At 71.1% G+C, this 57,150-nt stretch carries 52 protein-coding genes (1 of these 52 only partly in view); 34 read left to right on the plus strand and 18 right to left on the minus strand.

The window, feature by feature from the left end; translation table 11 throughout:
* Positions 1–86 precede the first annotated feature (86 nt).
* Positions 87–1,079, minus strand: coding sequence for an aldo/keto reductase (locus ADK52_RS05945; protein ID WP_053688724.1), 993 nt, complete (start codon positions 1,077–1,079; stop codon positions 87–89).
* A gap of 109 nt (positions 1,080–1,188) precedes the next feature.
* Between ADK52_RS05945 and ADK52_RS05950 the strand changes: the two genes are divergently transcribed.
* Together ADK52_RS05950 and ADK52_RS05955 are read left to right on the plus strand one after the other, a co-directional pair.
* Positions 1,189–2,238, plus strand: coding sequence for an LLM class F420-dependent oxidoreductase (locus tag ADK52_RS05950; RefSeq protein ID WP_030860312.1), 1,050 nt, complete (start codon positions 1,189–1,191; stop codon positions 2,236–2,238).
* 187 nt (positions 2,239–2,425) lie between these two features.
* Positions 2,426–3,214 carry a ferritin-like domain-containing protein gene (locus ADK52_RS05955; protein ID WP_053688725.1) on the plus strand — a complete coding sequence of 263 codons (789 nt, stop codon included), beginning with the start codon at positions 2,426–2,428 and terminating at the stop codon, positions 3,212–3,214.
* Positions 3,215–3,220: 6 nt separating this feature from the next.
* Here ADK52_RS05955 and ADK52_RS05960 read toward each other — a convergent pair whose 3' ends face one another.
* Entirely contained in the window at positions 3,221–4,213 is a 993-nt protein-coding gene (locus ADK52_RS05960) for a magnesium and cobalt transport protein CorA (RefSeq protein ID WP_053688726.1), read from the minus strand.
* A gap of 54 nt (positions 4,214–4,267) precedes the next feature.
* On the opposite strand from ADK52_RS05960, the gene ADK52_RS05965 reads away from it, so the two are divergent.
* From ADK52_RS05965 to mshC, 4 genes are all read left to right on the plus strand, one after another.
* Entirely contained in the window at positions 4,268–5,005 is a 738-nt protein-coding gene (locus ADK52_RS05965) for a histidine phosphatase family protein (protein ID WP_053688727.1), read from the plus strand.
* Between the two features lie 62 nt (positions 5,006–5,067).
* A complete protein-coding gene (locus tag ADK52_RS05970) occupies positions 5,068–5,658 on the plus strand; it encodes a DUF3090 domain-containing protein (protein ID WP_053688728.1) in 591 nt (196 codons plus the stop codon).
* Positions 5,622–6,557, plus strand: coding sequence for an SCO1664 family protein (locus ADK52_RS05975; RefSeq protein ID WP_053688808.1), 936 nt, complete (start codon positions 5,622–5,624; stop codon positions 6,555–6,557). The genes ADK52_RS05970 and ADK52_RS05975 overlap by 37 nt, the downstream gene beginning before the upstream one ends.
* Positions 6,558–6,678: 121 nt before the next feature.
* Positions 6,679–7,908 carry a cysteine--1-D-myo-inosityl 2-amino-2-deoxy-alpha-D-glucopyranoside ligase gene (gene mshC, locus ADK52_RS05980; protein ID WP_053688729.1) on the plus strand — a complete coding sequence of 410 codons (1,230 nt, stop codon included), beginning with the start codon at positions 6,679–6,681 and terminating at the stop codon, positions 7,906–7,908.
* 73 nt (positions 7,909–7,981) lie between these two features.
* Here the strand turns inward: mshC and ADK52_RS05985 are convergent, their stop codons facing one another.
* The 5 genes from ADK52_RS05985 to ADK52_RS06005 all read right to left on the minus strand — a co-directional run bounded on the left by ADK52_RS05985 (position 7,982) and on the right by ADK52_RS06005 (position 14,212).
* Entirely contained in the window at positions 7,982–8,971 is a 990-nt protein-coding gene (locus ADK52_RS05985) for a PAC2 family protein (RefSeq protein ID WP_053688730.1), read from the minus strand.
* Between the two features lie 127 nt (positions 8,972–9,098).
* Positions 9,099–10,706: a glycerol-3-phosphate dehydrogenase/oxidase gene (locus ADK52_RS05990; RefSeq protein ID WP_053688731.1), complete on the minus strand. Its 1,608-nt coding sequence runs from the start codon at positions 10,704–10,706 to the stop codon at positions 9,099–9,101.
* Between the two features lie 37 nt (positions 10,707–10,743).
* Positions 10,744–12,270 carry a glycerol kinase GlpK gene (gene glpK / locus ADK52_RS05995; RefSeq protein ID WP_053688732.1) on the minus strand — a complete coding sequence of 509 codons (1,527 nt, stop codon included), beginning with the start codon at positions 12,268–12,270 and terminating at the stop codon, positions 10,744–10,746.
* A gap of 74 nt (positions 12,271–12,344) precedes the next feature.
* Positions 12,345–13,127 (minus strand): MIP/aquaporin family protein, encoded by a 783-nt coding sequence (locus ADK52_RS06000; protein WP_053688733.1) that lies wholly within the window; start codon positions 13,125–13,127, stop codon positions 12,345–12,347.
* Positions 13,128–13,444: 317 nt separating this feature from the next.
* Entirely contained in the window at positions 13,445–14,212 is a 768-nt protein-coding gene (locus ADK52_RS06005; protein WP_053688734.1) for an IclR family transcriptional regulator, read from the minus strand.
* Between the two features lie 249 nt (positions 14,213–14,461).
* Between ADK52_RS06005 and metH the strand changes: the two genes are divergently transcribed.
* The 4 genes from metH (at position 14,462) to ADK52_RS06025 (ending at position 22,549) form a co-directional block, all read left to right on the plus strand.
* Positions 14,462–17,974: a methionine synthase gene (gene metH / locus ADK52_RS06010; RefSeq protein WP_053688735.1), complete on the plus strand. Its 3,513-nt coding sequence runs from the start codon at positions 14,462–14,464 to the stop codon at positions 17,972–17,974.
* A gap of 115 nt (positions 17,975–18,089) precedes the next feature.
* Positions 18,090–18,791, plus strand: coding sequence for an HAD family hydrolase (locus ADK52_RS06015; RefSeq protein WP_053688736.1), 702 nt, complete (start codon positions 18,090–18,092; stop codon positions 18,789–18,791).
* A gap of 480 nt (positions 18,792–19,271) precedes the next feature.
* On the plus strand, positions 19,272–20,876 hold the full coding sequence (locus ADK52_RS06020; protein WP_053688737.1) for an ABC transporter substrate-binding protein: 1,605 nt from the start codon (positions 19,272–19,274) through the stop codon (positions 20,874–20,876).
* Positions 20,877–20,959: 83 nt separating this feature from the next.
* Complete coding sequence (locus tag ADK52_RS06025) at positions 20,960–22,549, plus strand: ABC transporter substrate-binding protein (protein ID WP_420714806.1); 1,590 nt, start codon at positions 20,960–20,962, stop codon at positions 22,547–22,549.
* Between the two features lie 105 nt (positions 22,550–22,654).
* Here the strand turns inward: ADK52_RS06025 and ADK52_RS06030 are convergent, their stop codons facing one another.
* Both ADK52_RS06030 and ADK52_RS06035 read right to left on the minus strand, forming a co-directional pair.
* Positions 22,655–23,329: a response regulator gene (locus tag ADK52_RS06030; RefSeq protein ID WP_053688739.1), complete on the minus strand. Its 675-nt coding sequence runs from the start codon at positions 23,327–23,329 to the stop codon at positions 22,655–22,657.
* Between the two features lie 66 nt (positions 23,330–23,395).
* Positions 23,396–24,319, minus strand: coding sequence for a RecB family exonuclease (locus ADK52_RS06035; RefSeq protein ID WP_199828455.1), 924 nt, complete (start codon positions 24,317–24,319; stop codon positions 23,396–23,398).
* A gap of 187 nt (positions 24,320–24,506) precedes the next feature.
* Here ADK52_RS06035 and ADK52_RS06040 point away from each other — a divergent pair, with 187 nt between their 5' ends.
* The 3 genes from ADK52_RS06040 to ADK52_RS06050 all read left to right on the plus strand — a co-directional run bounded on the left by ADK52_RS06040 (position 24,507) and on the right by ADK52_RS06050 (position 27,444).
* Positions 24,507–25,706, plus strand: a complete 1,200-nt coding sequence (locus ADK52_RS06040; RefSeq protein WP_053688741.1) for a site-2 protease family protein — start codon at positions 24,507–24,509, stop codon at positions 25,704–25,706.
* 18 nt (positions 25,707–25,724) lie between these two features.
* Positions 25,725–26,621, plus strand: coding sequence for a tRNA (adenine-N1)-methyltransferase (locus ADK52_RS06045; protein WP_030157179.1), 897 nt, complete (start codon positions 25,725–25,727; stop codon positions 26,619–26,621).
* Between the two features lie 211 nt (positions 26,622–26,832).
* Positions 26,833–27,444, plus strand: coding sequence for a hypothetical protein (locus tag ADK52_RS06050; protein WP_053688742.1), 612 nt, complete (start codon positions 26,833–26,835; stop codon positions 27,442–27,444).
* Between the two features lie 4 nt (positions 27,445–27,448).
* Here ADK52_RS06050 and ADK52_RS06055 read toward each other — a convergent pair whose 3' ends face one another.
* Positions 27,449–27,769 carry a ferredoxin gene (locus ADK52_RS06055; RefSeq protein WP_030157182.1) on the minus strand — a complete coding sequence of 107 codons (321 nt, stop codon included), beginning with the start codon at positions 27,767–27,769 and terminating at the stop codon, positions 27,449–27,451.
* Positions 27,770–28,033: 264 nt separating this feature from the next.
* On the opposite strand from ADK52_RS06055, the gene arc reads away from it, so the two are divergent.
* The 6 genes from arc (at position 28,034) to prcA (ending at position 33,832) form a co-directional block, all read left to right on the plus strand.
* On the plus strand, positions 28,034–29,800 hold the full coding sequence (arc, locus tag ADK52_RS06060) for a proteasome ATPase (protein ID WP_030157184.1): 1,767 nt from the start codon (positions 28,034–28,036) through the stop codon (positions 29,798–29,800).
* A 248-nt stretch (positions 29,801–30,048) separates the two neighbouring features.
* Positions 30,049–31,560 (plus strand): depupylase/deamidase Dop, encoded by a 1,512-nt coding sequence (gene dop / locus ADK52_RS06065; RefSeq protein WP_053688743.1) that lies wholly within the window; start codon positions 30,049–30,051, stop codon positions 31,558–31,560.
* A 170-nt stretch (positions 31,561–31,730) separates the two neighbouring features.
* Positions 31,731–31,943, plus strand: a complete 213-nt coding sequence (locus ADK52_RS06070) for a ubiquitin-like protein Pup (RefSeq protein ID WP_030016348.1) — start codon at positions 31,731–31,733, stop codon at positions 31,941–31,943.
* A gap of 80 nt (positions 31,944–32,023) precedes the next feature.
* The gene (locus tag ADK52_RS39625) at positions 32,024–32,206 is read left to right on the plus strand and encodes an endonuclease domain-containing protein (RefSeq protein WP_420714808.1); all 183 of its coding nucleotides are present in this window, start codon (positions 32,024–32,026) and stop codon (positions 32,204–32,206) included.
* A complete protein-coding gene (gene prcB, locus ADK52_RS06075) occupies positions 32,187–33,026 on the plus strand; it encodes a proteasome subunit beta (protein WP_030157189.1) in 840 nt (279 codons plus the stop codon). Before ADK52_RS39625 ends, prcB begins: the two co-directional genes overlap by 20 nt.
* A 41-nt stretch (positions 33,027–33,067) precedes the next feature.
* Positions 33,068–33,832: a proteasome subunit alpha gene (gene prcA / locus ADK52_RS06080; protein WP_053688744.1), complete on the plus strand. Its 765-nt coding sequence runs from the start codon at positions 33,068–33,070 to the stop codon at positions 33,830–33,832.
* 55 nt (positions 33,833–33,887) lie between these two features.
* On the opposite strand, the gene ADK52_RS06085 is transcribed toward prcA, so the two are convergent.
* The gene (locus ADK52_RS06085; RefSeq protein ID WP_053688745.1) at positions 33,888–34,883 is read right to left on the minus strand and encodes a LacI family DNA-binding transcriptional regulator; all 996 of its coding nucleotides are present in this window, start codon (positions 34,881–34,883) and stop codon (positions 33,888–33,890) included.
* A 156-nt stretch (positions 34,884–35,039) separates the two neighbouring features.
* Here ADK52_RS06085 and ADK52_RS06090 point away from each other — a divergent pair, with 156 nt between their 5' ends.
* From ADK52_RS06090 to ADK52_RS06145, 12 genes are all read left to right on the plus strand, one after another.
* Positions 35,040–36,386: an MFS transporter gene (locus ADK52_RS06090; RefSeq protein WP_078988012.1), complete on the plus strand. Its 1,347-nt coding sequence runs from the start codon at positions 35,040–35,042 to the stop codon at positions 36,384–36,386.
* A gap of 58 nt (positions 36,387–36,444) precedes the next feature.
* Positions 36,445–37,806 carry a Pup--protein ligase gene (gene pafA / locus ADK52_RS06095; RefSeq protein WP_030157196.1) on the plus strand — a complete coding sequence of 454 codons (1,362 nt, stop codon included), beginning with the start codon at positions 36,445–36,447 and terminating at the stop codon, positions 37,804–37,806.
* 104 nt (positions 37,807–37,910) lie between these two features.
* Positions 37,911–38,849 (plus strand): FKBP-type peptidyl-prolyl cis-trans isomerase, encoded by a 939-nt coding sequence (locus tag ADK52_RS06100; protein WP_053688746.1) that lies wholly within the window; start codon positions 37,911–37,913, stop codon positions 38,847–38,849.
* 42 nt (positions 38,850–38,891) lie between these two features.
* Positions 38,892–39,269 (plus strand): FKBP-type peptidyl-prolyl cis-trans isomerase, encoded by a 378-nt coding sequence (locus ADK52_RS06105; RefSeq protein ID WP_053688747.1) that lies wholly within the window; start codon positions 38,892–38,894, stop codon positions 39,267–39,269.
* A gap of 154 nt (positions 39,270–39,423) precedes the next feature.
* Entirely contained in the window at positions 39,424–40,380 is a 957-nt protein-coding gene (locus tag ADK52_RS06110) for a helix-turn-helix transcriptional regulator (RefSeq protein WP_053688748.1), read from the plus strand.
* 115 nt (positions 40,381–40,495) lie between these two features.
* A complete protein-coding gene (locus ADK52_RS06115; RefSeq protein ID WP_053688749.1) occupies positions 40,496–41,464 on the plus strand; it encodes a helix-turn-helix transcriptional regulator in 969 nt (322 codons plus the stop codon).
* A gap of 127 nt (positions 41,465–41,591) precedes the next feature.
* Positions 41,592–41,849 carry a hypothetical protein gene (locus ADK52_RS06120; RefSeq protein ID WP_053688750.1) on the plus strand — a complete coding sequence of 86 codons (258 nt, stop codon included), beginning with the start codon at positions 41,592–41,594 and terminating at the stop codon, positions 41,847–41,849.
* Between the two features lie 26 nt (positions 41,850–41,875).
* Positions 41,876–42,076 carry a hypothetical protein gene (locus ADK52_RS06125; protein ID WP_053688751.1) on the plus strand — a complete coding sequence of 67 codons (201 nt, stop codon included), beginning with the start codon at positions 41,876–41,878 and terminating at the stop codon, positions 42,074–42,076.
* 214 nt (positions 42,077–42,290) lie between these two features.
* Positions 42,291–42,587, plus strand: a complete 297-nt coding sequence (gene tatA / locus ADK52_RS06130; protein WP_030860241.1) for a Sec-independent protein translocase subunit TatA — start codon at positions 42,291–42,293, stop codon at positions 42,585–42,587.
* Positions 42,588–42,660: 73 nt separating this feature from the next.
* Positions 42,661–43,626 (plus strand): twin-arginine translocase subunit TatC, encoded by a 966-nt coding sequence (gene tatC / locus ADK52_RS06135; RefSeq protein WP_053688752.1) that lies wholly within the window; start codon positions 42,661–42,663, stop codon positions 43,624–43,626.
* 17 nt (positions 43,627–43,643) lie between these two features.
* The gene (locus ADK52_RS06140) at positions 43,644–44,549 is read left to right on the plus strand and encodes a diacylglycerol kinase (RefSeq protein WP_053688753.1); all 906 of its coding nucleotides are present in this window, start codon (positions 43,644–43,646) and stop codon (positions 44,547–44,549) included.
* Between the two features lie 80 nt (positions 44,550–44,629).
* Complete coding sequence (locus ADK52_RS06145; RefSeq protein ID WP_053688754.1) at positions 44,630–47,470, plus strand: DEAD/DEAH box helicase; 2,841 nt, start codon at positions 44,630–44,632, stop codon at positions 47,468–47,470.
* An 18-nt stretch (positions 47,471–47,488) separates the two neighbouring features.
* Here ADK52_RS06145 and ADK52_RS06150 read toward each other — a convergent pair whose 3' ends face one another.
* The 4 genes from ADK52_RS06150 to ADK52_RS06165 all read right to left on the minus strand — a co-directional run bounded on the left by ADK52_RS06150 (position 47,489) and on the right by ADK52_RS06165 (position 51,900).
* Entirely contained in the window at positions 47,489–48,463 is a 975-nt protein-coding gene (locus ADK52_RS06150; protein WP_053688755.1) for an RluA family pseudouridine synthase, read from the minus strand.
* Between the two features lie 18 nt (positions 48,464–48,481).
* A complete protein-coding gene (locus ADK52_RS06155; protein WP_053688756.1) occupies positions 48,482–50,032 on the minus strand; it encodes a serine hydrolase in 1,551 nt (516 codons plus the stop codon).
* A gap of 79 nt (positions 50,033–50,111) precedes the next feature.
* Positions 50,112–50,945: a siderophore-interacting protein gene (locus ADK52_RS06160; protein WP_053688757.1), complete on the minus strand. Its 834-nt coding sequence runs from the start codon at positions 50,943–50,945 to the stop codon at positions 50,112–50,114.
* A gap of 49 nt (positions 50,946–50,994) precedes the next feature.
* Positions 50,995–51,900 carry a 5'-3' exonuclease gene (locus ADK52_RS06165; RefSeq protein WP_053688758.1) on the minus strand — a complete coding sequence of 302 codons (906 nt, stop codon included), beginning with the start codon at positions 51,898–51,900 and terminating at the stop codon, positions 50,995–50,997.
* A 251-nt stretch (positions 51,901–52,151) separates the two neighbouring features.
* Between ADK52_RS06165 and ADK52_RS06170 the strand changes: the two genes are divergently transcribed.
* Both ADK52_RS06170 and ADK52_RS06175 read left to right on the plus strand, forming a co-directional pair.
* A complete protein-coding gene (locus ADK52_RS06170) occupies positions 52,152–52,763 on the plus strand; it encodes a helix-turn-helix domain-containing protein (RefSeq protein WP_048476971.1) in 612 nt (203 codons plus the stop codon).
* Complete coding sequence (locus ADK52_RS06175) at positions 52,760–53,497, plus strand: helical backbone metal receptor (RefSeq protein ID WP_053688759.1); 738 nt, start codon at positions 52,760–52,762, stop codon at positions 53,495–53,497. The genes ADK52_RS06170 and ADK52_RS06175 overlap by 4 nt, the downstream gene beginning before the upstream one ends.
* Here ADK52_RS06175 and ADK52_RS06180 read toward each other — a convergent pair.
* Entirely contained in the window at positions 53,494–54,615 is a 1,122-nt protein-coding gene (locus tag ADK52_RS06180) for a TDT family transporter (protein WP_053688760.1), read from the minus strand. The two genes, ADK52_RS06175 and ADK52_RS06180, sit on opposite strands and share 4 nt — an antisense overlap.
* 70 nt (positions 54,616–54,685) lie before the next feature.
* On the opposite strand from ADK52_RS06180, the gene ADK52_RS06185 reads away from it, so the two are divergent.
* Positions 54,686–55,609 carry a LysR family transcriptional regulator gene (locus ADK52_RS06185; RefSeq protein WP_053688761.1) on the plus strand — a complete coding sequence of 308 codons (924 nt, stop codon included), beginning with the start codon at positions 54,686–54,688 and terminating at the stop codon, positions 55,607–55,609.
* A 246-nt stretch (positions 55,610–55,855) separates the two neighbouring features.
* On the opposite strand, the gene ADK52_RS06190 is transcribed toward ADK52_RS06185, so the two are convergent.
* The gene (locus tag ADK52_RS06190) at positions 55,856–56,560 is read right to left on the minus strand and encodes a gamma-glutamyl-gamma-aminobutyrate hydrolase family protein (protein WP_053688762.1); all 705 of its coding nucleotides are present in this window, start codon (positions 56,558–56,560) and stop codon (positions 55,856–55,858) included.
* 32 nt (positions 56,561–56,592) lie between these two features.
* On the minus strand, positions 56,593–57,150 hold the final stretch of the coding sequence (gene eat / locus ADK52_RS06195; protein ID WP_199828457.1) for an ethanolamine permease. 921 nt of this gene lie beyond the right edge of the window; the window shows 558 of its 1,479 coding nt (coding positions 922–1,479); its start codon lies off the right edge, out of view — the gene reads right to left on this strand; its stop codon occupies positions 56,593–56,595.

Below are 57,150 nucleotides of genomic sequence, written 5' to 3' on the forward strand. Positions count from 1 at the left end.
GGGGGGGGGCTGGGGGTCCGCCGGGGGGGTGTGGGGGGTGGGGGGGGGGGCCGCGGAAGCGGCTTGCGCGGCTTGGCGGTCCGTGCTCACAGCGTGCTCCAGTCGTGGTCGGGGTAGCGGTGCACGGGCGCCGACACATCGTCCAGCGCCCGGCAGATCTCCTCGGGAAGACTAAGGGGCTCCACCGACAACGCCTCGCTGAGCTGCGCGGACGTCCGCGCGCCCACGATCGGCGCGACCACCCCCGGCCGGTCCCTGATCCAGGCCAGGGCCACCTGGAGCGGGGTCACCGCCAGCCCCTGGGCCGCCGTCGCCACCGCGTCCACGATGCCGCCCGCCGTCTCGTCCAGGTACGGCTCCACGAAGCCCGCCATCGTCGGCGACGCACCCCGCGAGTCCGCCGGGATGCCGTCCCGGTACTTCCCCGTCAGCACTCCCCGCCCCAGGGGAGAGGAGGGGAGCAGCCCGATGCCCAGGTCCAGCGCCGCCGGCAGGACCTCGCGTTCCACGCCCCGCTGGAGCAGCGAGTACTCCAGCTGCGCCGACGCCAGCCGCGTCCGCACCCCCGGCGCGGCCAGCTGCCACGTCGCCGCCTTGGCCAGCTGCCAGCCGGAGAAGCCCACCACCCCCGCGTACCGGGCCCGGCCGCTGCTCACTGCCAGGTCCAGCGCCTGGAGGGTCTCCTCCAGCGGGGTCGCCGGGTCGAACGCGTGGACCTGCCACAGGTCGACGTGGTCCGTTCCGAGGCGGGCCAGCGAATCGTCCAGCGCGGCGAGGAGGTGGCCGCGCGAGCCGTCGACCCGGCGGTCGGCGGCCCGGACCGAGCCCGACTTCGTCGCGATCACCAGGTCCCGGCGCGGGACCAGCCCGTCGATCAACTGCCCCAGCAGGTACTCCGCCTCACCGCCCCCGTACACGTCGGCGGTGTCGACGAGCGTCCCGCCCGCCTCCCAGAACGTCTTCAACTGCTCGGCAGCGCCCGACTCGTCCGGGCCCTCCGCGGAACGGCCCCAGGTCAGGGTGCCGAGGCCGATGCGGGACACGCGCAGTCCGGTGCGGCCGAGATGCCTCTGCTCCATGACCGCTGAGACTACTGGGGCACTGCCGCAGGGAGCCCTGGCGCGCTACAGTCCCCCGCAGACGTACGTTACTGATCGGTAAACCGGCAAGACCGTAAGGGGACGACACATGCGGCTCGGCATCAATCTCGGCTACTGGGGCGCTGGCATGGACGCCGACAACCTCGCCGTGGCCCAGGAGGCGGACCGCCTCGGCTACGACGTCTGCTGGGCGGCGGAGGCCTACGGCTCCGACGCCCCGACCGTGCTCGCCTGGGTCGCCGCCCAGACCGAGCGCATCGACGTCGGCTCCGCGATCCTCCAGATCCCGGCCCGCCAGCCCGCGATGACCGCCATGACGGCCGCCACCCTCGACTCCCTCACCAAGGGCCGCTTCCGGCTCGGCCTCGGCGTCTCCGGGCCCCAGGTCTCCGAGGGCTGGTACGGCGTCAAGTTCGACAAGCCGCTCGCCCGCACCCGCGAGTACGTGGAGATCGTCCGCAAGGCGATGACCCGCGAGCGCCTCAGCTACGAGGGCGAGCACTGGACCCTCCCCCTGCCCGGCGGCCCCGGCAAGCCGATCAAGCTCACCGTGCATCCGGAGCGCGAGCACATCCCGCTCTACATCGCCGCCATCGGGCCCAAGAACCTGGAGCAGACCGGCGAGATCGCCGACGGCGCCCTGCTCATCTTCCCGGCCGCCGAGCACCTGGAGGCCACCGCGCTCACCCACATCCGGGCGGGCCGGGAGAAGGCCGGACTGACCATGGAGGGCTTCGACGTCTGCCCGACGGTCCCGCTGGCCGTCGGCGAGGACGTGACCGCGCTCGCCGACATGTTCCGTCCGTACACCGCCCTGTACGTCGGCGGCATGGGCAGCCGGAAGCAGAACTTCTACAACCAGCTCGCCCAGCGGATGGGCTACGAGAAGGAAGCCGCCGAGATCCAGGACAAGTACCTGGCGGGCGACAAGACGGGGGCGGCCGCGGCCGTCCCGCACTCGCTGATCGACTCGACCACCCTGCTCGGCTCCGTCGAGCGGATCGCGGACGGGATGCGGGCCTACGCCGAGGCCGGGGTCACCACCCTCACGCTCGCCCCGGCCGGTTTCACCCTGGACGAGCGGATCACCGCCCTGCGGGCCGGCACGGAAGCCATGGAGCGCGCCGGCCTGGCGTGACCGTTCCACACCTGCTCTGCGGCCGTGGTGGGGGCTCGGGGGTCTTCCCCGCCACGGCCGACACAGGCACAACGCGGGCGGCACCCTCCGGGTTACGCCCGCACCCCCACCCCGGCACGTCGTTCATTCGGGCGAGCGGCGCCACCCCTCGGTTGCCGGGCCCCCGGATCGGCCGTTGACTCGATGCATGCTCTCTGCCCGCAGCCTGTTCCAGGAGATCGTCGACAACGACGACTCGTTCCAGCTGTTCTGCTCCATCGCCGCCAGCGGGGAGTCCCAGGGCGGCTGGGAGAACGCCCGGATCGCGGCCCTGGTACCCGACGGCATGCGCGAGCTCGCACCGAAGATCACCCGGCACGGCGCCGACGAGGACAAGCACGGCCGGATCTTCAACGCCCTGCTCCGCAAGCGCGGCCTGCCGCCCGTCCCGGTGCCGCCCGAGACCGACTACACCATGCTGCTGGAGCGGCGCGGCATCGGCCTCGCGCACGAGAAGCTGCGCCGCGAGGAGCCGCTGACCGAGGAGGACATCGTCGTCTACCTCGGCCACAGCCGGGTCACCGAGCAGCGCGCCGCGGACCAGATGGTCATGCTCGTCCGGCAGTTCGGGGACCACCCCGAGGTCGGCAGGGCCGTCCGCATGATCAGCCATGACGAGGACAACCACCTCGCCTACTGCCACGAGGAGCTGCTCCGCCTCGTCCGCGAGGGACACGGCCGGACCATCCAGCGGGTGCTGCGCGACAGCGCCCTCGTCGAGATCTCCGTCTACCGGGACGTGAGCCTCGCCGTCATGGACCACATGGGCCGGCTGCTGCGCTGGCCCGCGCCGAAGGCGGCCGCGCTGGCCGCCGGGATCCGCGCGTTGTACGCGTACGAGCGGTTCGCCGGCTGGCACCGGATGATCAGCCTGTGCCCGCCGGAGCGGCGCGACGCGCTGGGCGGCGTACCGGTGACCGCGCCCGAGTACGCGTAGAGGCGGCTACAGCCAGCCGCGGGTCTTGAACAGGCGGTGCAGGCCAAGGCAGGCGCCCACCATCACCAGGAGCACCACCGGATAGCCCCAGGGCTGCCGCAGCTCCCACATGTGGTCGAAGTTCATGCCGTAGATCCCCGCCACCATCGTCGGGACGGCCGCCATCGCCGCCCAGGCCGAGATCTTGCGCATGTCGTCGTTCTGCCGGACGCCCATCTGCGCCAGGTGCGCGGCCAGCGCGTCCGACAGCAGCCGGTCCAGGCCCTCGATGTACTCGCTCGCCTTGGTCAGGTGGTCGGCGACGTCGCGGAAGAACGGCTGCGCGTGCTCGTGCACGAACGGCACGTTCCCGAAGGCCAGCCGGTCCATCGGCTGGAGCAGCGGGCTCGTCGCCCGGCGGAACTCCAGTACCTGCCGCTTGAAGCCGTAGATCCGGGCGGCGGTGTTCTTGGTGTCCGTGGCCTGCGGCGCGAAGACGTCGGCCTCCACCTCCTCCAGGTCGGCCTGGAGCTCGGCCGCGACCTCGATGTAGTGGTCGACCACCGCGTCGGAGACCGCGTACAGCACGGCGGTCGGACCGTGCCGCAGGACCTCCGGCTCGTGCTCCAGCCGGCTGCGCACGGCGCTCAGCGCGGCCCCCTCGCCGTGCCGGACCGTGACCACGAAGGAGTCGCCGATGAAGAGCATCAGCTCGCCCGTGGTCACCGTGTCCGTGTCGTCGTCGTACATGACCGGCTTGAGGACGACGAACAGCGAGTCGTCGTACACCTCCAGCTTGGGGCGCTGGTGCGCGGTCAGCGCGTCCTCCACCGCCAGCTTGTGCAGCCGGAACTCCCGGCTGACGTGCTCGAACTCCTCCTCCGTCGGCTCGTACATCCCGACCCAGAGGAAGGCGTCACCACTGGCCCGCGCCTCGTCGAGGGCGTCCGAGAGGTCCTCGGGCGCAGGAGAGCGGCGGCCGTCCCGGTACATGGCGCAGTCGACTATCACGGACGGCATTCTCCCCTGCCCGCACCCGGCCCGCACGCAACCACCACCGCTTAGGCTTGCGCCATGGCCACGCTGATCCTCGTACGACACGGGCGGTCCACCGCCAACACCGCAGGGCTGCTCGCCGGATGGACGCCGGGAGTGGCCCTTGACGAGCGGGGCGCCGAGCAGGCGGCGGCGCTGCCCGAGCGGCTCGCCGCGGTGCCGCTCGACGCCGCCGTGAGCAGCCCGCTCCAGCGCTGCCGGGAGACCCTCGCGCCGCTGCTCGCCGCGCGCCCGGAACTGGAGCTGCACACCGACGACCGGATCGGCGAATGCCACTACGGGGACTGGTCGAACCGCAAACTCTCGGAGCTCTCCGACGAACCCCTGATGAAGATCGTCCAGCAGCACCCCTCGGCCGCCGCCTTCCCCGGCGGGGAGTCGATGCGCGCCATGCAGGCGCGCGCCGTGGACGCCGTACGGGAGTGGAACGCGCGGATCGAGGAGGAGCACGGGAGCGACGCCGTCTTCCTGATGTGCTCGCACGGGGACATCATCAAGTCCCTTGTCGCGGACGCCCTGGGCATGCACCTGGACCTCTTCCAGCGCATCCACGTGGACCCCTGCTCGGTCACGGCCGTCCGCTACACGCCGACGCGCCCGTTCCTGCTCCGGCTCGGCGACACCGGGGACTTCGGCTCGCTCGCCCCGCGCCCGGCCCGCGCACCGGACTCCGCGGCCGCCGACACCGCCACGTTCGAGAGCGCGGCGGAGACCGGAGGGAACGCGGTCGTCGGAGGCGGCGCGGGCGCGGCCTGATCGAACGGCGCAGTAGGGTGGACGGGCCGAAACAACCCGCCACCGAGACTTGGAGACTGGACGTGCCCCGTCAGGTGTTCCTCTTCGACCCGCCGGACCGCTTCGTGGCGGGCACGGTCGGCCTCCCGGGACGCCGTACGTTCTTCCTGCAGGCCTCATCCGGCCCCCGCGTCACCAGTGTCTCCCTGGAGAAGACCCAGGTCGCGGCGCTGGCCGAGCGGATGGACGAGCTGCTGGACGAGGTCGTACGGCGCACCGGGGGCAATGCCCCGGTCCCGGCCGTGGCCCCCGCCGAGGCCGCGGACACCGCGCCGCTGGACGTCCCGGTCGACGAGGAGTTCCGCGTCGGCACCATGGCCCTGGCCTGGGACGGCGAGGAACAGCGGATGATCGTCGAGGCGCAGGCTCTGGTGGAGCTCGACGCCGACTCGGAGGAGGACCTCGCCGAGGCGGAGGAGCGGCTGCTCCAGGACGAGGAGAACGGCCCGCCGATGCTGCGGGTCCGCCTCACCGGCGCCCAGGCCCGGGCCTTCGCCAAGCGGGCCTTGGACGTCGTCAACGCGGGCCGGCCGCCGTGCCCGCTGTGCAGCCTGCCGCTGGACCCGGAGGGGCACGTCTGCCCGCGCCAGAACGGCTACCGGCGCCAGGCGTGAGCGCCACGGGGGAACTTGAGGAGCTGCTCGCCCGGGGCGAGCTCACGGTCGTCGGCCGGATCCGCGAGGCGTCCAACGCCGTACTGCTGTGCACGGTGGCGTACGGGGGCCTGAGCGCCGACTGCGTGTACAAGCCGGTCAAGGGCGAGCGCCCGCTGTGGGACTTCCCCGACGGGAACCTGGCGCAGCGCGAGGTCGCCGCCTACCTGGTCTCCGAGGCCACGGGATGGGGCCTGGTGCCGCCGACCGTGCTGCGCGACGGGCCGTACGGCGAGGGCATGGTCCAGCTGTGGATCGCGTCCGGGGACGACGGTTCCGCGGACGACGCGCCCGGCGGTGCCGAGTCCGCAGATGCCGAGTCCGCAGACGCCGAGCCGGCAGACGCCGGGTCCGCAGACGCCGGGTCCGGCGACGGCAGCGGCCTGCTGGCCCTCGTCGAGGGCGAGGAGGCGGGGGAGGGCTGGAAGCCGGTCGCCCTCGCCGACGTCGGGGAGGGCCGCACCGCGCTGCTCGTGCACGCCGACGACCCGCGGCTGCGCCGGCTCGCCGTCCTCGACGCCGTCATCAACAACGGCGACCGCAAGGGCGGCCACCTGCTGCCCGCGGCCGACGGGCGGCTCTACGGCATCGACCACGGGGTGAGCTTCCACCGCGAGGACAAGCTGCGGACCCTGCTGTGGGGCTGGGCCGGCGAACCGCTGACCGACGAGGCGCGCGAGGTGCTCACTTCCCTGGCCGCCCGGCTGGCCGACGGGGAGCCGCTCGCCACCCGGCTGGCCGAACTGATCACCCCGGTCGAGCTGGCCGCCGTACGGGCCCGCGTGGCCGGTCTGCTGCGCACCGGAGTGCACCCGCAGCCGTCCGGGCAGTGGCCGGCCATCCCCTGGCCGCCGGTCTGAACAGGCCTGCCCGGGCGGAGCCCGGGTAGGCACAGAACCAGCCAGACCGCAAGAGCGCCGATCAAGCCAACAGTGCAGGTCCGGTTCGTTTTCGGAACACGCGTCCGGTTAGGCTCGACACATGCATGCCTGGCCCGCTTCTGAGGTCCCCGCCCTTCCTGGCAAGGGCCGCGACCTCCAGATCCACGACACCGCGACCCAGGGGACGATCACCCTCGCCCCCGGTCCCGTCGCCCGTATCTACGTCTGCGGCATCACTCCGTACGACGCGACCCACATCGGTCACGCGGCGACCTACAACGCGTTCGACCTCGTACAGCGCGTGTGGCTCGACACCAAGCGGCAGGTCCACTACGTCCAGAACGTGACGGACGTCGACGATCCGCTCCTCGAGCGGGCGCTGCGCGACGGCCAGGACTGGACCGAGCTCGCGGAGCGCGAGACGGCCCTCTTCCGCGAGGACATGACCGCCCTGCGGATGCTGCCGCCGCAGCACTACATCGGCGCCGTCGAGGCCATACCGGGCATCGTGCCGCTGGTGGAGCGGCTGCGCGACGCCGGCGCGGCGTACGAGCTGGACGGCGACATCTACTTCTCGGTGGAGTCCGACGCGAACTTCGGCACGGTCTCCCACCTCGACGCCGAGGCGATGCGGCTGCTGTCCGCGGAGCGCGGCGGCGACCCGGAGCGCCCGGGGAAGAAGAACCCGCTGGACCCGATGCTGTGGATGGCGGCCCGCCCGGGCGAGCCGAGCTGGGACGGCGGCTCGCTGGGCCGCGGCCGGCCCGGCTGGCACATCGAGTGCGTCGCCATCGCCCTGGACCACCTGGGCATGGGATTCGACATCCAGGGCGGCGGATCCGACCTGGTGTTCCCGCACCACGAGATGGGCGCCTCGCACGCGCAGGTGCTGACGGGCGAGTTCCCGATGGCCAAGGCGTACGTGCACGCGGGCATGGTCGCGCTGCACGGCGAGAAGATGTCGAAGTCGAAGGGCAACCTGGTCTTCGTCTCCGCGCTGCGGCGCGCCGGGGTGGACCCGGCGGCGATCCGCCTCGCGCTGCTCTCTCACCACTACCGGGCCGACTGGGAGTGGACGGACGAGGTCCTGGAGCAGGCGGTGGCCCGCCTGGAGCGCTGGCGCGCGGCCGTCTCGCGCCCGGACGGCCTGCCGGCGGACGCCCTCGTCGAGGAGGTCCGCGAGGCCCTGGCGAACGACCTGGACGCCCCTGCCGCGCTGGCGGCGGTGGACCGCTGGGTGGACGCCCAGAACGCCTCCGACGGGGACGACGAGTCCGCGCCGGGCCTGGTCTCGCGCACGGTCGACGCCCTCCTGGGCGTGGCCCTGTAACCCGCCGCGGCCATGGCCGACGATGCCCCCTGTCCTTCGGGCAGGGGGCATCGTCGCGTTCCGGGCCGGCCGGCTACGCCTCGGGAGGCGTGTCGTCCTCGTCCGGGGCCGGCGGCTCCTCGCCCGGGCCCGACGGGTCCGGCTTGCGCTTCGGCGGGCGGGTCAGGCCGCTCGACGTGTCCCGCAGGTACGAGCCGTCGCCCGGCTCGGCCGAGGGGGCCGCGGGGTCCCGGCGGCGCAGGTACCGCTCGAACTCCCGGGCGATGGCGTCGCCCGAGGCCTCCGGCAGGTCCGCCGTGTCCCGCGCCTCCTCCAGCGTCTGGACGTACTCCGCCACCTCGCTGTCCTCGGCGGCCAGTTGGTCCACGCCGAGCTGCCACGCCCGCGCGTCCTCCGGGAGTTCACCCAGCGGGATCCGGATGTCGATCAGATCCTCCAGCCGGTTCAGCAGGGCCAGCGTCGCCTTGGGGTTCGGCGGCTGGGATACGTAGTGCGGGACCGCCGCCCACAGCGAGACCGCCGGGACGCCCGCGTGGGTGCAGGCCTCCTGGAGGATGCCCACGATCCCCGTCGGGCCCTCGTACTTGGTCTCCTCCAGGTCCATCGTCCGTGCCAGGTCCGCGTCCGAGGTGACCCCGCTGACCGGCACCGGCCGGGTGTGCGGGGTGTCCCCGAGCAGCGCGCCCAGGATCACGACCATCTCCACGCCCAGTTCGTGCGCGAAGCCCAGGATCTCGTTGCAGAACGACCGCCACCGCATGGACGGTTCGATGCCCCGCACGAGCACGAGGTCGCGCGGCTTCGCGCCGCCGATCCGCACCACCGACAGCCTCGTCGTCGGCCACGTGATCTTCCGTACCCCGTTGTCCAGCCACACCGTCGGCCGGTTGACCTGGAAGTCGTAGTAGTCCTCGGCGTCCAGCGCCGCGAAGACCTCGCCCTTCCACTCCCGGTCCAGGTGCGCGACCGCACCGGAGGCCGCGTCACCCGCGTCGTTCCAGCCCTCGAACGCGGCCACCATGACCGGGTCGATCAGCTCGGGCACGCCCTCAAGCTCGATCACCCAGGTCTCCTTCCGAAGTTCCCTTGTGTACGTGGGCCAGCCTAAGCCTTGAGGGGACACCGGCCACAGCCCACGACAGAGGGGCGGTTCCCCTCGGAACCGCCCCTCTTCCCCACCTGCGTACGAGCTATGCCTTGCGGCTCAGCATCTCCTCGACCCGCGTGCGCACGGAGTCGTCGTCCAGGCCGCGGACCGTCACCGTGGTGCGGCGGCGCAGCACGTCGTCGACCGTCTCGGCCCACTCGTTGTCACGGGCGTAGGCGACCTGCGCCCAGATCTCCGGGCCGTCCGGGTGGATCCGCTCGGCCAGCGCCGGGTCCTCGTTCGCGAGGCGCGCGATGTCGAAGGCCAGCGAGCCGTAGTGCGAGGCCAGGTGGCGGGCGGTGAGCGGGTCCATCCGCGTGCCGGGCTCGCGGTCCACGAGCAGGCGGTGCGCGACGGCGTTCGGGTTGGCGACGCCGGGCAGCGGCACCCGGCGCACCAGCGACTTCACCGGCTCCATGTCGTCGGTGAGCGGGCTGCCGGGCAGCTTGGCCAGCTTGTCCATGACCACGCGGCCGATGTGGCGGTACGTGGTCCACTTGCCACCGGCCACCGACAGCATGCCGCCGGCGCCCTCGGAGACGACCGTCTCGCGCTTGGCCTTCTCGACGCCGCCGGGGCCGCCGGGCAGCACCCGCAGGCCGGCGAAGGCGTACGTCATCAGCGAGCGGTCCAGGTCGGCGTCCTTCACCGAGAAGGCCGCCTCGTCCAGGATCTGCTGGATGTCGGCCTCGGTGGCGCGTACGTCCGCCGGGTCGCCCTCGTACACCTCGTCGGTGGTGCCGAGCAGCAGCTGGTCCTCCCACGGGAGGGCGAAGGTGATGCGGTACTTGTCGATCGGGGTGGCCATGGCGGCCTTCCACGGCGACTTGCGCTTCATGACGATGTGCGCGCCCTTGGAGAGGCGGATCGACGGCATCGAGTGCTTGTCTTCCATGCGCCGCAGGTGGTCCACCCACGGGCCGGTGGCGTTGAGCACGACGCGCGCGTCGACGCCGAACTCGGTGCCGTCGAGGCGGTCCTTGAGCTCGGCACCGGTGACCCGGCCGCGCGTCGTGCGCAGGCCGGTGACCTCGGCGTGGTTGAGGACGACGGCGCCCGACTCGACGGCCGCGCGGACCGTCATGACGGCGACGCGGGAGTCGTTCATCTGGTGGTCGTAGTAGACCGCGACGGCCTTGAGGTTGTCCGTCTTCAGACCCGGGTTGTCGGCGGCGGCACGGGCCGGGGATATGACCTTGCCCATGCCGTCGCCGAAGGCCGAGAGGGCGGAGTAGGCGAAGACGCCCGCGCCCAGCTTGGCCGCACCGACCGGTCCGCCCTTGTAGACCGGCAGGTAGAAGGTGAGCGGGTTGACCAGGTGCGGGGCCACGTCCTTGGCCAGCACCCGGCGCTCGTGGTGGTTCTCGGCGACCAGCTTGACCGCGCCGGTCTGCAGGTAGCGCAGACCGCCGTGGACGAGCTTGGAGGAGGCGGAGGAGGTGGCGCCGGCGAAGTCGCCGGCGTCCACCATGGCGACCCGCAGACCCGACTGCGCGGCGTGCCAGGCCACCGAGGTGCCCAGGATTCCACCGCCGATGACCAGCAGGTCGTACGTGGCCTTGGCCAGCTGCTCACGGGTCTCGGCGCGGCTCGCGTTCGAGCCGGCGGTCGGGTGCGTACCCAGGGTGGGGACGCTCTGCAGGGTGCTCATATCTCTTAGCTCCTCGTCGATTGACTCAGCTGGTGCGTCAGCTGGCGTCTTCGTCGTCGATCCAGCCCATGGACCGCTCGACGGCCTTGAGCCAGTTCTTGTACTCGCGGTCCCGCTGTTCGGCGGGCATCCGCGGGGTCCACTCCGCCGCGCGGCGCCAGTTGGCGCGCAGGGCGTCGGTGTCGGGCCAGAAGCCGACGGCCAGGCCGGCGGCGTAGGCGGCGCCGAGGCAGGTGGTCTCCGCGACCATCGGACGGACCACGGGGGCGTCCACGAAGTCGGAGAGGGTCTGCATCAGCAGGTTGTTGGAGGTCATGCCGCCGTCGACCTTGAGGGCAGTGAGCTCGACGCCCGAGTCCTTGGTCATGGCGTCGGTGATCTCGCGGGTCTGCCAGGCGGTGGCCTCCAGGACGGCACGGGCGATGTGCGCCTTGGTGACGTACCGGGTGAGGCCGGCGATCACGCCGCGGGCGTCGGAGCGCCAGTACGGGGCGAACAGGCCGGAGAAGGCCGGCACGAAGTAGGCGCCGCCGTTGTCCTCGACGGAGAGCGCGAGGGTCTCGATCTCGGCCGCGGTCTTGATCATGCCCATCTGGTCGCGCATCCACTGGACGAGCGAGCCGGTGACGGCGATGGATCCCTCCAGGGCGTAGACCGGCTTCTGGTCGCCGATCTTGTAGCCGACCGTGGTCAGCAGGCCGCTGTAGGAGTTGATGACCTTGTCGCCGGTGTTCATCAGCATGAACGTGCCGGTGCCGTACGTGGACTTGGCCTCGCCCTCGGCGAAGCAGGTCTGGCCGAAGAGGGCGGCCTGCTGGTCACCGAGCGCCGAGGCGACGGGGACACCGGCGAGGACGCCCTCCTTGACGTGGCCGTAGACCTCGGCGGAGGACTTGATCTCGGGGAGGATGTCGAGCGGCACCTCCATGGACTCCGCGATCTTGGCGTCCCACTCCAGGGAGTGCAGGTTCATCAGCATGGTGCGCGAGGCGTTGGTGACGTCGGTGACGTGCACACCGCCCTCGGTACCACCGGTGAGGTTCCAGATGACCCAGGAGTCCATGGTGCCGAAGAGGATGTCGCCGGCCTCGGCGCGCTCGCGCAGGCCCTCGACGTTGTCGAGCAGCCAGCGGGCCTTCGGCCCGGCGAAATAGCTCGCCAGCGGCAGGCCGGTCTCGCGGCGGAAGCGGTCCTGGCCGACGTTGCGGCCGAGCTCCTTGCACAGGGCGTCGGTGCGGGTGTCCTGCCAGACCAGCGCGTTGTGCACCGGCAGGCCGGTGTTCTTGTCCCACAGGACGGTGGTCTCGCGCTGGTTGGTGATGCCGACGGCCTTGACGTCGGCGGCGGTGATCTCCGCCTTGGCGATGGCGCCGGCGACGACCTCCTGGACGTTGGTCCAGATCTCGACGGCGTCGTGCTCGACCCAGCCCGGCTTCGGGAAGATCTGCTCGTGCTCCTTCTGGTCGACGGCGACGATGCGGCCGTCGCGGTCGAAGACGATGCAGCGGGAGGAGGTGGTGCCCTGGTCGATGGCGGCGATGAAGGGGCCGGTGCTGCTGGTCATGTGGCTGCTCCTGGCAGGTCTAGGTAGGCGGAATCAGGTGGCGGTGCGGATCTTGCGATACGTGCCGGGGCTGATCAGGCGAACGCGAGGTTGTACAGACCACCGGCGATGGCGGCACCGACGAGCGGGCCGACCACCGGGATCCAGGAGTATCCCCAGTCGGAGCCGCCCTTGTTGGGAAGCGGCAGCAGGGCGTGGACGATGCGCGGACCGAGGTCGCGGACCGGGTTGATGGCGTAGCCGGTCGGACCGCCGAGCGAGAGGCCGATGCCGACGACCACGAAGGAGGTGATCAGGACGCCGATGACGCCGAGGCCCTTGCCGTTGTCCTGGAGGCCCTGGGTCAGGATCGCGAGGACGAGGACGAACGTGCCGATGATCTCGGTCGCGAGGTTCTGGACGACGTTGCGGATCTCGGGGCCGGTGGAGAAGACGCCGAGCACCGGGCCGGCCTGGTCGTGCGGGTGCGGGTCCTCGGGGCCGAGCTTGGCGTCACGGATGTGCTCGGGGTCCGAGAGGTGCACCCGGAACTGTCCGTAGTACGTGACCCACATGAGGACCGCGCCGATCATGGCGCCGAGGAGCTGGCCGGCGAGGTAGACCGGAGTGTCGCTCCAGTCGCCGTTCTTGATCGCAAGGCCGACGGTGACCGCCGGGTTGAGGTGCGCGCCGGAGAGCGGTGCGGAGACGTAGGCGGCGATGAGAACGGCGAAACCCCAGCCGAACGTGATCGCGAGCCAGCCTGCGTTCCGGGCCTTGGAGCTCTTGAGCGTCACGGCGGCGCAGACGCCACCACCGAGCAGTGTGAGCAGGGCGGTACCGATGGTCTCGCCGATGAAGATGTCGGAGCTGGACACCCGCGACTCCTTTGTCTTACGTCCAGGGGTGTGCGGACACCGGGTCCCGTCCGGTGGTCCGCGCACTCGGTGAGTGGTTCACCGGTCCGTGGCCTTGCCACACCCTAACGCGTATTGCCGGTAGGTGTTCGACAATGCCGACCGATGAACGGCAGTTTTCATCCCAGGTGAAGAACGCGTCAAGGGTTGGCCAGGCCAAAGTGTCGGATCGTTACCACTAGGTACGATCAGCCAAACCCAGCCACCGGATGGCCGAAATATGGCGAAAAGAGGGCAGAAAGCGGCCAAGGAATGGCCGAAAACGTGCGGGAAGGGACCTAGAACCGGCCCGCGCCGAGATCGCGTGAAACAGCGCGCGCACAGTCCCGTACGGACGCCACGAGGCTCGCGCGGGGCTCCCCGGACTCCCCGCACACCCGTTCCACGGCCCCCGCGACCGCCACCGCGCCCACCGGCATCCGGCGCCGGTCGTGGATCGGCGCCGCCACCGAGGCGATGCCGTCCCAGGTCTCCTCGACGTCCGAGGCCCAGCCGCGCGCCCGGGTCAGGTCGAGGATCTCCTCGAAGCCCGCGCCGTCGGTGACCGTCCGGGGCGTGAACGCCTCGCGCTCCGCCTCCAGTGCCTCCGTATGGGCGACCGGGTCGTACGCGGAGAGCACCTTGCCCAGGGCCGTGGAGTGCAGCGGCTGCATGGCGCCGACCTCCAGCACTTGGCGGCTGTCGTCCGGGCGGAACACGTGGTGCATGATCAGCACCCCGCTCTTGTGGAGCACGCCCACGTACACGCTCTCGCCGCTCGCCCGGGCCAGGTCATCCGTCCAGACCAGCGCGCGGGCGCGCAGCTCGTGCACGTCCAGGTAGCTGTTGCCCAGGCGCAGCAGCTCCGCGCCCAGCTGGTAGCGGCCCGAGGCGGGGTCCTGCTCCACGAAGCCCTCGGCCTGCAGCGTGCGCAGGATCCCGTGGGCCGTGCCCTTGGCCAGGCCCAGAGAGCTGGCCACGTCCGAGAGGCCCAGCCGGCGCTCGCCGCCCGCCAGGAGTCGCAGCATCGCAGCGGCTCGTTCGAGCGACTGGATGTTCCGTGCCATCGCGCAGCCTCCTGCTGACGTAGTTCGACAATGCTGAACAGTATCGGTCGATGTCGACCTTGTGCATGGTTGGGCAACTGTTCAGGCCTCCGTCGACCAGGACACCCCTGGCAGACCCCCGCGCACAGAATGCAGTCCGCCACGTGGGACAGCCTCACCGGGGCCGGTGCCGCGCGGTTACCCTGACCGCGTGCACCCTTGACATGAGGGTGCAAAGCCGACAGCCGTCGCATCCCAGGGAGCACAACCATGGCCTCGTTGCCGAACCCGCCCGCTGACACCCAGACCCGGGCCGATGCCCTCCGAGAGGCGCTCGCGACCCGCGTGGTCGTCGCCGACGGAGCCATGGGAACGATGCTCCAGGCGCAGGACCCCTCCATGGAGGACTTCCAGCAGCTCGAAGGCTGCAACGAGGTGCTGAACGTCACCCGCCCCGACATCGTGCGCTCCGTCCACGACGCGTACTTCGCGGTGGGCGTGGACTGCGTCGAGACCAACACCTTCGGCGCGAACTTCGCGGCGCTCGCCGAGTACGACATCCCCGAACGCAATTTCGAGCTGTCGGAGTCCGGCGCGCGCATCGCCCGCGAGGTCGCCGACGAGTACACCGCCGGTACCGGTCAGCAGCGCTGGGTCCTCGGCTCCATGGGCCCCGGCACCAAGCTGCCCACCCTCGGCCACATCGACTACGCGACGATCCGCGACGCCTACCAGGTCAACGCCGAGGGCCTGATCTCCGGCGGGGCCGACGCCCTGCTCGTCGAGACCACCCAGGACCTCCTGCAGACCAAGTCCTCCGTCATCGGCGCCCGCCGCGCCATGGAGGCCCTCGGCGTCTCCGTCCCGCTGATCTGCTCCGTCACCGTCGAGACCACCGGCACCATGCTGCTCGGCTCCGAGATCGGCGCCGCGCTCACCGCGCTGGAGCCGCTCGGCATCGACATGATCGGCCTGAACTGCGCCACCGGCCCCGCCGAGATGAGCGAGCACCTGCGCTACCTGGCCCGCAACGCGCGCATCCCGCTCTCCTGCATGCCCAACGCCGGCCTGCCCGTCCTCGGCAAGAACGGCGCGCACTACCCGCTGTCCGCCCCCGAGCTCGCGGACGCCCAGGAGACCTTCGTCCGCGAGTACGGGCTCTCCCTCGTCGGCGGCTGCTGCGGTACGACACCGGAACACCTGCGCCAGGTCGTCGAGCGCGTCCGCGGGCTCGGCCCGGCCGCCCGCGAGCCCCGCCCGGAGCCCGGCGCGTCCTCGCTCTACCAGACCGTCCCGTTCCGCCAGGACACCGCGTACATGGCGATCGGCGAGCGGACGAACGCGAACGGCTCGAAGAAGTTCCGCGAGGCCATGCTGGAGGCCCGCTGGGACGACTGCGTCGAGATGGCTCGCGACCAGATCCGCGAGGGCGCGCACATGCTCGACCTCTGCGTGGACTACGTGGGCCGCGACGGCGTCGCCGACATGAAGGAGCTCGCCGGCCGCTTCGCCACGGCCTCGACGCTGCCGATCGTCCTGGACTCCACCGAGGTTCCCGTGATCCAGGCGGGCCTGGAGAAGCTGGGCGGCCGCGCCGTCATCAACTCGGTGAACTACGAGGACGGCGACGGCCCCGACTCGCGCTTCGCCAAGGTCACCGGGCTGGCCCGCGAGCACGGCGCCGCGCTGATCGCGCTGACCATCGACGAGGAGGGCCAGGCCCGCACCGTCGAACACAAGGTCGCCATCGCCGAACGCCTGATCGACGACCTGACCGGCAACTGGGGCATCAACGAGTCGGACATCCTCATCGACACGCTGACCTTCACCATCTGCACCGGCCAGGAGGAGTCCCGCAAGGACGGCATCGCGACGATCGAGTCGATCCGCGAGCTCAAGCGCCGCCACCCGGACGTCCAGACCACGCTCGGCCTGTCCAACATCTCCTTCGGCCTGAACCCGGCCGCCCGCGTGCTGCTGAACTCGGTCTTCCTCGACGAGTGCGTCAAGGCCGGCCTGGACTCGGCCATCGTCCACGCCAGCAAGATCCTTCCCATCGCCCGGTTCGACGAGGAGCAGGTCAGCACCGCCCTCGACCTGATCTACGACCGCCGCGCCGAGGAGTACGACCCGCTCCAGAAGCTGATGGCCCTCTTCGAGGGGGTCAACACCAAGTCCCTCAAGGCCGGCCGCGCCGAGGAGCTCATGGCGCTCCCGCTCGACGAGCGGCTCCAGCGCCGCATCATCGACGGCGAGAAGAACGGCCTGGAGGCCGACCTCGACGAGGCCCTGCGGGACCGCGCCGCCCTCGACATCGTCAACGACACCCTCCTGGAGGGCATGAAGGTCGTCGGCGAGCTCTTCGGCTCCGGCCAGATGCAGCTGCCGTTCGTCCTCCAGTCCGCCGAGGTGATGAAGACCGCGGTCGCCCACCTCGAACCGCACATGGAGAAGACCGACGACGAGGGCAAGGGCACCATCGTGCTCGCCACCGTCCGCGGCGACGTCCACGACATCGGCAAGAACCTCGTCGACATCATCCTCACCAACAACGGCTACAACGTCGTGAACATCGGAATCAAGCAGCCGGTCTCCGCGATCCTCGAAGCCGCGCAGGAACACAAGGCCGACGTCATCGGCATGTCCGGCCTGCTCGTGAAGTCGACGGTGATCATGAAGGAGAACCTGGAGGAGCTCAACCAGCGCAAGCTGGCGGCCGACTACCCGGTGATCCTCGGCGGCGCCGCCCTCACCCGCGCCTACGTCGAACAGGACCTCCACGAGATCTACGAGGGTGAGGTCCGCTACGCCCGCGACGCGTTCGAGGGCCTGCGCCTGATGGACGCCCTGATCGCCGTCAAGCGCGGCGTCCCCGGCGCCTCCCTGCCCGAGCTCAAGCAGCGCCGCGTCGCCAAGCGGGACGCCCCCCTCCTCCAGGTGGACGAGCCGGAGGAGAAGGGCGGCCGCTCCGACGTGGCCGTCGACAACCCCGTCCCCACCCCGCCGTTCTGGGGCACCCGCGTGGTCAAGGGCATCCCGCTGAAGGACTACGCCTCCTGGCTGGACGAGGGCGCGCTGTTCAAGGGCCAGTGGGGCCTCAAGCAGGCCCGCGCCGGCGGGGCGACGTACGAAGAGCTCGTCGAGACCGAGGGCCGTCCGCGGCTGCGCGGCCTCCTCGACAAGCTGCACACCGAGAACCTGCTCGAAGCCGCGGTGGTCTACGGGTACTTCCCCTGCGTCTCCAAGGGCGAGGACCTGATCATCCTCGACGACGACGGCAACGAGCGGACCCGCTTCACCTTCCCGCGCCAGCGCCGCGGCCGGCGCCTGTGCCTCGCCGACTTCTTCCGCCCGGAGGAGTCCGGCGAGACCGACGTGGTCGGCCTCCAGGTGGTCACGGTCGGCTCGAAGATCGGCGAGGCCACGGCCAAGCTGTTCGAGTCCGACTCGTACCGCGAGTACCTGGAGCTGCACGGCCTCTCGGTCCAGCTGGCCGAGGCCATGGCCGAGTACTGGCACGCCCGCGTCCGCGCCGAGCTCGGATTCGGCGGCGAGGACCCGGCCGCCGTGGAGGACATGTTCGACCTGAAGTACCGCGGCGCCCGCTTCTCGCTCGGCTACGGGGCCTGCCCCGACCTGGAGGACCGCGCCAAGATCGCCGACCTCCTCCAGCCGGAGCGGATCGGCGTCCACCTCTCCGAGGAGTTCCAGCTCCACCCGGAGCAGTCCACCGACGCGATCGTCATCCACCACCCCGAAGCGAAGTATTTCAACGCACGCTGACGCGGACCGACGTACACTTGTCGGTCCCATACAGGCCGGTCGCCTGTTCCCCGGGGGAATGCCCATGGGGAAGAGGCGGCCGGCCTTCTCGTCCCCTGAGAGAGGTGTGTGCCGGATGACCAGCACCGTTCCCGCGCCCGTCGCCCGTACGGCCGACGGGCATGCCCTGCAGGCGGTGCTGCTGGACATGGACGGCACCCTCGTCGACACCGAGGGTTTCTGGTGGGAGATCGAGGTGGACGTCTTCGGCGAGCTCGGCCACCCTCTCGACGAGTCCTGGCGCGATGTCGTCGTCGGCGGGCCGATGACCCGCAGCGCCGCCTTCCTCATCGAGTCCACCGGCGCCGCCATCACCCTTTCGGAGCTGAGCGTCCTGCTCAATGAGCGCTTCGAGGCGCGGATCGCCGATCAGGTCCCGCTGATGCCCGGCGCCGAGCGGCTGCTGGCCGAGCTGGCCCGGCACAACGTGCCCACCGCCCTCGTCTCCGCCTCGCACCGCCGCGTCATCGACCGGGTGCTGCGCACCCTGGGCCCCGAGCGGTTCGCGCTCAGCGTGGCCGGCGACGAGGTGTCCCGTACGAAGCCGCACCCCGACCCGTACCTGCTCGCCGCCCGCACCCTCGGCGCCCACCCCTCGCGCTGCGCCGTCATCGAGGACACCGCGACGGGCGTCGCCTCCGCCGAGGCCGCCGGCTGCCGGGTCGTGGCCGTGCCCTCCGTCGGCGTGATCGCGCCCGCGCCCGGCCGTACGATCGTCCGCTCGCTGGAGGACGTGGACCTTCCGTTCCTGCGCTCGCTCATCACTCCGATGAACTGATCGCATACGCTCAGTGCCGAACGGAACAGCGGTGTGACCGAGGTCCCACGGAAGGATCTTCCGTTCCATGGCCCGGAGGCTGAAATTCCATCCTTTCCGTGGCAGTTGTAACGGGTGACCTTTGTCACCCGCCAAGCCCCCGACGGACCTGTCCGGGGGCTTGGAAACCTGCCCTTGTGTCCGGATTGATCAGCTCCTGACCGAATCTGCGATGACCGGCACATAGACAGCCAGTCCGCACCCATCACCGTGCGATTACGCCCCAAGTCCTGCCAGTTCAAGCCATCCCCTCCCAGACCACTAATGTCGACGCGGGCACTACGCCGCACCTCTGCTGTCCCGGACGCACACCCATGTGCCGGAACCGCGTGGACCGATCGTCACAACACCGGCCCGATCGTTCCGCCCTGAACGGGCGACCGCCGCGAAGTGCCCTTTACGCCGCTTTGAGCAAGTGCCGGTCAAGGGAGTACTTCCAGCATGAACCGCAAGACCCTGGTGCTGACGGCCGCGGCCGGACTGCTCACCCCCACGCTCGCCGCCTGCGGCAGCACGAGCGGAGGCGGAGCGGGATCCGGAGTGATCGTCGTCGGAACCACCGACCGGTTCGAGGCGGCGGATTACGCCCCCGCACCGTTCGACCCGGCCTCCGCGTACGACGCCGGTGCCTGGAACGTCCTGCGGCAGACCGTCCAGACGCTGATGCACACGCCCCGCGGCGGCGGCCAGCCCGTCCCCGAAGCGGCCTCCGACTGCCGCTTCACCGACACGGGCAACGAGAGCTACCGCTGCACCCTGCGCCCCGGCCTCAAGTTCGCGAGCGGCGAGCCCCTCACGGCCAAGGACGTCAAGTTCTCCATCGACCGCGTCCTCGCCATCAAGGCGGAGAACGGCCCCGCCTCGCTGCTCTCCACCCTCGACACCGTCGAGCTGAAGTCCGCCGACACCGTCGTCTTCCACCTGAAGACCCCGGACGCGACCTTCCCGTACAAGCTCTCCACCCCCGCCGCCGGCATCGTCAGCGAGAAGAACTACGACGCCAAGAAGCTCCGCGAGGGCTTCGGCGTCGACGGTTCCGGCCCGTACACGATGAAGGCCGAGGTCAAGGACGACCACCTCGTCCGCGCCGTCTTCAGCAAGAACCCGAACTACAAGGGCGACTTGAAGCTGCAGAACGACAAGGTCGAACTGCGCACCTTCACCGACTCCGCGGCCATGGGCAAGGCCCTCACCGCCGGATCCGTCCACATGGTCTCCCGGACCCTGTCGCCCGCCCAGATCACCGAGTTCGCCGCCAAGCCGCCCAAGGGCGTCAAGCTGGTCCCGATGCCCGGCCTGGAGATCCGCTACATCGGCTTCAACACCGACGCCCCGGCCGTCAAGGACAAGGCCGTACGCCAGGCCCTCGCCGCCGCCGTCGACCGCAACGCGATCATCGACAAGGTCTACGGCAAGTCCGCGCTGCCGCTGTACTCGCTGGTCCCCACCTCCGTGCCCGGCCACGTCAACTCCTTCTTCAACAAGTACGGCGAGGCCAACACCGCGAAGGCCGCCGACCTGCTGAAGTCCGCCGGCATCAAGACCCCGGTCAAGCTGACGCTGAACTACACCAAGGACCACTACGGCGACGGCACGGCCACCGAGTTCGAGACCCTCAAGAACCAGCTGAACTCCACCCAGCTGTTCGACGTCACCGTCCAGGGCTCCGACTGGTCCGACTTCCGGCCCGCGCAGAAGAAGGGCGACTACGCCGCCTACGGGCTCGGCTGGTTCCCCGACTACCCGGACGCCGACAACTTCCTCGCCCCGTTCCTGGAGCAGGACAACTTCCTGGGCACGCCGTACGCCAACGCCGCGGTGCGCACCAAGCTCATCCCCGAATCCCGGCGCGCCGTCGACCGCAACGTCGCCGTCCCCGCGATCACGGAGATGCAGGACATCGTCGCCGAAGACGTGCCCGTCCTGCCCCTGTGGCAGGGCAAGCAGTACGTCGCCGCACGCGACGGGATCACCGGAGTGGAGTGGTCGGTCAACGCCATCTCCGACCTCCAGCTGTGGGAACTCGGCCGGGGCGTCAGCGGCTGAGACCGGCAGTACCGGCAGTACCGGCGGCGGGTGTCGCAGGCCGGCGCAACGATTCATTGAGACTGACTGTGAAGGACGTTCGCGTGATGAGACGTAACCAGTGGCTTGCGGCCCCGCTCGGCGCGGCCACCGCCGCCGCACTGCTCAGCGGTTGCGGTTCGACCGGCAGCCCCACCGCCGACGGCGGCGGCAAGGGCGTGGTCATGGGCATATCCGACCGGGTACGGTCCACCGACCCCGCCTCCGGCTACGACGCCGGCTCCTGGCTGCTCTTCAACAACGTCTTCCAGTCCCTGCTGGCCTTCCCCAAGGGCGGCGGCACCACGCCGGAGCCCGACGCCGCGCAGAGCTGCAACTTCGAGGGCGGCGACAGCAAGGTCTACAAGTGCACCCTGCGCGCCGGCCTGAAGTTCAGCAACGGCCACTCCCTCACCTCCAAGGACGTCAAGTACTCCTTCGAGCGCACGCTGAAGATCAATGACGACAACGGCCCCGCCGTGATGCTCTCGTCGATCGCCGGCATCGACACCCCCGACGACAAGACCGTCGTCTTCCGCCTCAAGACCTCCGACGCGACCTTCCCCAGCAAGATCGCCTCGGGCGCGGGCTCCATCGTCGACCACAGCGAGTACCCGGCGGACAAGCTGCGGACCGACAACAAGGCCGTCGGCTCCGGCGTCTACAAGCTCGACTCGTTCAACGACAAGAGCGCCGGCTTCTCCGTCAACGAGAACTACACCGGCAAGGCCAAGGCCAAGAACACCGGCGTCACCCTCAAGTTCTTCAACGGGGACCAGGCCGGCCTGAAGAAGGTCCTGGACGGCGGCGACGTCGACTTCGCCTTCCGCGGCCTGGCCGCCAAGGACATCGCCGCCCTGTCCTCCACCAAGACCGGGGACAACAAGGTCGAGGTCGTCCAGGGCACCGGTGCCGAAGTCGAGCACCTCGTGTTCAACATGAACGACCCGGTCGCCGGCAAGCTCCCGATCCGCAAGGCCATCGCCTACCTCGTGGACCGCGAAGCGATCGTCAAGGAGGTCTACGACGGCACGACGACCTCCCTGTACTCGATCGTCCCGGCCGGCATCGGCTCCCACAACACCGCCTTCTTCGACCGCTACGGCGGCAGCCCGCAGCCGAAGAAGGCCGAGGCCGTCCTGCGCGCCGCCGGCATCAAGGACAAGGTGAAGATCACCCTGTACTCGACGACGACGCGCAACGGCCCGTCCACCGACCAGCAGTTCCAGCTCATCGCCAAGCAGCTCAACGAGAGCGGACTCTTCGAGGCCGACGTCAAGTCCGTCGAGTTCACGCAGTACGAGAAGGACATCCAGGACGGCAAGTACGGCGTGTACGTCAAGGGCTGGGTCCCCGACTACCCCGACGCCGACAGCTTCACCCAGCCGTTCTTCGGCCCGGACAACGTCGTGCACAACAACTACGACAACAAGGAGATCAGCGGGACGATCATCCCGTCGACCGCCGCCAAGTCCGACCGCACCGCGGCCAACCCGGACTACAACCGGCTGCAGGACATCGTCGCCGACGAGATCCCGCTGCTCCCGCTCTGGCAGAGCAAGCAGTACGCCGTCACCCGCCAGAACGTGACCGGTCTGCAGTGGTCGCTGGACGCCTCCACCGTCTTCCGCTTCTGGGAGATCAGCAAGGGCTGACCCGACCCGGTACGGCGAAGGGGCCGGCGGCCGCGCGATGCGGCTGCCGGCCCCTTCGGCCGTACCCGGCGGATGTGGCGGGCGTCGGCGCGCTACGCGGCGCGCTTACGCCCCGGCGCCCGGCCGCACCAGACCGCTCTCGTACGCGTACACCGCCGCCTGGACCCGGTCCCGAAGGCCCAGCTTCGTCAGCACGTGCCCCACGTGCGTCTTCACCGTCGTCTCGCTGACGAACAGGTCCGCCGCGATCTCCGCGTTCGACAGACCGCGCGCCACCAGCTTCAGCACCTCGACCTCCCGCTCGGTCAGCGTGCCCAGCGTGTCCGGCAGGCTCTCCTCGCCCGACGGCAGGTGCCCCGCGTACTTGTCCAGCAGCCGGCGCGTGATGCTCGGCGCCAGCATCGCCTCGCCGCCCGCAACCACCCGGATCGCCTGCACCAGCTCGACGGCCGGCGCGTCCTTCAGCAGGAACCCGCTCGCCCCCGCCCGCAGCGCCTCCACCACGTACTCGTCCAGGTCGAACGTGGTCAGCACGAGCACCTTCGCCGGGCCGTCCCGGCCCGGACCCGTGATCTGCCGGGTCGCCTCCACCCCGTCCATCCGGGGCATCCGGATGTCCATCAGCACCACGTCGGGCTGGAGCGCCCGCACCTGGTCCAGCGCCTGCAGACCGTCCCCGGCCTCGCCGACGACCGCCAGGTCCTGTTCGGCCTCCAGGATCATCCGGAAGCCGGTGCGCAGCAGCGGCTGGTCGTCGACCAGTAGGACGCGGATCGCCACGGTGGGGTACCTCGTATTCGTACGGCGGCATCGACGGACGCCGCCCATTCTGCCCTGACCGGCCCCTCAGGATTCCCCGGCCCCGGGCCCGGCCCCGGCTCCGTCCGCGGCCGCGGGCCTCGGGATGACCACCAGCGGATAGACCGGGGGAGTCCCGCCGAACTCGGGACACACCGCCCGGTGGTCGCACCAGCCGCACAGCTTCGTCGGCCGCGGCCGCCAGTCGCCCGTCTCCGTCGCCTCCTTGATCGCCTCCCACAGCGCCAGCAGCTTGCGCTCCACCCGCTCCAGATCCGCGACCACCGGGTCGTACGTCAGCACGTCCCCACTGCCCAGGTACACCAGCTGCAACCGCCGCGGCACGACCTGCTTCAGCCGCCACACCACCAGCGCGTAGAACTTCATCTGGAACAGCGCGCCCTCGGCGTACTCCGGCCGCGGCGCCTTGCCCGTCTTGTAGTCGACGATCCGCACCTCGCCCGACGGCGCCACGTCCACCCGGTCGATGATCCCGCGCAGCCGCAGCCCCGACTCCAGCTCCGTCTCCACGAAGAACTCCCGCTCCACCGGCTCCAGCCGCGTCGGGTCCTCCAGCGTGAACCACCGCTCCACCAGCGCCTCGGCCTCCGTCAGCCAGCGCGCCAGCCCCGCCCCCTCATCGCCCTCCGGGAACAGCTCCGCCAGCTCCGGCTTCGACTCCAGCAGCCGGTCCCACTGCCCCGGGACCAGCGCCTTGGCCCGCGGCGCCGTCCGCTCCACCGCCGGGTGGTCGAAGAGCCGCTCCAGCACCGCGTGCACCAGGGTGCCCCGCGTCGCCGCCGCACTCGGCTTCTCGGGCAGCTTGTCGATCACCCGGAACCGGTACAGCAGCGGGCACTGCATGAAATCGCTCGCCCGGGAAGGGGAGAGCGAGGAAGGCGCCACAGCGCGCGGCGCTGCGTCGGCATCGGCATCGGTTGCGCCGGGAACCGGACCGGGGCTCGTCGTCATGGACAAAACCCTACGACCCGCCACCGACAGCGCGCGCATACCATCGACGACGGGCCCCCTCGCACTGCATGATCGGAGCATCACACCGCGCTACCGGAGACCCCGCCCCGCACCGAACGTGCACCTGCACCACACTGAGAGAACCGCCGGCCGCAACCCGCCGGACAGCACCGAACGAAGGACAGCCGTGGCAGACACCGACGAAACCGGCGAGCGCGCAGACAAGCGCTCCGGACCGGGCGGCGGAATCCTCATGGGCCGCCCCTTCGGAGTGCCCGTCTACGTCTCGCCCAGCTGGTTCCTCGTCGCCGCCCTCATCACCTGGGTCTTCGGCGACCAGCTCGACCGCGTCCTGCCCGACCTCGGCCCCGCCCGCTACCTCGTCTCCCTCTTCTTCGCCGTCGCCTTCTACGCCTCGGTCCTCGTCCACGAACTCGCCCACACCGTCGCCGCACTGCGCTTCAAACTGCCCGTGCGCCGGATCCAGCTCCAGTTCTTCGGCGGCGTCTCCGAGATCGAGAAGGAGTCCGAGACCCCCGGCCGCGAATTCGTCCTCGCCTTCGTCGGCCCCCTCCTCTCGCTCGTCCTCGCCGGCGCCTTCTACCTCGGCATGGAGCTCGTCGACCCGGCCAGCGTCCCCGGCGTCCTGCTCGCCGGCCTGATGATCTCCAACCTGCTCGTCGCCGCGTTCAACCTGCTCCCCGGCCTCCCGCTCGACGGCGGCCGCATGCTCCGCGCCGTCATCTGGGGCATCACCGGCAAACCCATGACCGGCACCGTCGCCGCCGCCTGGGTCGGCCGCGGCCTCGCCGTCGCCGTCCTCATCGGACTCCCGATGATCACCCACACCGGCGTCCTCGGCACCCGCACGGACGACATCGGTGGCATGAACACCGTCATGGACGCCCTGCTCGCCGCGATCCTCGCCGCCATCATCTGGACCGGCGCCGGCAACAGCCTGCGCATGGCCCGCCTGCGCGAACACCTCCCCGAACTGCACGCCCGCACCCTCACCCGGCGCGCCGTCCCCGTCGAGAACGCCACCCCCCTCTCCGAGGCCCTGCGCCGCGCCAACGCCCACGGCGCCCGCGCCATCGTCGTCGTCGACGGCCACGGCGACCCCCTCTCCATCGTCCGCGAGAGCGCCATCGCCTCCGTCCCCGAACACCGCCGCCCCTGGGTCGCGGTGAGCACCCTCGCCCAGGAGCTCACCGACGGGATGAGGCTCTCCGCCGAACTCTCCGGGGAGGAACTCCTCGACCACCTCCGCGCCACCCCCGCCACCGAGTACCTCGTGCTCGAACCCGGCGGCGAGATCTACGGCGTCCTGTCCACCCTCGACGTGGAGAAGGCCTTCGTGAAGGCCATGGCGCGGCCCCAGTCCTGAAGCCAATACACTGGTCACATGTCCGAACCGACCGGTGCCGCCCGCCGACGCGGGCCCTTCGAGGTCGGGGACCAGGTTCAGCTCACCGACCCCAAGGGCCGCCACTACACGTTCACGCTCGAAGCCGGGAAGAATTTCCACACCCACAAGGGTTCCTTCCCGCACGACGAGCTGATCGGCTCCCCCGAAGGAAGCGTCGTCCGTACCACGGGCAACGTCGCCTACCTCGCGCTGCGTCCCCTGCTCCCCGACTATGTCCTGTCCATGCCCCGCGGCGCCGCCGTGGTCTACCCCAAGGACGCCGGCCAGATCCTGGCCTTCGCCGACATCTTCCCCGGCGCCCGCGTCGTGGAAGCGGGGGTGGGCTCCGGCTCCCTGAGCAGCTTCCTGCTGCGCGCCATCGGCGACCAGGGCATGCTCCACAGCTACGAGCGCCGCGCGGACTTCGCCGAGATCGCCACCGCGAACGTCGAGCGCTACTTCGGCGGCCCGCACCCCGCGTGGCAGCTGACCGTCGGCGACCTCCAGGACAACCTGTCCGACACCGACGTCGACCGCGTGATCCTCGACATGCTCGCCCCCTGGGAGTGCCTGGAGGCCGTCTCCAAGGCGCTGGTCCCCGGCGGCATCCTGTGCTGCTACGTGGCCACCACCACCCAGCTCTCCAAGACGGTCGAGTCCATCCGCGAGATCGGCTGCTTCGCCGAGCCGCAGCCCTGGGAATCGATGATCCGCAACTGGCACGTCGAGGGCCTCGCGGTCCGGCCGGACCACCGGATGATCGGCCACACCGGCTTCCTCGTCACCGCCCGCCGCCTCGCCGACGGGGTCGAGCCCCCCATGCGCCGCCGCCGCCCCGCCAAGGGCGCCTACGGCGAGGACTACGACGGACCCGGCAGCGACCGCTCCGCCTAGACGACGGCGAGGCCGCCCGGCCGACCCAACACCAAGGCGCTGTGGCGCAGTTCCCCGGACGAACCGGGAACTGCGCCACAGCGCCTTTTCGTTGTCCCACCGGACGCCCCCCATACCGGCCCCAGCCGACACGGACCCGGCCGTTCCACCCCGGTGTGAGGTGTGGCACGATGCTGGCTCCCCGTCACCCTTCGCACAGGAGACACCCCGCGTGCCGCACCGCCCCGCCGAGCTGACGCCGACACCGGAATTCCTGGGCCACAGCAGCGCCAGGCCCCTCCACTGGCTCGCCACGGCCACCGCCATGGCCGCCGTCGTAGCCGCCGCGGGACTCATCCAGCCGGACACGGCCGCGGGCGGCCCCGCCGGCCCCGCGCACTCCTCCGCGGCCCCCGCGAGCGGCCCGCAGGCCGCCGCCCCCGACCCGGCCGCGGTCACGTACCCGCTGGACTGCAAGGGCCTCCCGACGGCCGTCACGGCCACCGCCCAGGGCGATCTCGACGGCGACGGCCGCCCCGAGACCGTGGCCGCCGTCCGCTGCGACGCCGGATCCGGCACCCCGCCCCACGCGATCTACGTACTCGCACAGGACAAGACCCCCGGCGCGACGCCGAGGGTCGTGGCCACCCTGCTGGAGGCCGGGAAGAGGCAGACCGCCACCGATCTCACGATCCGCGACGGAGTCGTCACCGCCAGCCTCCTCGGTTACTCCTCGCCCCAGGTGCCCCGCTACAGCCCCGACGTGAAACAGCTCGCCAAGTGGCGCTGGAGCGGCGGAAAATTCCGCCAGGAGCTGACGAACTCAGACGCCAGGAGTGTTTGAACCGTCACTCCGCGTCCGGACCGAAGACCTCGACCCTGTCCGAAACGCGCCTTACGTGGATGCAGTCACCCGGGCATTCCTTCGCCGAGTCGACCACGTCCTGCAGCAGCGTCAGGGGAACCGGAGTCGTCGCCCCCGCCTCCACCAGAAGCTCGTCCTCAGGGCTCTTCACGTACGCCAGACCATCGATGTCCAGCTCGAACACCTCCGGCGCGTACTGCACACAGATGCCGTCACCGGTGCACAGGTCCTGGTCGATCCAGACCTCGAGCGGCTCGCCGGCCTGCCCGGCACCACCCGTGGGAGCCTCCTGCTGCACGGTCATATCTCCTGCCGTTCCCTGTGCTCAGTGATCCGTTTCCGCCACGAGCCGCGGCAAGTCGCGCGAGCCCTGACGGGTGTTGAACAGTTCGACCTTACAACCGGCCGCTTTCCGATGTTGATGGGTGGGTATTTCCTTGGCGTGAGGGAGTACGCAAGGGTGAAGATCGGACACACCTCTACCGTCTTTGTGATCTAGGGGTTTCAATCACCACCAGCCCAGGTAGGGTCAGGAAGCGTCCAGCTCCCCTTGGAGGAGGTGAGGACCGTGGCAGCCCACGACGACGACATCAACCGCGGCATCCGGCCGGGGCGAGGGTCTGAGGACCCCGCCGGTCAGGTTGCCTATCTCGAGCAGGAAATCGCCGTCCTGCGACGTAAGCTCGCCGACTCTCCGCGACACACGAGGATTCTCGAAGAGCGGATCGTCGAGCTCCAGACAAACCTGGCCGGCGTCTCCGCGCAAAACGAGCGACTGGCAAATACGCTCCGTGAGGCCCGCGACCAGATCGTCGCCCTCAAGGAGGAAGTCGACCGGCTCGCGCAGCCGCCGGCCGGCTTCGGTGTCTTCCTTCAGGCGAACGAAGACGGCACCGTCGACATCTTCACCGGCGGCCGAAAGCTCCGCGTGAACGTCAGCCCCAGCGTCGAACCGGAAGACCTCCGGCGCGGCCAGGAGGTCATGCTCAACGAGGCCCTCAACGTGGTCGAGGCCATGGAGTTCGAACGGGCCGGGGACATCGTCACCCTCAAGGAGATCCTCGAGGACGGCGAGCGCGCCCTGGTGGTCGGGCACACCGACGAGGAAAGGGTGGTGAGGCTCGCCGAGCCGCTCCTGGACATCACCATCCGCCCCGGCGACGCCCTCCTGCTCGAGCCCCGCTCCGGCTACGTCTACGAGGTGGTCCCCAAGAGCGAGGTCGAGGACCTGGTCCTCGAAGAGGTCCCGGACATCGACTACGACAAGATCGGCGGCCTGGGCGACCAGATCGAGCTGATCCGCGACGCGGTCGAGCTCCCGTACCTCTACCCCGACCTCTTCAAGGAACACGAACTGCGGCCCCCGAAGGGCATCCTGCTCTACGGCCCTCCCGGCTGCGGCAAGACGCTCATCGCCAAGGCAGTGGCCAACTCCCTTGCCAAGAAGGTCGCCGAGGTGACCGGACAGGCCCAGGGCAAGTCCTACTTCCTGAACATCAAGGGCCCCGAACTCCTCAACAAGTACGTCGGCGAGACCGAGCGGCACATCCGCCTCGTCTTCCAGCGTGCCCGTGAGAAGGCCAGCGAGGGCACCCCCGTCATCGTCTTCTTCGACGAGATGGAATCCCTCTTCCGCACCCGCGGATCCGGAGTCAGCTCGGACGTGGAGAACACCATCGTCCCCCAGCTGCTCGCCGAGATCGACGGTGTGGAGGGCCTGGAGAACGTCATCGTGATCGGCGCCTCCAACCGCGAGGACATGATCGACCCGGCCATCCTGCGCCCCGGCCGGCTCGACGTGAAGATCAAGATCGAGCGCCCCGACGCCGAAGCGGCGAAGGACATCTTCGCCAAGTACCTCAAGGCCTCGCTGCCGCTCCACAGCGACGACCTCACCGAGCACTCCGGCTCGCCCGAGGTCGCCGTTCACAGCATGATCCAGACCGTCGTCGAGCAGATGTACGCCGAAACCGAGGAAAACCGCTTCCTCGAGGTCACGTACGCCAACGGCGACAAGGAAGTCCTGTACTTCAAGGACTTCAACTCCGGCGCCATGATCCAGAACATCGTGGACCGGGCGAAGAAGATGGCCATCAAGGCCTTCCTGGAGCACAACCAGAAGGGCCTGCGCGTCTCCCACCTCCTCCAGGCCTGCGTGGACGAGTTCAAGGAGAACGAGGACCTGCCCAACACCACCAACCCGGACGACTGGGCCCGGATCTCCGGCAAGAAGGGCGAGCGGATCGTATTCATCCGCACGCTCGTCACCGGAAAGCAGGGCGCGGACACCGGACGCTCCATCGACACGGTGGCGAACACCGGTCAGTACCTCTGATCGACCAGGGCGGCTGCGGATGCCCTCCCCGGGCACCCGCAGCCGACTGCTTTACCGACTGTCCTTTTCAGCCGGTGACGGGGTGAAGTCAATGACTGAAATGATCTCCCCACCAGCGCGGAGTGGTTCTAGGCTCTTCCGTACCGCCGGTCGCGCAGTGCGGGGACGGGCACCGCACACGCACCGGAGCACCAGCGGTACTTGAGCGCCGCTCCCGAACGGGAGCGCCGCCGGGCAAGGAGGGCCGCATGACCGTACGGCGAGTAATGGGAATCGAGACGGAGTACGGGATCTCCGTCCCGGGGCACCCGAACGCCAATGCCATGCTCACCTCGTCCCAGATCGTCAACGCCTACGCGGCGGCGATGCACCGGGCGCGCCGCGCCCGCTGGGACTTCGAGGAGGAGAACCCGCTGCGGGACGCCCGCGGCTTCGACCTCGCCCGCGAGGCCGCCGACAACAGCCAGCTCACCGACGAGGACATCGGCCTCGCCAACGTCATCCTCACCAACGGTGCACGGCTCTACGTCGACCACGCGCACCCCGAGTACAGCTCTCCGGAGATCACCAACCCGCTCGACGCAGTCCTCTGGGACAAGGCCGGCGAGCGGATCATGGCCGAGGCCGCCGTACGGGCCGCCCAGCTCCCCGGCGCCCAGCCCATCCACCTGTACAAGAACAACACCGACAACAAGGGCGCCTCCTACGGCACGCACGAGAACTACCTGATGAAGCGGGAAACCCCCTTCTCGGAGATCGTGCGCCACCTGACCCCCTTCTTCGTCTCCCGCCAGGTCGTGACCGGCGCGGGGCGCGTGGGGATCGGCCAGGACGGCCGCGAGCACGGCTTCCAGATCAGCCAGCGCGCGGACTACTTCGAGGTCGAGGTCGGCCTGGAGACGACGCTCAAGCGGCCCATCATCAACACGCGCGACGAGCCGCACTCGGACGCCGAGAAGTACCGCCGGCTCCACGTGATCATCGGCGACGCGAACCTCTCGGAGATCTCGACCTACCTCAAGCTCGGCACCACCGCCCTCGTCCTCTCGATGATCGAGGACTCGTTCATCAACGTCGACCTGGCCGTGGACCAGCCCGTGCGGACCCTGCACCAGGTCTCCCACGACCCCGATCTGCACCACCTGATCACGCTGCGCAGCGGCCGCACGCTGACCGCCGTACAACTCCAGATGGAGTACTTCGAGCTGGCCAGGAAGTACGTGGACGAGCGTTTCGGCTCCGACGCGGACGAGCAGACCAAGGACGTGCTGGCCCGCTGGGAGGACGTGCTGGGCCGGCTGGAGAGCGACCCGATGAGCCTGTCGGGGGAGCTGGACTGGATCGCGAAGCGCGAGATCCTGGAGGGCTACCGGCGGCGGGACGGGCTCGGCTGGGACGCCGCCCGGCTCCACCTGGTGGACCTCCAGTACGCGGACGTGAGGCCCGAGAAGGGCCTGTACAACCGCCTGGTGGCCCGCGGCAAGATGAAGCGGCTGGTGGAGGAGCCGGCGGTGGAGCGCGCGCAGGGCAAGCCTCCGGAGGACACCCGGGCCTACTTCCGGGGCCGGTGCCTGGAGCAGTACGCGGACGACGTGGCCGCGGCCTCGTGGGACTCGGTGATCTTCGACCTCCCGGGCCGTGACTCGCTCCAGCGGGTCCCGACGCTGGAACCCCTGCGGGGTACCCGCAAGCACGTGAAGGAGCTCCTGGACCGCTGCCGCACGGCGGAGGACCTGGTGCGGGTACTGAGCGGGAACTGAGGGCTGAAAAGTCCCCGGTCCGGGAATCATGAAGTCAGCCGCACGTTGTGAAAGTGCGGGGACGAATGCCGGGCCCTCCTTGTAGGGTCCGACGTAGGGTCTGATCTTGAGAGATCCCGATCCCGGGGTCTCTCGACATGAGCGCGCGAACCGAGCGGGGTGAGGTAGACATGGCGACCAAGGACACCGGCGGCGGACAGCAGAAGGCGACTCGCTCGACCGAGGAGGTCGAGGAGGCGGCGGTCGAGGAATCGACCGACCTCAAGGAGCGCCAGGAAAAGCTCTCCGACGACGTCGACTCCGTACTCGACGAAATCGACGACGTACTTGAAGAGAACGCCGAGGACTTCGTGCGGTCCTTCGTGCAAAAGGGTGGCCAGTAAGGCCTCTTTGCCTTCGATTCGAAGGTGATGGTAGGAGATGGCCAGGCTGGGAGCGGAGCGAAAATCGCGCGCCCGATGCGGTGGGCAGAAGCCGCGTCGGGCGTTCGATCCCGCAGGTTGATCGTCGCCGTGGGACGGGTAGGGTCCGTGGCGTACTTTGCATCAACTGCAATTCAGGTCTTGGCGTGTTGAAAGACAACCCCGACCGCATGCGTCGGGCCGCCGCATATTTGGAGGGAACGCGTGGAAGCCAACACTCGTAGCACGGGGCGGCTGCCGGCAGCCTTCCTGACACCGGGTTCGTCGTCGTTCATGGACTTCCTCGGGGCGCATTCGCCCGAGATGCTGCCGGGGAACCGGAAGCTGCCCGAGGGGGTCGTCGAGGCGCCGCACGGGACGACCATCGTCGCCACCACCTTCCCCGGTGGTGTCGTGCTCGCCGGTGACCGGCGGGCGACCATGGGGAACATGATCGCGCAGCGGGACATCGAGAAGGTGTTCCCGGCCGACGAGTACTCCGCGGTGGGCATCGCCGGTACGGCCGGCCTGGCCGTGGAGATGGTGAAGCTGTTCCAGCTGGAGCTGGAGCACTTCGAGAAGGTGGAGGGGGCGACCCTCTCCCTGGAGGGCAAGGCCAACCGGCTCTCCACCATGATCCGGAGCAATCTGGGGATGGCCATGCAGGGGCTCGCGGTCGTGCCGCTCTTCGCGGGGTGGGACGAGGGCAAGGAGAAGGGCCGGATCTTCTCCTACGACGTGACCGGCGGCCGCTCCGAGGAGCACGGCTTCGCCGCCACCGGTTCCGGCTCGATCTTCGCGCGCGGGTCCATGAAGAAGCTGTACCGCCCCGACCTGACGGAGGAGCAGGCCACCACCCTCGTCGTGCAGGCGCTGTACGACGCCGCCGACGACGACTCGGCGACCGGTGGACCGGACCTGTACCGCCACATCTATCCGATCGTCACCGTCATCACGGACGAGGGCTTCCGCAGGCTGACGGACGAGGAGTCGCAGGAACTCGCCCGCAGCGTCACCAACCGGCGGCTCGAGCAGCCCGACGGGCCGCGCGCGGCCCTGCTCTGACCAGTCCTCCTCGTCGCCCAGAAGAAAGGGACGGATAACCGGTGTCGACTCCGTTCTACGTCTCACCCCAGCAGGCCATGGCCGACCGGGCGGAATACGCCCGGAAGGGCATCGCCCGCGGTCGCAGCCTTGTCGTGCTGCAGTACGCCGACGGCATCGTGTTCGTCGGCGAGAACCCCTCCCGCGCGCTGCACAAGTTCAGCGAGATCTACGACCGGATCGGCTTCGCGGCCGCCGGCAAGTACAACGAGTACGAGAACCTGCGGATCGGCGGCGTGCGCTACGCCGATCTGCGCGGATACACCTACGACCGTGACGATGTGACGGCCCGTGGGCTGGCCAACGTCTACGCGCAGACGCTCGGCACGATCTTCTCCAGTGCCGGCGAGAAGCCGTACGAGGTCGAGCTGGTCGTGGCCGAGGTCGGTGCGACGGCCGCGGGCGACCAGATCTACCGGCTGCCGCACGACGGTTCGATCGTGGACGAGCACGGCTCGGTCGCGGTCGGCGGCAACGCCGAGCAGATCAGCACGTACATGGACCAGCGGCACCGGGACGGGATGACCCTGTCCGAGGCGCTGAAGCTGGCGGTGCAGGCGCTGTCCAGCCAGGCGAACGGTGCGGACAAGACGATCCCGGCGGAGCGGCTGGAGGTCGCGGTGCTGGACCGGACGCGGGCCCAGCAGCGGAAGTTCAAGCGGATCCGGGGCCGGCAGCTGTCGCGGCTGCTGGAGGCCGATGTCACGGCGGCCGTGCAGGCCGATGCCGTGTCGAACGACGAGGCTCCCGAGGACGATTCCGAGTAGGGGTCCACGCGCGCACGGCGCCCCCGGCCATCCGGCCGGGGGCGCCTTCGCGTTCTCAGGCCGGAGCCGGGCCGGTGGAGGCGCGGACGACCAGGTCGACCGGGAGGTCGGGGGCGGTCCAGGGGGCGCCGTCCAGGACGGCGAGGAGGGCGGTCATGCCCTGTTCGCCGACGCGTTCGGCGGGGAGGTGGACGGTGGTGAGCTCGGGTTCGACGGCGGTGGCGAGGGCGAGGTCGTCGACGCCGGTGACGGAGAGGTCCTCGGGGACGCGCAGGCCCAGGCGCCGGGCGGCCTTGCAGGCGCCGGCGGCGAGGATGTCGTCGTCGCAGACGACGGCCGTGGGCCGGCTCCCGGGGGCCGCGAGGGCCGCCTCCATGGCCGTACGGGCCTCGGCGACGGTGAGCGGGGCCCGTACGGTGCGCAGCTCGGCGTGGGGCGCCAGCAGGGCGGCCAGGGCCTCGGCGCGGACGTCGAAGGTCCAGGAGTCGACGGCGGAGGCGAGGTGGAGGACGCGGCGGTGGCCGAGCGCGAGGAGGTGTTCGGTGACCTGGCGCATGCCGTCGGCCATGGCCAGGTTGACGTGGGCGGCGGCGCGTCCGGCGGTGGGGTCGCTGTCGAGCATGACGAGGGGGAGTTCGGCGTCGCCGATGGCGTCGAGGGCGTGGGCGGCCATGGAGGAGGCGATGACCCCGTCGAGGGCGGCGCGGGCGGAGGCGAAGGGGTCGCGGGCGGGGCCGGTGCCGTCGGGGGAGGGGTAGAGGACGACGCCGAAGCCGTGTTCGGCGGCGATGCGGGCGGCGCCGGTGTAGACGCGGGCGAAGAACTCGTTGGTGAGGGCGGGGACGACGAGGAGGGCGGTGCGGGTGGAGCCGAGGCGGAGGTTGCGGGCGGCGAGGTTGGGGCGGTAGCCGAGGGTGGTGGCGGCTTCACGGACCAGGCCGGCGGTGCGTTCGGAGACGCGGCCGCGCCACTTGTCGCCGAGGACGAGGGAGACGGTGGCCTGTGAGACCCCGGCGGCGGTGGCCACGTCCCGGCTGGTGGGTCTCGTCACACGGTGCTCCTGTAGTGCGAGGTCGTACGGGGTCGGCGGGGGCGCGGCGGTCTCTCGGGTGGACCCCCGCGGTGTGGCCATGGTACGTATGACGGGTCACGTTATACGTATTACCTTGATTGCTCCCGGCGGGATTCCGGGCAGAAGGGGGCCGTCATGGCCGCGGGATACGCGGAGCTGCTCAGGACCCGGCACGCCGCGAGGCTGCTGGCGGGCACGCTCATAGGCCGGCTGCCGAACGGCACCGGGCCGATCGCGATCGTGCTGTTCACCCGGGCCGAGGGCGGCAGCTACAGCCTGGCGGGCGCTCTGGCGGCCGTGTACGGGCTGGCCAATGCGGTGGGGCAGCCGCTGCTGGGGCGGGCCGTCGACCTGTTCGGGCAGCCGCGGGTGCAGCTGCCGGCCGCGGTGGTGTCCGCGCTGGGCATGGTGTGGCTGGCGGTGGCGGGCACCGGGTCGCCGGTGGCCGCGTACGGCGCCGTGGTGGTCGCGGGGCTCTTCACGCCGCCGCTGGAGGGCGGGCTGCGGGCGCTGTGGCCGGGTGTGCTCGGCGGCAAGGAGGAGCGGGTGCACGCCGCGTACGCCATGGACGCGGTGGCCCAGGAGGTCATGTTCACGGTCGGTCCGCTGCTGGTGACGCTGTTCGTGGCGCTGTGGGACCCGGCGGTGGCGCTGCTGGTGATCAATGCCATCGGTGTGCTGGGTGCGCTGTCGGTGGTGGTGTCGGAGCCCTCGCGCAGCTGGCGTTCGGAGCCGCGCGAGGCGCACTGGCTGGGCGCGCTGCGTGCGCCGGGGCTGCTGGCGCTGCTGGGTTCGTTCTTCTTCGTGGGCGGGGCGCTGGGTTCGATCACGGTGGCGGGTGTGGCGTACGCCGATGACCACGGGAACCAGGCGGTGTACGGCTGGCTGATGGCGGCGCTGGGTCTGGGCGCGCTGCTCGGCGGGGTGACGTACGGGGCCCGGCAGTGGGCGGGCGCGCCGGAGCGGCGGCTGCGGCTGCTGGTGGCGCTGCTGGCGGTCTGCTACCTGCCGCTGATGCTGGTTCCGGGCCCGGTGGCGATGGCGGGGCTGGCGGCGCTGGCGGGCGTGTTCCTGGCGCCCGCGCTGGCCTGTGCGTTCATCGTCGTGGACCGGCACGCTCCGGCGGGGACGGTGACGGAGGCGTTCTCGTGGCTGGTGACGTTCTTCGGGGTGGGCGCGGCGATCGGTACGGCCGCGGCCGGCCCGGCGGTGGAACTGGGCGGTACGGCGAGCGGGTTCGGCGTGGCGAGCGTCGCCGGTGCGGCGGCGCTGCTGGTGCTGACGGCCACTCAGCGGATCCTGGCCGCTCCCGGCCGCACCCGGACGGTGACGGGTTCGCCGTCGGGATCCGAGGCGGGAGCCGATGGAGGCAGGGACGCGGTCGCGGGCGCGGGCACGGACGCGGGCACTGACGGAGCCGCAGGCGGGGGTGCGCCGGAGGGTCCGGCGGGCGGTCCGGCGGAGCGGCTCGTCGGCACCTGATCGAAACGGCGTTCACGAACCCGGTTTCAGAACAGTGCGGAAGGCGTAATGTTCAGTCATGGACCGCCGCATTTTCGGGCTGGAGAACGAGTACGGCGTCACGTGCACGTTCAGGGGACAGCGCCGACTGTCTCCTGACGAAGTGGCGCGCTACCTCTTCCGCCGTGTTGTGTCATGGGGCCGCAGCAGCAATGTCTTCCTGCGGAACGGCGCCCGCCTGTACCTCGACGTGGGTTCGCATCCGGAATATGCAACTCCCGAATGTGACAACGTGACGGAACTCGTCACGCACGACAAGGCGGGCGAGCGCATTCTCGAAGGTCTGCTCGTCGATGCCGAACGCCGCCTGCACGAGGAGGGAATCGCGGGCGACGTCTATCTCTTCAAGAACAACACCGACTCGGCGGGCAACTCGTACGGCTGCCACGAGAACTATCTGGTGGCCCGGCACGGGGAATTCTCCCGCCTGGCGGACATCCTCATTCCGTTCCTCGTCACGCGCCAGCTGATCTGCGGCGCGGGCAAGGTGCTGCAGACCCCCCGGGGCGCGGTCTACTGCGTGAGCCAGCGGGCCGAGCACATCTGGGAGGGCGTCAGCTCCGCGACGACCCGCTCGCGGCCGATCATCAACACCCGGGACGAGCCGCACGCGGACGCCGAGCGCTACCGCCGCCTGCACGTGATCGTCGGGGACTCGAACATGTCCGAGACGACCATGCTGCTCAAGGTCGGGGCCACCGACCTGGTGCTGCGCATGATCGAGGCGGGCACGGTGATGCGGGACCTGACGCTGGAGAACCCGATCCGGGCGATCCGCGAGGTCAGCCACGACATCACGGGCCAGCGCAAGGTGCGCCTGGCGAGCGGCCGCGAGGCCTCGGCCCTGGAGATCCAGCGCGAGTACTACGACAAGGCCGTGGACTTTGCCGAGCGCCGGGGGATCCGTACCGGCACGGTGGACCAGGTGCTGGAGCTGTGGGGCCGCACCCTCGACGCGATCGACGCGGAGGACCTGGACCGGATCGGGACCGAGATCGACTGGGTCATGAAGTACCAGCTGATCGAGCGGTACCGGGCCAAGCACGGCATGACCATGTCGAACCCGCGCGTGGCCCAGATAGACCTCGCGTACCACGACATCCACCGCCGGCGCGGTCTGTACTACCTGCTGGAGCGCAAGGGGCAGGCGGCACGGATCTGCAACGACCTCAAGATCTTCGAGGGCAAGTCGGTGCCCCCGCAGACCACGAGGGCGCGGCTGCGCGGCGATTTCATCCGCCGGGCGCAGGAGCAGCGGCGGGACTTCACGGTCGACTGGGTGCATCTCAAGCTGAACGACCAGGCGCAGCGGACCGTGCTGTGCAAGGACCCGTTCCGGTCGGTGGACGACCGGGTGGAGAAGCTGATCGCCGGGATGTGAGATCGCGCTGATCTCGTGCAGGGCCCCGTACGGATCTCGTACGGGGCCCTGCGCACGCCTTAGAGTGGCGTCGACCGCACCGCCGTCTGAGATCTGAGGAACACGTGCGCCGACTTGCCGGCCTGCTTGTCGTACCCCTTCTGCTGCTGTCGACAGCAGCCTGTGGCGACAGCGGCTCCGACTCCGCCCAGATGAAGAACGGGGTGCCCGCGATCACGAAGGGCGCCAAGTTCGGGGAGACGCCCACCCTGTCGCAGGCGAAGGGGGACCCGCCGAAGGAACTGAAGGTGGTGACCGTCAGCGAGGGCACCGGCCCGGCGCTGAAGAAGGGCGATGTCGCCCAGGTCAACTACCTCGGCCAGGTCTGGGACGGCAAGGAGCCGTTCGACCAGAGCTTCGGCAAGGGCAAGCCGTTCGAGGTGACCATCGGTGCCGGAATGGTCATCAAGGGCTGGGACCAGGGTCTTGAGGGCAAGAAGGTCGGCAGCCGCCTGGAACTGGTGATCCCGCCGGACCTGGGTTACGGCGACAAGGGCTCCGGCGACAAGATCAAGCCGAACGCCACGCTGGTCTTCGTCGTGGACATCGTCAAGGGCACCTCGGTCCCGGCCTCGGCCACGGGCAAGGAGGTCGCGCAGGACAACAAGGACCTGCCGAAGATCGGTACGAACACGGACGGCAAGGAAGTCTCCGTGACCGTTCCGAAGGACACCGCGCCGCCGGCGAAGCTGGTCTCGAACTACGTGCTGGAGGGTGACGGCCCGGCCGTCAAGGACACCGACAGCGTCGTGGTCAAGTTCAACGGCAAGACGTGGAAGGACGACAAGACCTTCGAAAGCACGTACGCCACGGACCAGACGGTGACCTGGCCGATGGACCAGCTCTCGGTCAAGGGTCTCAAGGAAGGCCTGACCGGCAAGAAGGTCGGCAGCCGCATCCTGCTGGTCATCCCGCCGGACCAGGGCTTCGGCGACAAGGAGACGGGCACCATCCCGGCCAACTCGACGCTGGTCTTCAGCCTCGACATCCTCGCCGTGATGTAAGACTGTCCGGGTTGACCTGATTCAGTTTTGAGGAGCAGTTCCGTGAGCAACCAGCTCGAGAAGCCCGAGATCGACTTCCCCGACTTCCCGGTCCCCGCCGACCTGGTCATCGAGGACATCTGGGAGGGCGACGGCGCCGAGGCCACGGCCGGGAACAAGGTCTCCGTCCACTACGTGGGCGTGTCCTATTCCACGGGTGAGGAGTTTGACGCCTCCTGGAACCGCGGCGCCCCGCTGCAGTTCATCCTGGGCATCGGCCAGGTCATCGCCGGCTGGGACCAGGGCGTCCAGGGCATGAAGGTCGGCGGCCGGCGCAAGCTGGTCATCCCGGCCCACCTGGCGTACGGCGACAACAGCCCGACCCCCGCGATCAAGCCGGGCGAGACGCTGATCTTCGTCTGCGACCTGATGGGCGTCTGATCCGACGACCCGCGATCGGCAGAAGGGGCCCCCGCCGTCAGGCGGGGGCCCTCGCTTTTGCCGGGGACCGCCGGGGCGGTACGGTCAACGGTCACGGACGTGTCGTGCGTGCCGTGGGTGCAACGTGTGGGCGGAGAAGGGCGGAAGGGCGTCGATGGCGATTGCCAAGGCCGAGCGGCTGATGAATCTGGCGCTGTGTCTGCTGGGGACCCGCCGGCCGCTGAGCAAGCGAGAGCTGCGCGGTTCCATCGAGGCGTACATGGAAGCCGGCAACGACGAGTCGTTCAACCGCATGTTCGAGCGGGACAAGGACGATCTGCGTGAACTCGGCCTGGTCATCGAGACGGTGGAGAACCTGGAGGGCGAGACCGGTTACCTCGCCCGCCGCGACAGCAACCGGCTGCCGCCCGTCTCCCTCGACGCCGAGGAGGCCGCCGCCCTGGGGCTCGCGGCCAAGGTCTGGCAGCAGGCCCGTCTCGCCGGAGCCGCCAGCGGCGCCCTGCAGAAGCTGCGCGCGGGCGGGATGCCGGAGGCGGGGGATCCGTACGAGGGCCAGCACAGCGCCATCGAGCCGCGCATCCCGGTCCACGAGGCGGCCTTCGAACCGCTGATGCTGGCCTGCCGCGACCGCCGGCCGGTGGTCTTCGACTACCGCAAGTCCACGGCCGCGCGCCCCGAGAGCCGGCAGGTGGAGCCGTGGGCGCTGGAGTGCTGGCGCGGCCACTGGTACCTGGCCGGCTACGACCGCGACCGCGGGGCGGAGCGGGTGTTCCGGCTCTCCCGGATCACCGGCAAGGTCCGCTCCCGGGCGGCCAAGTACACCGCCGAGGTCCCGGACGTGGTCACCGTACGGGAGACCGTCGCGAGCTGGGCCGGGGAGAGCGCGGACCGCTCCGCGCTGATCCGGCTGCGGTCCGGGGCCGGGTACCCGCTGCGGGCCAAGGCCACCGCCGTGCGCGAGGGCGGGGACGGCTGGGACGAGCTGGAGATCCCGTACGGGCACGGGCTCGACGCCTGGCTGGTCGAGTTCGGGCCGGACGTGGTGGTCGTGGGCCCCGCAGACCTGCGGGCCGACGTCGTGGACCGGCTGCGCGCCGTGGCCGCGGGCTGAGGCCGCCCCGGCGGACCGGACCGCTCCGAGCCGCCCTGGCCGCCGCCCGATCCGCCGCACCGATCGCACCACCGCACCGTTCGCAAGACGTGCCCTGAGGGGGAGACGTACCAGCATGGCTGCCAACGCCATCGACCAGACCCGCCGGATGCTGTCCCTGGTGACGTACCTGCGCGAGCGCCCCGGGGCGCACGTCGCCGACGTCGCCCGCGCCTTCGGGATCACCGAGGACGAGCTGATCTCGGACCTCGACGTGCTGCCCATGTGCGGGACCAGCTTCCGCGGCGGGGACCTGCTCGACATCGACACCGACGGGGAGCGCATCTGGTGGCGCAACCCCGACGCCTCGGGGGAGTCCACCGCGGAGCCGCTGCGCCTGGCCGCCGACGAGGCGACCGCGCTGCTGGTCGCCGCCCGCGCCGTGGCCACGCTGCCCGGGCTGCGCGAGAGCGACCGGGACGCGCTGCTGCGCGCCACCGCGAAGCTGGAGGCCGCCGCGGGCGAGGCGGCCGGGGCCAGCTCCCGGCTGTCGGTGACCTTCGAGTCGGAGGGCGGGGTCTTCGCCGACGTCGACCGGGCCATCGCGGAGCGCCGGCGGCTGTGGCTGCGCTACTACTCGCCGGCCCGGGACGAGCTGACCGAGCGCAAGGTCGACCCGATCCGGCTCTTCGCGGTGGGCCACACCTACATGGAGGGCTGGTGCCACCTCTCCGAGGCCCGGCGCACCTTCCGCCTCGACCGGGTCGCCGAGATCCGGCTGCTGGACGAGCGGGCCGAGCCGCCCGCCATCGAGCCGCGCGACCTGTCCGAGGGACTCGTCCAGCCGGCCGCCGAGGACCCGGAGGTCGTGGTCGAGGTCGGGCCGGGCGGCCGCTGGGTCGCCGAGTACTACCCGCACGACAGCGCCGAGGAGCTGCCCGACGGCGGCCTGCGGATCACGCTGCGCAGCCCGGACCCGGCCTCGCTGCGCCGGCTCGCGCTGCGGCTGGGCCGCGAGGGCCGGATCGTGGCGCCCGCGGAGCTGGCCGACAGTGCGCGGCAGGCGGCCCGGGAGGCGCTCGCCGGGTACGGGGAACAGGACTGAGCGGGGCGGACACGCACGCCGAAGAGGCAGGGCAGGGCAAGGGGAAGCGGCGGGCCGTGCGGTACGGGCCCTGCCGTACGGGAGCTGCGCCGTCCGCGAGCGGACGGTCTGAGGGGAGCGCCGAGCGATGTCGCCAATGTCCGGGCCGCGGGGTGTGCAGGCCGCCGCAGGGCCGCCGGTCGCCTTCAAAGCGGCCTGTTCCGACTGCCGGGCCCGCTTCGAGCTGGACGCGGGGGCCCTGCGGCTGGTGATCGGCGGGAGCCGGCGCACCACGTTCTACTCGTTCACCTGTCCCGCGTGCGGGGCCTCCGTCCGCAAACCGGCCGGCGAGCGCATCGTGGAACTGCTGACCGGTGGCGGCGTGAGCACCCTGCGCAGCGTCTGAGGCGGCCGGTGGCCTAGGCTCGACCCATGCTGTGGCCGATGCTCGCAATCGCCCTGGGTTTCCTCGGGCTCGCCGTCCTCGCCGTCCTCGCGGTGCGCGTCTTCGTGGAGGTGCGGCGGCTGTCCGGCCAGGTCGAGCTGGCCAGCCGGCGGATCGCGGACGCCTCGGGGGACCTGGAGCGCGCGGCGAGCGACCTGGCGCGTGCGGGTGGCACCGCCCGGCCGTAAAACGGGACAAAGCGCAGGATCGTGACCCGCAGGTCTCTGGAAAGTGCGGGTCGGGACCCGTACCGTCGGTCCCAGCCGCACGCAAGGCGGGATACCCCGGGGGATTGCCGGGCGTTAACCCCCGGGGGTTACGATCCTTGCCTGAGCGGTCACGGATCAAGATCCGGGGCCGCCGACACCACAATCAGCCGTTTCGGTGAGAAGGAAGTCAGACATGATCGGCAATCTGAAGCCTCTTGAGATCCTCCTGATCATCGCCGTGATCTTCCTGCTGTTCGGTGCCAAGAAGCTCCCCGACATGGCGCGCTCCCTCGGCAAGTCGGCCCGCATCCTCAAGAGCGAGGCCAAGGCCATGAAGGCGGAGAGCGCCGCGGAGGACAACGCCACCGCCGCGACCGTCGCCGACCAGGCCCCGCAGCAGGCCGCCGCCCCGCGCACCATCAAGGCCGCTCCCGGCGACGTGACCAGCTCGCGTCCGGTCAACGAGCCGAACCACACCACCCAGGGCTGATCGCCCGGCCGCCGGACCGCCGGTCCGCGGCCGAGATCACGACGGTCATCTGCAACGAGACAAGGGACGTGGGTTGCTCAAGTCTGCCCGCAAGCAGGAGAAGCAAGGCAAGCAGGAGAAGGACGCCGAAGGGCGCATGCCTCTTGTCGAGCACCTGCGTGAGCTGAGAAACCGCCTGCTGAAGTCGGTCCTGGCGATCCTCGTGATCACTGTCGTGGCGGCCTTCTACTACAAGAACCTGATCGACTTCATGCTGAAGCCGATGCTGGACTCCGTCGGCTGCACCAACGGCGTGGTCTCGCAGCGCAACGGCCGGCCCTGCGCCGACATGACCGTGAACGGCCTCATCGCCCCGTTCTCGATCGCCCTCAAGGTCTCGCTCACCGCCGGTGTGGTGCTCTCGGCCCCGGTGTGGCTCTACCAGCTCTGGGCCTTCGTCGCCCCCGGCCTGCACAACCACGAGAAGCGCTACGCGATGGGCTTCGTCGCCGTCGGCGCTCCGCTGTTCGGCGCCGGTGCGGTGCTCGCGTACAAGCTGCTGCCGAAGACCGCGCAGATCCTCCTCGAATTCACCCCCGAGAACGCGCGCAACCTGCTCCCGGTCGACGACTACCTCGACCTGGTCACGCGCATGGTCGTCGTCTTCGGCCTCGCGTTCGAGCTGCCGCTGCTGCTGATCCTCCTCAACTTCACCGGGGTCCTCACCGCGAAGCGGCTGGCGAGCTGGTGGCGGGCCATGGTGCTGGGCATCACGATCTTCGCCGCGTTCGCCACGCCCACCGGCGACCCGCTGACCATGCTGTCGCTGGCCGCGCCGATCATCGCCCTCTACTTCATCGCCCTCGGGATCTGCCTGGTCAACGACCGCAGGCGGCGCCGCGGCAACCCCGACGCGCTGCTCGACGACGACGAGGCGTCCGAGCTGGACCTGACGCCCGCGCCGATCGGTGAGATGGATCCCGTCCAGGCCCCGGCCGCCCTGCCCGAGCAGGCCGACGGCGGACGCAGGCAGATCAACGGTTACGACGACGCGACCTGACAGGTACATTCCGGTGGGTGAGCGCTGAGATCACCCTCCTCGTCAATCCCACCGCGGGACGCGGCCGGGGCGCGCACGCCGCGCAGCCGGCCGCTTCCGCGCTCCGGGCCGCCGGGTTCTCCGTACGGACGGTCCTCGGCGCCGATGCCGAGGACGCGCTGGCCCGGCTGCGCACCGCCGTCCGTGAGGGCACCGGGGCGGTGATCGCCGTCGGCGGCGACGGCGTGGTCTCCCTGGCCCTGCAGGCCCTGGCCGGGACGCTGGTGCCGCTCGGGGTGGTCGCCGTGGGGACCGGGAACGATTTCGCGCGGGCCATGGGGCTGCCCGTGGGGGAGCCCGCGCAGGCGGGACGGCTGGCCGCCGAGGCGCTCAAGGAGGGCCGGATCCGCGAGATCGACCTCGGGCGGGTGGCGGGGACCCCGGACCGGCGGGAGACCTGGTACGGGACCGTGCTGTGCTCCGGCTTCGATTCGCGGGTCAACGACCGCGGCAACCGGATGCGGCTCCCGGCGGGCCGGTTCAAGTACGACCTGGCGATCCTCGCCGAGCTGGCCGCCTTCCGGCCGTTCCCGTACCGCATCACCCTCGACGACGGCCCGGTGATCGAGACCGAGGCCACGCTGGTGGCCGTCGGGAACGGGACCTCGTACGGCGGCGGCATGCGCATCTGCGCGGACGCCGTCCCGGACGACGGGCTCTTCGACGTCGTGGTCGTGGGCGACTGCAGCCGGACCACCCTGCTCAGGGTCTTTCCGCAGGTCTACAAGGGGACGCACCTCGGCCACCCGAAGGTGACCGTCCACCGGGCCGCCAAGATCACGCTGGAGGCCGCCGGGATCACCGCGTACGCGGACGGCGAGCCGCTGGGACCGCTGCCGGTGACCGCCGACTGCGTTCCGGGGGCCCTGCGGCTGCTGTCGTAGCGCCGTCCCGGCGGCGGCCGGGCGGTCCGTATAAATGATCGCGACTGTTGTCAGGGGCGGCGGGTAGGCTCGAAGACAAGATGACCGAAGAACTCTCACCGGCGGAGCGGTACGCCGCTGCCCGGATCCGCGCCGCCGAAGAGGCCACCGCCCTGGCCCCCTTCCGCGAGATGTACGAATTCGATCTGGACGCGTACCAGGTCGACGCCTGCAAGGCACTGGAGGCCGGCAAGGGCGTCCTCGTCGCCGCCCCGACCGGCTCGGGCAAGACGATCGTCGGCGAGTTCGCCGTGCACCTCGCCCTCGGCCAGGGCCGCAAATGCTTCTACACGACGCCCATCAAGGCCCTGTCGAACCAGAAGTACGCCGACCTCGTCAAGCGCTACGGCGCCGACAAGGTGGGCCTGCTGACCGGTGACAACAGCGTCAACTCCGAGGCGCCCGTGGTCGTGATGACCACCGAGGTGCTCCGCAACATGCTCTACGCGGGCTCGCAGTCGCTGCGCGGCCTCGGCTACGTCGTGATGGACGAGGTGCACTACCTCTCCGACCGGTTCCGCGGAGCCGTCTGGGAGGAAGTGATCATCCACCTCCCCGAGTCGGTCACGCTGGTGTCCCTGTCGGCCACGGTGTCCAACGCCGAGGAGTTCGGCGACTGGCTCGACACCGTGCGCGGCGACACCGAGGTGATCGTCTCCGAGGAGCGTCCCGTCCCGCTGTGGCAGCACGTCATGGCCGGCCGCAAGATCTACGACCTCTTCGAGGAGGAGTCCGACCACGGAGGCCGCGGCTCCGCGCGCCGCGAGGTCAACCCCGACCTGCTGCGCATGGCGCGCGAGGAGAACACCCGGACGTACAGCCCGAAGGACCGGCGGCGCGGCAAGATGGTCCGCGAGGCCGACCGCGAGCGCGAGCGGCGCTCCCGCGGCCGGATCTGGACCCCGAGCCGCCCCGAGGTCATCGCCCGCCTCGACGGAGACGGGCTGCTGCCCGCCATCAACTTCATCTTCAGCCGGGCCGGCTGCGAGGCCGCCGTCCAGCAGTGCCTCTTCGCGGGCCTGCGGCTCAACGACGACACGGCCCGCCTGAAGGTCCGCGAGATCGTCGAGCAGCGGACGGCCTCCATCCCCACCGAGGACCTGCACGTCCTGGGGTACTACGAGTGGCTCGAAGGCCTGGAGCGGGGCATCGCCGCGCACCACGCCGGCATGCTGCCCACCTTCAAGGAGGTCGTGGAGGAGCTGTTCGTCCGGGGCCTGGTCAAGGCCGTCTTCGCCACCGAGACCCTGGCGCTGGGCATCAACATGCCCGCGCGCACGGTGATCCTGGAGAAGCTGGTCAAGTGGAACGGCGAGCAGCACGCCGACATCACCCCCGGCGAGTACACGCAGCTCACCGGCCGGGCCGGGCGGCGCGGCATCGACGTCGAGGGCCACGCCGTGGTGCTGTGGCAGCGGGGCATGGACCCGGCGGGGCTCGCCGGGCTCGCCGGTACCCGTACGTATCCGCTGCGCTCCAGCTTCAAGCCCTCGTACAACATGGCCGTGAACCTGGTCAGCCAGTTCGGGCGGCACCGCTCGCGCGAACTGCTGGAGACCTCGTTCGCGCAGTTCCAGGCCGACCGCTCGGTCGTCGGGATCTCCCGGCAGGTGCAGCGCAACGAGGAGGGCCTGGACGGTTACCGGGAGGGCATGACCTGCCACCTCGGGAACTTCGAGGAGTACGCGCAGCTGCGCCGCGACCTCAAGGACCGCGAGACGGACCTGGCCAAGCAGGGCGCGGCCCAGCGGCGGGTGCAGGCGGCCAGTTCGCTGGAGAAGCTCAAGCCGGGCGACATCATCCACGTGCCGACCGGCAAGTTCGCCGGGCTCGCGCTGGTCCTGGACCCGGGCGTGCCGGCCGGGCGGGTCAACGGGCACCGGGGGTACGAGTACGCGGAGGGCCCGCGGCCGCTGGTGCTGACGGCGGAGCGGCAGGTCAAGCGGCTCGCCGCGATCGACTTCCCGGTCCCGGTCGAGGCCATCGAGCGGATGCGGATCCCCAAGACGTTCAACGCGCGCTCGCCGCAGTCCCGTCGGGACCTGGCCTCCCAGCTGAGGTCCAAGGCCGGGCACATCGCGCCGGAGCGGCGCGGGCGCGGCAGGGCGGCGGCGGCCGACGACCGCGAGATCGCGCGGCTGCGCGCCGAGCTGCGGGCGCACCCCTGCCACGGCTGTGACGAGCGCGAGGACCACGCCCGCTGGGCGGAGCGCTACCACCGCCTCAAGCGGGACACCCAGCAGCTGGAACGGCGCATCGAGGGCCGGACGAACACGATCGCCCGCACCTTCGACCGGATCCACGCGCTGCTCACCGAGCTGGACTACCTGCGCGAGGACGAGGTCACCGTGCACGGCAAGCGGCTCGCCCGGCTGTACGGGGAGCTCGACCTGCTGGCGTCGGAGTGCCTGCGCGAGGGCGTCTGGGAGGGGCTGTCCCCGGCGGAACTGGCCGCCTGCGTCTCGGCGTTGGTGTTCGAGGCGCGGCAGTCCGACGACGCGGTGGCGCCGAAGGTGCCGGGCGGCGCGGCGAAGGCGGCGCTGGGCGAGATGGTCCGCATCTGGGGCCGGCTCGACGCGCTGGAGGAGGAGCACCGCATCAACCAGGCGGAGGGCGTGGGCCAGCGCGAGCCGGACCTGGGCTTCGCGTGGGCGGCGTACCAGTGGGCCTCCGACAAGAGCCTGGACGAGGTGCTGCGGGAGGCGGAGATGCCGGCCGGCGACTTCGTGCGCTGGTGCAAGCAGGTCATCGACGTGCTGGGGCAGATCGCGGCCGCGGCTCCCCCGGCGTCCGGTGACAGCGGGAGTACGGTGGCCCGCAACGCCCGCAAGGCCGTGGACGCGCTGCTGCGCGGCGTGGTGGCCTACAGCTCGGTCGGCTAGGCGGCCCGGCCTCGTCGGCTAGCCGGTTTCGGGGCTGTCGGGACCCCGCCAGCCGGCGAGGTCCTGCCAGGCCCGGAGGCTCAGACCGCTCTCGAAGCGGCGCGGGGCGCCGGTGACCGGGTCGGTGAACGACACCGTACGGGCCAGGAGCTGGAGCGGCCTGCGGTAGTCGTCCGGGGCCGGGTCGGTGACCTCCGGGTACAGCGGGTCGCCGAGGATCGGCAGGCCGAGGCCGTTCATGTGCACCCGCAGCTGGTGGGTGCGCCCGGTGTGCGGGGTCAGCCGGTAGCGGCCCAGCTCCCCCTGGGTGGCGAGGAGTTCGACCAGGGTCTCGGCGTTCGGCTCCGCGTCCGGGATCTCGGCCGCCGCCATGACCCCGCGGGTCTTCTCGATGTGGCTGCGGACGGTGCGCGGCAGTTCGACGGCCGGATCGTGGCGGGCGAGGGCCTCGTACTGCTTGACCACCCGCCGCTCCTGGAACAGCAGCTGGTACGCGCCGCGGTCCTCGGGGCGGATGCTGAACATCACCAGTCCGGCGGTCAGCCGGTCCAGCCGGTGCGCCGGGCTGAGCTCGGGCAGGTCGAGCTCGGTGCGCAGCCGGGCCAGGGCGGTCTGCGTGATGTGGCTGCCGCGCGGGGTGGTCGCCAGGAAGTGCGGCTTGTCCACGACCAGCAGGTGCGCGTCCCGGTGGACGACGCGGATCGGGAACGGCACCACGGGCTCCGGCTCCATGTCCCGGTGGAACCACAGGTAGGCGCCCGGCTCGTACGGGTCCTGCGGGCTCAGGACCCGCCCGCCGGGGCCGAACACCCGCCCGGCGCGCAGCAGGTGCGCGATGGACTCGGCGCCGCGGGTGCCGGCGTACCGCTCGGCCAGGTAGCCGCCGAGGTCGGGCCAGCGCCCCTCGGGGTCGGCCGGCAGCCGCAGCCGGACCGGGTCGATGCCGGCGACCTGGGGGAGGGGCGAGGGGGGTGCCTGGGCTCTGCGTCTCATCGGGTCCAGGCTATGCGGCTACTGCTTGGTGAACGTGCCCAGGTGGTTGGCGTCCAGGTACTCGATGCGGACCGTGCCGTCCTTGAAGACCACCCCGGTGCGGCCGACGGCGTTCTCGCCGGCGGTCACGTAGCTGAAGGTGTCCCCGTCGTAGTGGGTGAGCGGGAAGCGCATCGGCTTCGGGCCGAGGGAGAGGGTGAGACCGCCCTTGCCGCCCGCGTTCGCCGTCACGGTCAGCTTCCCGTAGTACGGGCTGACGTAGGTCCCGGTGTACGCGCTGTCGGCGCGGGCCGCCTTCGCGCCCGCGGGCGGGTGCGCGTAGTCGGTGGCGGAGGGGCCGGGGCCGAGTTGCTGGGCGTACAGCTCGGCGAAGAGCGGCAGCCAGTCGGTGGTCGGCGCGCCGTGCTCGGCGGTGTCGAAGAAGTCCATCGCGATGGCGTCGGCCATGCCGACCGGGGCGCCGTTGGTGAGGACGACGATGCCGAGCTTCTCCAGCGGGAGCAGCGTGACGTTGGTGTTGGCGCCGAGTTCGAAGCCGCCGGAGTGGCTCAGGCGCAGCCGGCCCGCGTCGTCGTACGAGACGTTCCAGCCGAGCCCGTAGAAGCCGGTGTGGTCCAGGGGCGGGGTCGGCGCCTGCGACACGATGTGCGGCAGGCGCGTGGCCGCCAGGGTGTCGGCGGGAATGATCCGCTTCCCGTCGAGGGTGCCGCCGGCGAGCTGGAGGCGCAGCCAGCGGGCCATGTCGGTGGCGGTGGAGCTCACGCCGCCGGCCGGTGCCTGGGCGTCGGGGTCGCGCACGAAGCGGGGCGACCAGGTCCCGTCCGGGTTCTTGACGTGGGTGGCCGCGTGGTCGGGGGCGTTGACGAAGGCCGAGAACTCGGTGCTCGTGTGCGTCATCCCGGCGGGCTTGAACAGGGTGTCCTGGCTGAGCTTCTCCCAGGTCGTGCCCTTCTGCCGGGCGACGGCCTCGGCGGCGGCGGTGAGGCCGAAGTTGGTGTAGGCGTAGCTCGCGCGGAAGGGGGTGAGGGGCTCCAGGCGGAGGTGGTCGAGGATGTACGCCTGGTCGTAGCCGAGGTCTTCGAGGAGGTCCCCGGCGTGGTCGGGGAGGCCGCTGCGGTGCGAGAAGAGGTCGGCGGTGGTGACGTGGCCGGTGACCCAGGGGTCCTTCAGCGCGAAGCCGGGGAGTTCGGTGCGGCCGTCCCAGTCGGCGGGGTCCTTGAGGGCGCCTGCCACCACCGTGGAGGAAATCGGTTTGGAGACGGACGCGACCTGGAAGACGGTGTCGGGGCCGATGGCGCCGGGGGCGTCGGTGCGCCGGACGCCGAAGCCCTTGAGGTAGACGACCTTGTCGTCGTGGACGACGGCGACGGCGGCCCCGGGGACCCCGGTGCTGCGCATGGTGTCGGTGACGAACCCGGGCAGGCGCGCGAGCGCCCTGTCCACTTCCGAGTCGGTGATCTGCGGCTTGGGCGCGGGCGGCGGGCTGGGCGCGGCGTGCGCGCCGGCCACCGCCGTTGCCGTGAGGACGGTGGCGGCTCCGGCTGCGCCGAACATGCGGAGCGTACGCATGCCCACATTGTCACGCCGAACGGGTGACCCCGCCGCTCGGAGCGGCGGGGGCGGCGCCCGGGCCGGGCCCGGGGTGCGGTTACGCCGCGGACTCCTGTTCGGCCAGGACCCGCTCGTTCCAGTCGCGCTTGATGGCCCGCCAGCCCTCGTCCGTCTCGCCGAGGCGCCAGTAGCCGGAGATCGACAGGCGCTCCTTGGGGATGCCCCGCTCCAGGCGCAGGTGGCGGCGGAGGTCCTTCACGAAGCCGGCCTCGCCGTGGACGAAGGCGTGGACGTCGCGGGAGGGGAACTCCAGGGCCCTGACCGCCTCGACGAGCATCTCGCCGACCGGGCCGGAGCCGCGGTGCAGCCAGACGGGGACGACCCCGTCCGGGGTGGCGACCTTCTGCTCGTCGTCCGGGCCCTCGACCTCCACGAACGCGCGCACCCGCGCGCCCGCCGGCATGCGCTCCATCGCCGCGGCGATCGCCGGCAGCGCGCTCTCGTCGCCCACCAGCAGGTGCCAGTCGGCCGCCGGGTCCGGCGCGTACGCGCCGCCGGGGCCGAGGAAGCGGACGAGTTCACCCGGCTGGACGCGGGCCGCCCAGGGGCCGGCCAGCCCCTCGTCGCCGTGGACGACGAAGTCGAGCGTCAGCTCCAGGTGCGCCGGGTCCCAGGCGCGGACCGTGTACGCCCGCTGGCGCGGCCAGGCCTCCCGCGCGTACTCGGCGCGGATCCGGTCCAGGTCCCACGGCGAGGGGTAGGTGACGCCTTCGGGGGCGAACAGGAGCTTGATGTAATGGTCCGTGAACCCGCCCGCACTGAACCGGACCAGTCCGGCACCGCCCAGCACCACGCGCACCATGTGCGGCGTCAGCCGCTCTGTGCGCACGACGACTGCGGTGCCGATCTTGCGGGCGCGTCCTTCTGCCACGGCGTCTCCCCTTGCTCCCCTGAAACTTAGGATTACCTAAGTTAGCATCTCACGGGCGCAGCGCGCTGCTCAGGCGCGATACCGCTCCGCCCAAACCCCACCGGCGCGCCAGTGCGTCGACGAGTTCCGGCTGCGCGGGCACCGCGGGCAGCGCCGGGTCGAACACCGGAAGGGGGACGTCCGAGGCCACCTTGACCACCTTCGGAGCCACCGCCAGATACGGCCGGGACTCGTCCAGCCGCTTGCGCTGCGTGGGCGTCAGCTTCGACTTCGGGTCGTCGATCGCCGCGATGATCCCGGCCAGCGAGCCGTACGCGTCCAGCAGCTTGGCCGCCGTCTTCTCACCGACCCCCGGGACCCCCGGCAGCCCGTCGCTCGGGTCGCCGCGCAGCAGCGCCAGGTCCGCGTACCCCGCGCCGTCCACCCCGTACTTCCCGCGCAGCCAGGCCTCGTCCGTCACCTGGAGCGTGCCGACCCCCTTCAGCGGGTACAGCACGCGCCGCTGCCGGGCGTCGTCGACCAGCTGGTACAGGTCCCGGTCGCCGGTGACGATGTCCACCGGGCCCGTGGCGCGCGCCGTGAGCGTGCCGATCACGTCGTCGGCCTCGTACCCGGCGACACCCACCCGGGCGATCCCGAACGCGTCCAGCGCCGCCTCGATGATCGGCACCTGCGGGGACAGCGTGTCGGGGGTCTCCTCCACGTCCGGACCGGTCTCGGTCTCCTCGGCGACCCGGTGCGCCTTGTACGAGGGGATCAGATCCACCCGCCACTGCGGCCGCCAGTCGGCGTCCATGCACGCGACCAGGTCGTCGGGGCGGTGGTCCTGGACGAGGCGCCCGATGAAGTCGAGCAGCCCGCGCACCGCGTTCACGGGGGTGCCGTCCGGGGCCTTCACGGAGTCCGGCACGCCGAAGTACGCGCGGAAGTAGAGGGAGGCGGTGTCCAGCAGCATCAGGCGTCGAGTCGTCGTCACGGTGACGATGATGCCGCACCCCGCCCACAGCCGAGGGTTACGCCCGGGGGCACGGAAGGTGGCCGCAAGAGCGCTCGAAAACGGCACGGGAGTTTCACCCGGGGCGTACCCTGGTCGGCTCTTGCACGCGAAACCGGGGGCGGATGCTGCGTAAGGTGCTTACAGCACACCGATGTGAGACGGACGCCGACGTACGCCGACGGACCAGACAAGGGGAGGGCAGCCCCGCCATGGACGACAGGGACGGCTCGGACGACAAGGAACGGGACAAGGACGCCAAGGAACCGCTCCGGGTGGGCGTGGCCGTGCGCAAGCGCCGCCGGGCACTGCACCTCACCCTCGCCGCCGTATCGGCGCGCAGCGGCCTGTCGGTGCCCTTCCTCAGTCAGATAGAGAACGAACGGGCCCGGCCCAGCATGCGGTCCCTGGAGCGGGTCGCGGACGCGCTGGAGACCACGGCCGTCGAGCTGCTGGCCGCCTCCGACACCGCGCGCACGGTCGATCTCGTACGGGCCGGGGACGACTCCGGGCTCACCCCGGTGCCGGGCGTGCGCCCCCTCGTACGCGGACACCACCAGCTGCACGCGCTGGAGTTCACCGGGGACCAGGACGCCGGCCGCGAGTACCAGCACCGCAACGACGAGCTGATGTACGTGGTCTCGGGCGCCTGCCAGGTGGAGGCCGAGGGGCGGGCGTACCGGCTGGAGAGCGGGGACGCGCTGTTCCTGTCCGGCGGCGTACGGCACCGCTGGCGGGCCGTCTCCGAGGACACCCGGCTCCTGGTCGTGGCGGTGGGCGAGCACATCCACGCGACCTCCGAGCCCCCCTCGCCCGGGCAGTGAGCCGCAGCCGGACGCGGGTCGTCTCGCTCGTGCCCTCGCTGACCGAGGCGGTGGCGGTCAGCGCTCCCGGGCTGCTCGTCGGGGTGACCGACTGGTGCACGCACCCCGCGGACCTCGACGGGCGGGGCGCGGTGCGCATCGGGGGGACGAAGAACCCCGACGTGGAACGGATCACGGCGCTGCGCCCGGACCTGGTGATCGCCAACGAGGAGGAGAACCGGGCCCCGGACCTGGCGGAGCTGCGCGCGGCCGGGGTGGAGGTGCTGGTCACCGAGGTACGGGAGCTGCCCCAGGCGCTGACCGAGCTGGACCGGGTACTGGTGGGGGCGCTGGGGCTGACGCGGCCGCGGTGGCTGGACGAGGCCGAGGCCGCCTGGGCCGGGGTGGAGCCGGCCGGCGCGCTGCGGGCCTTCGTACCGATCTGGCGGCGGCCCTGGATGGTGCTCGGCCGGGACACCTTCGCGGGCGATCTGCTGGCGCGCCTCGGCGTGCGCAACGTCTACGCCGGGCACGCCGAGCGGTATCCGCGGGTGCCGGTGGAGGAGCTGGCCGCCGCCGACTGCGATCTGGTGGTGCTCCCCGACGAGCCGTACCGTTTCACGCGCGAGGACGGCCCGGAAGCCTTCCCGGACCGTCCTTCCGCGCTGGTCAGCGGCCGCCACCTCACCTGGTACGGGCCCTCGCTGGCCGAGGCCCCGGCGGTACTGGCCGCGGCCCTGGGGGCGGCCCGCTAGCGGGGCAGCAGGGTGCCCCGGAACAGGCCGCGCAGGGTGTGGACGGCGGCCGTCAGCCAGGCGGTCAGCAGGGCCAGGAACAGGGCGGCCGCGAGCCAGGCGAACGCGGTCAGGCCGGTGTGGTGGGCCAGGCCGGCGGCGCCCGTGACGCAGGTGCCGACGGGGAAGGTCAGCGCCCACCAGGTCATCGCGAACCCCATGCCGTCACGGGCGGCCCGGACCAGCATCGCGGCCGCGAGGGCCAGCCACAGCAGGGCGAAGCCCATCACGGGCACCCCGTAGACCACCGCGAAGGCGCCGAGCGCGCCGGCGTAGGGGGCGCCGATCGCCCGGGGAGCCACGTCGGCCAGCTGGTTGACCGCGGTGGTGGACTGGCCGAGGGGGCCCAGGACCAGGAACAGGGTCGGGGTCAGCAGCAGGGGCAGGGGACCGCCCACGATCAGCCGCCCGAAGACCAGGGGCAGCATCAGCAGGGTGGCCAGCAGGCTGATGCCGAACATGGCGTAGCAGGCCAGCAGCAGCGCCTCGCGGGGCTGCCCGGCGGGCAGGTGGGGTATCAGCAGGGGGCCCAGGGCGGCGGAGACCATGGGGGCGACCAGGGGCAGCAGCCACACGGGGGTGGCCTGCGCGGCCTCGACCTTGTGCCGGACCACCATCAGGTACGGCACCACCACGGCCATGACCAGGCCGATCGCGGTGCCGGCCGTGAAGAGCACGGCGTCGGCGGCGACGGCGGCGGGGACGCCGATGAGGTCCTTGCCGACGATGAGGGTGCCGCCGCCGACGGCCAGCAGGGCCATCGCGAGACATCCGTAGAAGGGGGCCACGGCGGGGTCGAGGAGGTGGGCGCGGGCCTGGTCGCGGTGGTGGAGCCAGTGGCCGGCGCGGGCGGTGAGCAGGAGGGCGAGGGCCGCCGCGGACAGCGCCCAGACGATCTGGCAGGCCACGCGCTGGCCGGGCACCTGGTACGGGAGGGTGGCTCCGGCGTTGGCGACGATCGCCGTGCCCATGACGGAGGCGTACCAGTTGGGGCCGAGGTGACGGAGCGCCGGGAAGGCCTTGTGGGCTTCGGGGTTCCGGGAGGTGTGGGCGCGGGGTCGCGCGAGGGTGGTGGCCATGGACCCAGCCTCCTGGCGGGGCCCGGCGGACGGCAGAGGCCATCTCTCTATAAGGCCATAAACTGACTTTATGGGTAATGAGGAGTGGGTTCCGCTGGCGCACCGGGTGCCGGATCTGGGGGCGCTGGAGCTGCTGCTCGCGGTCGCCCGGATCGGCAGCCTGAGCGGCGCGGCCAAGCGCATGGGCATCACCCAGCCCGCCGCGAGCAGCCGGATCCGCGCGATGGAGACGCGGCTGGGCGTGGCGCTGGTGGACCGCTCGCCGCGGGGGTCGACCCTGACGGCGGAGGGGGCGCTGGTCACGGACTGGGCGCGGCGCGTGATGGAGGCGGCGGAGGCGTTCGACGCCGGGGCGCAGGCGCTGCGCGGGCGGCGGGACTCGCGGCTGCGGGTGGCCGCCAGCATGACCATCGCGGAGTACCTGCTGCCGGGGTGGCTGATCGCGCTGCGCGGGCAGCGACCGGGGACGGCGGTGTCGCTGCACGCGGGGAACTCGGCGGTGGTCGCGGAGCGGGTGCTGGCCCATGAGGCGGACCTGGGGTTCGTGGAGGGGCTGTCGGTGCCGGAGGGGCTGGACTCGGCGGTGATCGCGCAGGACCGGCTCGTGGTGGCGGTGGCTCCGGGGCACGCGTGGGCGCGGCGCTCGCGGGGGGTGGCGGCGCAGGAACTGGCGGCTACGCCGCTGATCCTGCGGGAGTGGGGATCGGGGACCCGGCAGGTGCTGGACGCGGCGCTGGCGGGGAGCGGGGGGCTGGCGGCCCCGCTGCTGGAGCTGGCCTCGACGACGGCGGTGAAGGCGGCGGCGCTGAGCGGGGCGGGACCGTGCGTGCTGTCGGAGCTGGCGCTGGGGGAGGAGCTGGCGGCCCGGCGCCTCGTCGAGGTCCCGGTGACGGGGGCGGCGCTCGGTCGGGCCCTGCGGGCGGTGTGGCCCGTGGGAGCCCGGCCCGCGGGCCCGGCCCGCGACCTGCTGTCGCTGACGCGGGCCCGCCCCTGACCCGCGGCGGGCGACCCGGGGCCCGCCCCTGACCTGCGGTGGGTGGTCCGGGGCCCGTTCCTGACCTGCGGTGGGTGGTCCGGGGCCCGTTCCCGACCTGCGGTGGGTGGTCCGGGGCCCGTTCCTGACCCGCGGTCGGTGGCCCCGGGGCCCGCCCCTGACCCGCGGTCGGTGGCCCCGGGGCCCGCCCCTGACCTGCGGTCGGTGGCCCCGGGCCCGTCCCCGTTCAGGCCGATCGGGTCCCTGTCAGGCCGGGACCGCCGCCGTGAGGGTGGCCGCTTCGACCAGTGCGGACATCACGCGGGTGTCCTTGTCGCGTTCCGGGTGCCACTGGACACCGAGGACCCAGTGGGCCGGGTCGGGGAGTTCGATGGCCTCCACCGTGCCGTCGACCGCATGGGCCGAGGCGATCAGGCCCTCGCCCAGGCGGTCGACGGCCTGGTGGTGGTAGGTCGGCACCTCCGCCTCCTCCGGGACCAGGGCCGCGTACCGGGTCCCCTCGACCGGGCGGACCGGGTGCCAGGACATGACGCCCGGGGCGACCGCGTGGCCGTCGATGTGCTGGACCAGCGTGCCGCCCAGGGCCACGTTCAGCGCCTGCATGCCCCGGCAGATGCCCAGCACCGGCAGACCCGCCGCCAAGGCCGCCTCGATCAGGGAGAGTTCCCACTCGTCCCGCTTCGTGGCGGGAGCGCCCGTACGCGGGTCCCGCTCGGCCCCGTAGCGGACCGGGTCCACATCGGGGCCGCCCGCGACGACCAGGCCGTCCAGCCGGCTCAGCACCTCCGCCGCCGAACCGGGTTCGTCCGGCGGGAGCAGCACGGCCGCGCCGCCCGCCGCCTGGACGAGTTCGTAGTACCCGGTGGGTACGAGGGACGTGGGGACGTCCCACACCCCGTAGCGGGTGGATTCCTCCACGTAGGTCGTGATGCCGATGAGCGGCCTGGGCACGGTTGTTACCTCCGGGGGATCGGGAACGGCGGTCAGTCTCGGGCGAGTTCGGCCTCGGCCTGCGCCAGCGCCGCGAACTCCTCCTCCGGTGCGGAGGCCACGAGGTGGTGCCGACTGTAGAACGCGAAATAGGCGAGGGCGACGGCGTACACACCGAGGGCGATGAACGCCGCGTCCTTGTCCACCAGGAAGGTGGCGACGAGCGCCGAGAGGGCGAGGACGAAGGCCACCGAGGAGGTCGCGATGCCGCCGGGCGTGCGGTACGGGCGCTCCAGGCCCGGTTCCCGCCTGCGGAGCACGATGTGGGAGAGGGCCATCAGCGCGTACGAGATGGTCGCGCCGAACACCGCGATGTTGAGCATGCGCGGGCCGTTGCCGGTGGCCGCGGCGAGCGCGAAGCCGATCGCGCCGGGGATGAGCAGGCCGAGGTACGGGGCCTTGCGCTTCGAGGTGAGGGAGAGGAAGCGCGGCAGGTAGCCGGCCCGGGAGAGGGCGAAGAGCTGGCGGGAACCGGCGTAGATGAGGGAGAAGAAGGAGGCCACGAGGCCCGCGAGACCGGCGTAGTTGACGAAGGTCTTCAGCCAGGAGAG

The sequence above is a fragment of the Streptomyces sp. WM6372 genome, from assembly GCF_001279655.1.
Taxonomy (GTDB): Bacteria; Actinomycetota; Actinomycetes; order Streptomycetales; family Streptomycetaceae; genus Streptomyces.

Bases quoted from the DNA above. Each gene is read 5' to 3' on its own strand.
- ADK52_RS05945 (WP_053688724.1), bottom strand. From the start codon at position 1,079: ATGGAGCAGAGGCATCTCGGCCGCACCGGACTGCGCGTGTCCCGCATC.
- ADK52_RS05950 (WP_030860312.1), top strand. From the start codon at position 1,189: ATGCGGCTCGGCATCAATCTCGGCTACTGGGGCGCTGGCATGGACGCC.
- ADK52_RS05955 (WP_053688725.1), top strand. From the start codon at position 2,426: ATGCTCTCTGCCCGCAGCCTGTTCCAGGAGATCGTCGACAACGACGAC.
- ADK52_RS05960 (WP_053688726.1), bottom strand. From the start codon at position 4,213: ATGCCGTCCGTGATAGTCGACTGCGCCATGTACCGGGACGGCCGCCGC.
- ADK52_RS05965 (WP_053688727.1), top strand. From the start codon at position 4,268: ATGGCCACGCTGATCCTCGTACGACACGGGCGGTCCACCGCCAACACC.
- mshC (WP_053688729.1), top strand. From the start codon at position 6,679: ATGCATGCCTGGCCCGCTTCTGAGGTCCCCGCCCTTCCTGGCAAGGGC.
- ADK52_RS05990 (WP_053688731.1), bottom strand. From the start codon at position 10,706: ATGAGCACCCTGCAGAGCGTCCCCACCCTGGGTACGCACCCGACCGCC.
- glpK (WP_053688732.1), bottom strand. From the start codon at position 12,270: ATGACCAGCAGCACCGGCCCCTTCATCGCCGCCATCGACCAGGGCACC.
- ADK52_RS06005 (WP_053688734.1), bottom strand. From the start codon at position 14,212: ATGGCACGGAACATCCAGTCGCTCGAACGAGCCGCTGCGATGCTGCGA.
- metH (WP_053688735.1), top strand. From the start codon at position 14,462: ATGGCCTCGTTGCCGAACCCGCCCGCTGACACCCAGACCCGGGCCGAT.
- ADK52_RS06015 (WP_053688736.1), top strand. From the start codon at position 18,090: ATGACCAGCACCGTTCCCGCGCCCGTCGCCCGTACGGCCGACGGGCAT.
- ADK52_RS06020 (WP_053688737.1), top strand. From the start codon at position 19,272: ATGAACCGCAAGACCCTGGTGCTGACGGCCGCGGCCGGACTGCTCACC.
- ADK52_RS06035 (WP_199828455.1), bottom strand. From the start codon at position 24,319: ATGACGACGAGCCCCGGTCCGGTTCCCGGCGCAACCGATGCCGATGCC.
- ADK52_RS06045 (WP_030157179.1), top strand. From the start codon at position 25,725: ATGTCCGAACCGACCGGTGCCGCCCGCCGACGCGGGCCCTTCGAGGTC.
- ADK52_RS06055 (WP_030157182.1), bottom strand. From the start codon at position 27,769: ATGACCGTGCAGCAGGAGGCTCCCACGGGTGGTGCCGGGCAGGCCGGC.
- dop (WP_053688743.1), top strand. From the start codon at position 30,049: ATGACCGTACGGCGAGTAATGGGAATCGAGACGGAGTACGGGATCTCC.
- ADK52_RS06070 (WP_030016348.1), top strand. From the start codon at position 31,731: ATGGCGACCAAGGACACCGGCGGCGGACAGCAGAAGGCGACTCGCTCG.
- ADK52_RS06090 (WP_078988012.1), top strand. From the start codon at position 35,040: ATGGCCGCGGGATACGCGGAGCTGCTCAGGACCCGGCACGCCGCGAGG.
- pafA (WP_030157196.1), top strand. From the start codon at position 36,445: ATGGACCGCCGCATTTTCGGGCTGGAGAACGAGTACGGCGTCACGTGC.
- ADK52_RS06110 (WP_053688748.1), top strand. From the start codon at position 39,424: ATGGCGATTGCCAAGGCCGAGCGGCTGATGAATCTGGCGCTGTGTCTG.
- ADK52_RS06115 (WP_053688749.1), top strand. From the start codon at position 40,496: ATGGCTGCCAACGCCATCGACCAGACCCGCCGGATGCTGTCCCTGGTG.
- ADK52_RS06120 (WP_053688750.1), top strand. From the start codon at position 41,592: ATGTCGCCAATGTCCGGGCCGCGGGGTGTGCAGGCCGCCGCAGGGCCG.
- ADK52_RS06125 (WP_053688751.1), top strand. From the start codon at position 41,876: ATGCTGTGGCCGATGCTCGCAATCGCCCTGGGTTTCCTCGGGCTCGCC.
- tatA (WP_030860241.1), top strand. From the start codon at position 42,291: ATGATCGGCAATCTGAAGCCTCTTGAGATCCTCCTGATCATCGCCGTG.
- ADK52_RS06145 (WP_053688754.1), top strand. From the start codon at position 44,630: ATGACCGAAGAACTCTCACCGGCGGAGCGGTACGCCGCTGCCCGGATC.
- ADK52_RS06150 (WP_053688755.1), bottom strand. From the start codon at position 48,463: ATGAGACGCAGAGCCCAGGCACCCCCCTCGCCCCTCCCCCAGGTCGCC.
- ADK52_RS06155 (WP_053688756.1), bottom strand. From the start codon at position 50,032: ATGCGTACGCTCCGCATGTTCGGCGCAGCCGGAGCCGCCACCGTCCTC.
- ADK52_RS06165 (WP_053688758.1), bottom strand. From the start codon at position 51,900: ATGCTGCTGGACACCGCCTCCCTCTACTTCCGCGCGTACTTCGGCGTG.
- ADK52_RS06170 (WP_048476971.1), top strand. From the start codon at position 52,152: ATGGACGACAGGGACGGCTCGGACGACAAGGAACGGGACAAGGACGCC.
- ADK52_RS06180 (WP_053688760.1), bottom strand. From the start codon at position 54,615: ATGGCCACCACCCTCGCGCGACCCCGCGCCCACACCTCCCGGAACCCC.
- ADK52_RS06185 (WP_053688761.1), top strand. From the start codon at position 54,686: ATGGGTAATGAGGAGTGGGTTCCGCTGGCGCACCGGGTGCCGGATCTG.